At 46.2% G+C, this 57671-nt stretch carries 50 protein-coding genes and 1 tRNA gene; 19 read left to right on the top strand and 32 right to left on the bottom strand.

Annotation, left to right across the window (positions count from 1 at the left end; genetic code table 11):
* Nucleotides 1-51: 51 nt before the first annotated feature.
* The 3 genes from acs to R7O13_RS21840 form a co-directional block, all read right to left on the bottom strand.
* Nucleotides 52-2004, bottom strand: a complete 1953-nt coding sequence (gene acs / locus R7O13_RS21850) for an acetate--CoA ligase (RefSeq protein ID WP_005386359.1) — start codon at nucleotides 2002-2004, stop codon at nucleotides 52-54.
* A 237-nt stretch (nucleotides 2005-2241) separates the two neighbouring features.
* Entirely contained in the window at nucleotides 2242-2871 is a 630-nt protein-coding gene (locus tag R7O13_RS21845) for a 3'-5' exonuclease (protein ID WP_182039309.1), read from the bottom strand.
* A 33-nt stretch (nucleotides 2872-2904) separates the two neighbouring features.
* Entirely contained in the window at nucleotides 2905-4731 is a 1827-nt protein-coding gene (locus R7O13_RS21840) for a DUF294 nucleotidyltransferase-like domain-containing protein (protein ID WP_182039310.1), read from the bottom strand.
* Nucleotides 4732-4964: 233 nt separating this feature from the next.
* Between R7O13_RS21840 and R7O13_RS21835 the strand changes: the two genes are divergently transcribed.
* Both R7O13_RS21835 and R7O13_RS21830 read left to right on the top strand, forming a co-directional pair.
* On the top strand, nucleotides 4965-6152 hold the full coding sequence (locus tag R7O13_RS21835; RefSeq protein WP_005382367.1) for a 3-phenylpropionate MFS transporter: 1188 nt from the start codon (nucleotides 4965-4967) through the stop codon (nucleotides 6150-6152).
* 135 nt (nucleotides 6153-6287) lie between these two features.
* The gene (locus R7O13_RS21830) at nucleotides 6288-9719 is read left to right on the top strand and encodes a PAS-domain containing protein (protein ID WP_138940501.1); all 3432 of its coding nucleotides are present in this window, start codon (nucleotides 6288-6290) and stop codon (nucleotides 9717-9719) included.
* A 91-nt stretch (nucleotides 9720-9810) separates the two neighbouring features.
* Here the strand turns inward: R7O13_RS21830 and R7O13_RS21825 are convergent, their stop codons facing one another.
* The 5 genes from R7O13_RS21825 to R7O13_RS21805 form a co-directional block, all read right to left on the bottom strand.
* Nucleotides 9811-11196, bottom strand: a complete 1386-nt coding sequence (locus R7O13_RS21825) for a class II fumarate hydratase (protein ID WP_025768815.1) — start codon at nucleotides 11194-11196, stop codon at nucleotides 9811-9813.
* A 17-nt stretch (nucleotides 11197-11213) separates the two neighbouring features.
* Nucleotides 11214-11591 carry a hypothetical protein gene (locus tag R7O13_RS21820; protein WP_005382370.1) on the bottom strand — a complete coding sequence of 126 codons (378 nt, stop codon included), beginning with the start codon at nucleotides 11589-11591 and terminating at the stop codon, nucleotides 11214-11216.
* 199 nt (nucleotides 11592-11790) lie between these two features.
* Nucleotides 11791-12273 (bottom strand): hypothetical protein, encoded by a 483-nt coding sequence (locus tag R7O13_RS21815; protein WP_005382371.1) that lies wholly within the window; start codon nucleotides 12271-12273, stop codon nucleotides 11791-11793.
* 108 nt (nucleotides 12274-12381) lie between these two features.
* Nucleotides 12382-14109 (bottom strand): sodium:solute symporter family protein, encoded by a 1728-nt coding sequence (locus R7O13_RS21810; RefSeq protein ID WP_005382372.1) that lies wholly within the window; start codon nucleotides 14107-14109, stop codon nucleotides 12382-12384.
* Nucleotides 14110-14121: 12 nt separating this feature from the next.
* Entirely contained in the window at nucleotides 14122-14385 is a 264-nt protein-coding gene (locus tag R7O13_RS21805) for a DUF4212 domain-containing protein (protein ID WP_005382373.1), read from the bottom strand.
* A gap of 520 nt (nucleotides 14386-14905) precedes the next feature.
* Between R7O13_RS21805 and R7O13_RS21800 the strand changes: the two genes are divergently transcribed.
* The gene (locus R7O13_RS21800; protein WP_005382374.1) at nucleotides 14906-16657 is read left to right on the top strand and encodes a potassium/proton antiporter; all 1752 of its coding nucleotides are present in this window, start codon (nucleotides 14906-14908) and stop codon (nucleotides 16655-16657) included.
* Here the strand turns inward: R7O13_RS21800 and R7O13_RS21795 are convergent.
* From R7O13_RS21795 to aspA, 4 genes are all read right to left on the bottom strand, one after another.
* On the bottom strand, nucleotides 16654-17283 hold the full coding sequence (locus R7O13_RS21795) for a response regulator (protein ID WP_005382375.1): 630 nt from the start codon (nucleotides 17281-17283) through the stop codon (nucleotides 16654-16656). The two genes, R7O13_RS21800 and R7O13_RS21795, sit on opposite strands and share 4 nt — an antisense overlap.
* A gap of 194 nt (nucleotides 17284-17477) precedes the next feature.
* Complete coding sequence (locus R7O13_RS21790) at nucleotides 17478-19310, bottom strand: protein-disulfide reductase DsbD (protein WP_318304691.1); 1833 nt, start codon at nucleotides 19308-19310, stop codon at nucleotides 17478-17480.
* A 161-nt stretch (nucleotides 19311-19471) separates the two neighbouring features.
* Nucleotides 19472-20779 (bottom strand): anaerobic C4-dicarboxylate transporter, encoded by a 1308-nt coding sequence (locus R7O13_RS21785; protein WP_005382378.1) that lies wholly within the window; start codon nucleotides 20777-20779, stop codon nucleotides 19472-19474.
* A gap of 176 nt (nucleotides 20780-20955) precedes the next feature.
* Nucleotides 20956-22407, bottom strand: coding sequence for an aspartate ammonia-lyase (aspA, locus tag R7O13_RS21780; RefSeq protein WP_005382379.1), 1452 nt, complete (start codon nucleotides 22405-22407; stop codon nucleotides 20956-20958).
* A 431-nt stretch (nucleotides 22408-22838) separates the two neighbouring features.
* Between aspA and R7O13_RS21775 the strand changes: the two genes are divergently transcribed.
* On the top strand, nucleotides 22839-23357 hold the full coding sequence (locus R7O13_RS21775) for an FxsA family protein (RefSeq protein ID WP_005386383.1): 519 nt from the start codon (nucleotides 22839-22841) through the stop codon (nucleotides 23355-23357).
* Between the two features lie 70 nt (nucleotides 23358-23427).
* On the opposite strand, the gene trmL is transcribed toward R7O13_RS21775, so the two are convergent.
* The 4 genes from trmL to R7O13_RS21755 form a co-directional block, all read right to left on the bottom strand.
* Nucleotides 23428-23907: a tRNA (uridine(34)/cytosine(34)/5-carboxymethylaminomethyluridine(34)-2'-O)-methyltransferase TrmL gene (trmL, locus tag R7O13_RS21770; protein ID WP_005382381.1), complete on the bottom strand. Its 480-nt coding sequence runs from the start codon at nucleotides 23905-23907 to the stop codon at nucleotides 23428-23430.
* 136 nt (nucleotides 23908-24043) lie between these two features.
* The gene (locus R7O13_RS21765; RefSeq protein WP_005382382.1) at nucleotides 24044-24652 is read right to left on the bottom strand and encodes a superoxide dismutase; all 609 of its coding nucleotides are present in this window, start codon (nucleotides 24650-24652) and stop codon (nucleotides 24044-24046) included.
* Between the two features lie 174 nt (nucleotides 24653-24826).
* Complete coding sequence (cpxA, locus tag R7O13_RS21760; RefSeq protein ID WP_005382383.1) at nucleotides 24827-26221, bottom strand: envelope stress sensor histidine kinase CpxA; 1395 nt, start codon at nucleotides 26219-26221, stop codon at nucleotides 24827-24829.
* Nucleotides 26221-26910: a response regulator gene (locus R7O13_RS21755; RefSeq protein WP_005382384.1), complete on the bottom strand. Its 690-nt coding sequence runs from the start codon at nucleotides 26908-26910 to the stop codon at nucleotides 26221-26223. The genes cpxA and R7O13_RS21755 overlap by 1 nt, the downstream gene beginning before the upstream one ends.
* A gap of 190 nt (nucleotides 26911-27100) precedes the next feature.
* On the opposite strand from R7O13_RS21755, the gene R7O13_RS21750 reads away from it, so the two are divergent.
* The 3 genes from R7O13_RS21750 to pfkA all read left to right on the top strand — a co-directional run bounded on the left by R7O13_RS21750 (nucleotide 27101) and on the right by pfkA (nucleotide 29879).
* Nucleotides 27101-27613, top strand: coding sequence for a CpxP family protein (locus tag R7O13_RS21750; protein ID WP_005386388.1), 513 nt, complete (start codon nucleotides 27101-27103; stop codon nucleotides 27611-27613).
* 111 nt (nucleotides 27614-27724) lie between these two features.
* Nucleotides 27725-28633, top strand: coding sequence for a CDF family cation-efflux transporter FieF (gene fieF, locus R7O13_RS21745; RefSeq protein ID WP_025768809.1), 909 nt, complete (start codon nucleotides 27725-27727; stop codon nucleotides 28631-28633).
* Between the two features lie 283 nt (nucleotides 28634-28916).
* Nucleotides 28917-29879 carry a 6-phosphofructokinase gene (gene pfkA / locus R7O13_RS21740; RefSeq protein ID WP_005381521.1) on the top strand — a complete coding sequence of 321 codons (963 nt, stop codon included), beginning with the start codon at nucleotides 28917-28919 and terminating at the stop codon, nucleotides 29877-29879.
* Between the two features lie 91 nt (nucleotides 29880-29970).
* Here pfkA and R7O13_RS21735 read toward each other — a convergent pair whose 3' ends face one another.
* Nucleotides 29971-31353, bottom strand: coding sequence for an MATE family efflux transporter (locus R7O13_RS21735; protein WP_017821828.1), 1383 nt, complete (start codon nucleotides 31351-31353; stop codon nucleotides 29971-29973).
* A gap of 240 nt (nucleotides 31354-31593) precedes the next feature.
* Between R7O13_RS21735 and R7O13_RS21730 the strand changes: the two genes are divergently transcribed.
* The 3 genes from R7O13_RS21730 to R7O13_RS21720 all read left to right on the top strand — a co-directional run bounded on the left by R7O13_RS21730 (nucleotide 31594) and on the right by R7O13_RS21720 (nucleotide 34485).
* A complete protein-coding gene (locus R7O13_RS21730) occupies nucleotides 31594-31884 on the top strand; it encodes a co-chaperone GroES (RefSeq protein WP_005381516.1) in 291 nt (96 codons plus the stop codon).
* 77 nt (nucleotides 31885-31961) lie between these two features.
* A complete protein-coding gene (gene groL, locus R7O13_RS21725; RefSeq protein WP_005381509.1) occupies nucleotides 31962-33608 on the top strand; it encodes a chaperonin GroEL in 1647 nt (548 codons plus the stop codon).
* Nucleotides 33609-33921: 313 nt separating this feature from the next.
* Nucleotides 33922-34485 (top strand): VC2662 family protein, encoded by a 564-nt coding sequence (locus R7O13_RS21720; RefSeq protein ID WP_213973482.1) that lies wholly within the window; start codon nucleotides 33922-33924, stop codon nucleotides 34483-34485.
* A 100-nt stretch (nucleotides 34486-34585) separates the two neighbouring features.
* Here R7O13_RS21720 and R7O13_RS21715 read toward each other — a convergent pair whose 3' ends face one another.
* Both R7O13_RS21715 and epmB read right to left on the bottom strand, forming a co-directional pair.
* Nucleotides 34586-35083 carry an MgtC/SapB family protein gene (locus R7O13_RS21715; RefSeq protein WP_005381504.1) on the bottom strand — a complete coding sequence of 166 codons (498 nt, stop codon included), beginning with the start codon at nucleotides 35081-35083 and terminating at the stop codon, nucleotides 34586-34588.
* Between the two features lie 95 nt (nucleotides 35084-35178).
* Complete coding sequence (gene epmB, locus R7O13_RS21710) at nucleotides 35179-36201, bottom strand: EF-P beta-lysylation protein EpmB (RefSeq protein ID WP_225455802.1); 1023 nt, start codon at nucleotides 36199-36201, stop codon at nucleotides 35179-35181.
* Nucleotides 36202-36233: 32 nt separating this feature from the next.
* On the opposite strand from epmB, the gene efp reads away from it, so the two are divergent.
* Together efp and R7O13_RS21700 are read left to right on the top strand one after the other, a co-directional pair.
* Complete coding sequence (gene efp / locus R7O13_RS21705) at nucleotides 36234-36800, top strand: elongation factor P (protein WP_005381500.1); 567 nt, start codon at nucleotides 36234-36236, stop codon at nucleotides 36798-36800.
* Between the two features lie 266 nt (nucleotides 36801-37066).
* A complete protein-coding gene (locus R7O13_RS21700) occupies nucleotides 37067-38470 on the top strand; it encodes an SPFH domain-containing protein (RefSeq protein WP_042523712.1) in 1404 nt (467 codons plus the stop codon).
* 103 nt (nucleotides 38471-38573) lie between these two features.
* Here the strand turns inward: R7O13_RS21700 and frdD are convergent, their stop codons facing one another.
* Genes frdD through frdA form a run of 4 tightly spaced genes read right to left on the bottom strand, consistent with a single transcriptional unit; the run spans nucleotide 38574 to nucleotide 41906 of the window.
* Nucleotides 38574-38951: a fumarate reductase subunit FrdD gene (gene frdD / locus R7O13_RS21695; RefSeq protein ID WP_005381493.1), complete on the bottom strand. Its 378-nt coding sequence runs from the start codon at nucleotides 38949-38951 to the stop codon at nucleotides 38574-38576.
* An 11-nt stretch (nucleotides 38952-38962) separates the two neighbouring features.
* Nucleotides 38963-39346, bottom strand: a complete 384-nt coding sequence (gene frdC, locus R7O13_RS21690; protein WP_005381491.1) for a fumarate reductase subunit FrdC — start codon at nucleotides 39344-39346, stop codon at nucleotides 38963-38965.
* A gap of 2 nt (nucleotides 39347-39348) precedes the next feature.
* Nucleotides 39349-40107 carry a succinate dehydrogenase/fumarate reductase iron-sulfur subunit gene (locus R7O13_RS21685; protein WP_005381489.1) on the bottom strand — a complete coding sequence of 253 codons (759 nt, stop codon included), beginning with the start codon at nucleotides 40105-40107 and terminating at the stop codon, nucleotides 39349-39351.
* Nucleotides 40107-41906, bottom strand: a complete 1800-nt coding sequence (gene frdA, locus R7O13_RS21680) for a fumarate reductase (quinol) flavoprotein subunit (protein WP_054575300.1) — start codon at nucleotides 41904-41906, stop codon at nucleotides 40107-40109. Before frdA ends, R7O13_RS21685 begins: the two co-directional genes overlap by 1 nt.
* Nucleotides 41907-42341: 435 nt before the next feature.
* Between frdA and epmA the strand changes: the two genes are divergently transcribed.
* The 4 genes from epmA to R7O13_RS21660 all read left to right on the top strand — a co-directional run bounded on the left by epmA (nucleotide 42342) and on the right by R7O13_RS21660 (nucleotide 45455).
* Nucleotides 42342-43313 (top strand): elongation factor P--(R)-beta-lysine ligase, encoded by a 972-nt coding sequence (gene epmA / locus R7O13_RS21675; RefSeq protein ID WP_318304687.1) that lies wholly within the window; start codon nucleotides 42342-42344, stop codon nucleotides 43311-43313.
* A gap of 9 nt (nucleotides 43314-43322) precedes the next feature.
* Nucleotides 43323-43697, top strand: coding sequence for a VanZ family protein (locus R7O13_RS21670; protein ID WP_017635567.1), 375 nt, complete (start codon nucleotides 43323-43325; stop codon nucleotides 43695-43697).
* Between the two features lie 21 nt (nucleotides 43698-43718).
* Nucleotides 43719-44354, top strand: coding sequence for a TetR/AcrR family transcriptional regulator (locus tag R7O13_RS21665; protein ID WP_005381480.1), 636 nt, complete (start codon nucleotides 43719-43721; stop codon nucleotides 44352-44354).
* Between the two features lie 144 nt (nucleotides 44355-44498).
* Nucleotides 44499-45455 carry a DHH family phosphoesterase gene (locus R7O13_RS21660; RefSeq protein ID WP_213894196.1) on the top strand — a complete coding sequence of 319 codons (957 nt, stop codon included), beginning with the start codon at nucleotides 44499-44501 and terminating at the stop codon, nucleotides 45453-45455.
* 73 nt (nucleotides 45456-45528) lie between these two features.
* Here R7O13_RS21660 and R7O13_RS21655 read toward each other — a convergent pair whose 3' ends face one another.
* The 5 genes from R7O13_RS21655 to R7O13_RS21635 form a co-directional block, all read right to left on the bottom strand.
* Nucleotides 45529-46674, bottom strand: coding sequence for a murein hydrolase activator EnvC family protein (locus R7O13_RS21655; RefSeq protein WP_005381476.1), 1146 nt, complete (start codon nucleotides 46672-46674; stop codon nucleotides 45529-45531).
* 27 nt (nucleotides 46675-46701) lie between these two features.
* A complete protein-coding gene (gene cysE / locus R7O13_RS21650) occupies nucleotides 46702-47523 on the bottom strand; it encodes a serine O-acetyltransferase (protein ID WP_005381475.1) in 822 nt (273 codons plus the stop codon).
* A 78-nt stretch (nucleotides 47524-47601) separates the two neighbouring features.
* The gene (gpsA, locus tag R7O13_RS21645; RefSeq protein WP_005381474.1) at nucleotides 47602-48639 is read right to left on the bottom strand and encodes an NAD(P)H-dependent glycerol-3-phosphate dehydrogenase; all 1038 of its coding nucleotides are present in this window, start codon (nucleotides 48637-48639) and stop codon (nucleotides 47602-47604) included.
* A gap of 195 nt (nucleotides 48640-48834) precedes the next feature.
* Entirely contained in the window at nucleotides 48835-49299 is a 465-nt protein-coding gene (secB, locus tag R7O13_RS21640) for a protein-export chaperone SecB (protein ID WP_005386410.1), read from the bottom strand.
* A 225-nt stretch (nucleotides 49300-49524) separates the two neighbouring features.
* Nucleotides 49525-49959 carry a rhodanese-like domain-containing protein gene (locus R7O13_RS21635; RefSeq protein ID WP_005386415.1) on the bottom strand — a complete coding sequence of 145 codons (435 nt, stop codon included), beginning with the start codon at nucleotides 49957-49959 and terminating at the stop codon, nucleotides 49525-49527.
* A 547-nt stretch (nucleotides 49960-50506) separates the two neighbouring features.
* Between R7O13_RS21635 and gpmM the strand changes: the two genes are divergently transcribed.
* The gene (gpmM, locus tag R7O13_RS21630) at nucleotides 50507-52039 is read left to right on the top strand and encodes a 2,3-bisphosphoglycerate-independent phosphoglycerate mutase (protein ID WP_318304685.1); all 1533 of its coding nucleotides are present in this window, start codon (nucleotides 50507-50509) and stop codon (nucleotides 52037-52039) included.
* Nucleotides 52040-52125: 86 nt separating this feature from the next.
* On the opposite strand, the gene R7O13_RS21625 is transcribed toward gpmM, so the two are convergent.
* The 4 genes from R7O13_RS21625 to rsgA all read right to left on the bottom strand — a co-directional run bounded on the left by R7O13_RS21625 (nucleotide 52126) and on the right by rsgA (nucleotide 56765).
* Nucleotides 52126-53013, bottom strand: a complete 888-nt coding sequence (locus tag R7O13_RS21625; RefSeq protein WP_005386417.1) for a DMT family transporter — start codon at nucleotides 53011-53013, stop codon at nucleotides 52126-52128.
* A gap of 132 nt (nucleotides 53014-53145) precedes the next feature.
* The gene (locus R7O13_RS21620) at nucleotides 53146-54561 is read right to left on the bottom strand and encodes an SLC13 family permease (protein ID WP_213970971.1); all 1416 of its coding nucleotides are present in this window, start codon (nucleotides 54559-54561) and stop codon (nucleotides 53146-53148) included.
* A gap of 165 nt (nucleotides 54562-54726) precedes the next feature.
* Nucleotides 54727-55584: an archaetidylserine decarboxylase gene (asd, locus tag R7O13_RS21615; RefSeq protein WP_033907177.1), complete on the bottom strand. Its 858-nt coding sequence runs from the start codon at nucleotides 55582-55584 to the stop codon at nucleotides 54727-54729.
* Between the two features lie 116 nt (nucleotides 55585-55700).
* Nucleotides 55701-56765, bottom strand: coding sequence for a small ribosomal subunit biogenesis GTPase RsgA (rsgA, locus tag R7O13_RS21610; RefSeq protein WP_005386419.1), 1065 nt, complete (start codon nucleotides 56763-56765; stop codon nucleotides 55701-55703).
* A 129-nt stretch (nucleotides 56766-56894) separates the two neighbouring features.
* On the opposite strand from rsgA, the gene orn reads away from it, so the two are divergent.
* Nucleotides 56895-57440 (top strand): oligoribonuclease, encoded by a 546-nt coding sequence (gene orn / locus R7O13_RS21605; RefSeq protein WP_017635574.1) that lies wholly within the window; start codon nucleotides 56895-56897, stop codon nucleotides 57438-57440.
* Between the two features lie 156 nt (nucleotides 57441-57596).
* A tRNA-Gly gene (locus tag R7O13_RS21600) sits at nucleotides 57597-57669 on the top strand.
* Nucleotides 57670-57671: the final 2 nt, after the last annotated feature.

Genomic DNA, 57671 nt, shown 5'->3' with positions numbered 1-57671 from the left:
CGCCATGAGTGATGGCGGTTTTTAAAGTGCTTTTAAAACAGTTGGTTGAATTTATGCCAATTCTGCTTTCTCTGCGATAAGTTTATCTACAACGCTCGGATCGGCAAGCGTTGATGTGTCTCCGAGGTTGCTGGTATCACCCGTTGCAATTTTACGCAGGATTCGACGCATGATCTTACCAGAACGAGTCTTCGGTAAGGAATCCGTCCAGTGCAGTACATCTGGTGTTGCAATTGGACCAATCTCTTTACGCACCCAATCTTTCACTTCTTTGTGTAGCTCTGCTGACGGGAATTCACCATCGTTCAAGGTAATGTAAGCGTAGATAGCTTGGCCTTTGATATCATGCGGAATGCCCACAATAGCGGCCTCAGCAATTTTATGATGTGCGACAAGAGCCGATTCTATTTCAGCGGTACCCATGCGGTGACCCGACACGTTTAGTACGTCATCAACACGGCCCGTGATCCAGTAGTAACCGTCTTCGTCACGACGAGCCCCATCACTAGTAAAGTACATTCCCTTGAAGGTTGAGAAGTAGGTCTGTTCAAAGCGTTCGTGGTCGCCATAAACAGTACGCATCTGACCTGGCCATGAATCAAGGATCACCAAGTTACCTTCTGCTGCGGTTTCTTCAATGATGTTGCCCATGTTATCAACCAGTGCAGGTTGGACTCCGAAGAATGGTCGAGTTGCTGAGCCTGGTTTTAAGTCTGTTGCGCCTGGTAGTGGTGCAATTAAGATACCGCCGGTCTCTGTTTGCCACCAAGTATCAACGATAGGCGAGCTCTCGTTACCAATCGTTTTGTAGTACCACTCCCACGCTTCAGGGTTGATAGGCTCACCTACTGAACCCATCACACGTAAGCTTGAACGAGATGTCCCTGCTACCGCTTCGTTACCTTTTGCCATTAGTGCACGAATAGCGGTTGGCGCAGTGTAGAGAATGTTCACTTGGTGCTTATCAACCACTTCACTCATACGAGCCGTGCTTGGGTAGTTTGGAACACCTTCAAACAGAATGGTTTTGGCCCCGTTCGCTAGTGGACCATAAATTAGGTAAGTATGGCCTGTAATCCAGCCCACATCCGCGGTACACCAGAAGGTTTCACCTGGTTGATAATCGAAGACATATTTAAAGGTCATTGCCGCGTAGACGAGGTAACCGCCTGTAGTATGTAGTACGCCTTTAGGTTTACCTGTCGAGCCAGATGTGTAGAGGATGAACAGCGGGTCTTCGGCTTTCATCTCTTCTGGTGGGCAAACGTCAGAAACGTTGGCTGTTGCTTCGTGCCACCAAACATCACGGTGTTCATGCCATTCAACATCACCACCTGTACGTTTAAGCACGACGACTTTATTGATGGTTTTTACGTCTGGGTTGGTTAGTGCTTCATCCACGTTCTTTTTCAGTGGAACAGCGCGTCCGCCACGTACGCCTTCGTCTGCGGTGATCACGACTTTAGCGTCAGAGTCGATGATACGGCCGGATAGTGCTTCTGGTGAGAAACCGCCAAATACTACGGTGTGAACCGCACCAATACGGGTACAAGCGAGCATAGCCACAGCGGCTTCTGGCACCATTGGCATGTATAGACACACCACGTCTCCCTTGCGTACGCCTTGCTCTTTCAATGCGTTGGAGAATTTACACACTTCTTTGTGCAGTTCGTTGAAAGTGAGTGTTTTGTCGTCGGCTGGATCATCGCCTTCCCAAATGATGGCGACGTCGTCCCCGTGTTCTGCAAGATGACGGTCAATACAGTTAGCCGAGACGTTCAGTGTGCCATCTTCAAACCAGCGAATATCAACATGGCCAGTGTCGAAAGAAGTGCTTTTTACTTTGGTGAAAGGTTTGATCCAATCAACGATTTTGCCGTGTTCGTTCCAGAAGCCCTCTGGATCGGTTACCGACTGCTGATACATGGCTAAGTAAGTATCATTATCCGCGTGTGTATGAGTTTTAATATTTTCTTTTACCGGATAAACGTGGGCTTCGCTCATGGCTTCTCTCCTTGTGCCTTATTTCTCGGCCTTACACCAATCTAGATAAGATTTTGAATATATTTTTGTAGGGCTGTTTTTTGGTTCTAAATAACTTGGTCGTGGTAATGACGACGTTGTGCTTATAACTGTCAGTCACCGCGCGTATTTCCACAATTAGACTTTAGGATGAGAGTGATGGAAGCGCCGGGAAATCGCTGAAACAAAAGTATTTCTGGGAGCTAGGTCAACTGATTTTTATGTATACGGTGCGGTTAGGTTGGGTAAATCGCCTTTCGTTAAGCGGACAAAGACCAAAGCGGCAGAAATCGCGTCTTGCAAGGCGTCGTGTTTGTCTTGGATAGGAAGTTCGAGGTGTTTACAAATGGCATCCAGACTTAAGTCGAAGTAGGCATTCGGCAAATGTCGTTCCAACTTATCGTGATAAATCTGACTGACCTCGATGAGTGGGTTAGGAAGTGGGAAGCCAAGTTGCCGCAGACAAGCAAGGTCTAAGATCTTTTTATCGTAACGAATGTGATAGCCCACAAGTGGTCGGTTGCCGATAAAGTCGAGCAGCTCGAGCAGCGCCTCTTTTTCACTGATGCCATCGACTAAGTCTTGGTGGCGAATTCGATGGATCTTGACCGAGCCTGAGTCGAGCGATTGCGGCGCGCGTAAGCGGACTTCAAATGGTTGACTGGTGATGATGCGGTTGTCGATGATCTTGGTGGCTGCAATAGTCACCAGCTCGGCGCGATTTGGGTCAAGGCTGGTGGTTTCGCAGTCAAGAGAGACGTATTCTGTTTTATCTGGCATGCAAAACAGCGACTGATAAGGCGAGCCTTTCAATTTGTAGTACCAGTATTTGCGTTGTAACCAGTTCATTGCTTACGCCTCTGTGATTTATGAAAATCAGGGTTAATCACGAATTTGATAATGGAAGCCTAAAAATTGCTTAAATTTCTTCACCACATGTAAGCTGTGGCGAAGCAAATCACGCTCAGTTCTATCCAGTTGTTTAATATCAATGTTATTCAACGCTTCTTGCTTTTTGAGTTGCTGATTAAGGCGAAGTTTAAAGAACAATTTCAGTGCTTCGTTGAGATTATCTGCCGTTTCGGATTCTAAGATGCGCTTATTTCTCAGAGCTTCAATGCGCTCAAACGTGTTCTTCTCTTCAATGGCATATTCCAAAGACAAGGTGCGAATGCCGTGTACAATTGGGAAAATACCGCCGCGTTTAATGTCCAATCCGTCTTTAGCACTTTTTACGTTGCCAAACAGAGTTAGGGGCACAGAAAACTGCAAGGCAGGGCGAGTAAAGTCAGACAATATCAACATGCGATCTTTCATTGTGTCACGAAGATGCGCCGCAATTGGAGCCAGCAGCTCGCAATTCCCAGCAACAGCATGGGCGTCACTGAAAATGGCTAAGTCCATGATTTGTTGTGGTTCGGCTTTAGCTATCCAGTGGTTTAGGGTACTTATCCATTCTTGCTGTGTTTTGACCCATTTCGGGTTGTTAACCATCACTTTACCAGGGCAAAGTGGATAACCGAGCTGTTGTAGGGTGTGTGTGAAGGATTGCATCACTTGTTCGCAATGAGGCCATTCCAGACCATCTTGAATAATCAGGGCATTGTCTTGATCGGTTTTGAGAATTTGCTCTCCTCGGCCTTCAGAGCCGAGTACGATCAAGCAACAATGGTCGTGCAAGGCTGGTGGTATCACTAACTCGAACGCTTTCTCTATAATTTGTTCGTTTACGGCTGAGATAAGCTCCATGATGAAGCGAGTGCGGATGCCGTTTTTCAATAAGCTCTCGACCAATTGACGTTGGCGGTTTGAGGCCAAAGCGAGCTCTGCCACGCTGCTTGCTCGAGCAATACTGAGCGTTAACACGTGAGAGTGGGTTGAGAACGCGCTAAGAATTTGGGTCATATCCAGCATGCCAACGGCTCTGTTGCCTTCACATACCATGAGGCGTTTCATTCTGTTTCTGGTCATTGTGATCATGGCGTTGAATAGAAAGTCTCCATCATCAACGTGATAAACAGGAAAGCTCGCGATCTCACCCACTGGTGTGTCGAGCGCGCAACCATCTATCATCACAGAATGCAGCATATTAGTACGAGTCACTATTGCGTACGGGTGGGCTGATGGCCATTTTTCCAATCGTGGATCATCGCCATGGAGTTGAACCAATGCAGCGTCAATCCCATTTTCTTTTAAGGAACGTGTTACCTCGTTAATTGGTGTATTTGGTTCAAGGATCATCGGTGGGTGATAAATGCTGCGGTCAACTTTAGTGAGAATAAACTCCGCTAAGTTTTGCTGTTGATGGGCCGCTTCGATGAGCTCTTGCCGTTTCGATAAATTGTTATCGAAATAGGCTGCAAACTGGCCATTTTCGTTGTAAAGGGCAAGGAAAATTTCTTTCGGCAGTAGGTAAGAGAGCGTGTCCTCAAGCGCGATGTAGTGATGACGTACCTTGTCTTCAAGTAACGAGCGTACATCGAACATATCGTCGTTGGCATAATGTGCGAACACTTCCTGTTGATCGTTGGAGCGCTCTTCTACCGCGCCTTTGATCAGAATATGTAAGTGGGGGTTCTTCTGTCCGCAGGATAAAATAACATCTCGAGCTCGATAGTAGGCGACGTCCAGAGACGATCGCAGTCGCGTTTGTTGTGCTTCAGTTAAGCGATCGAACGGTGGAGATTGCATGTTAAATTTGTCAGGCATGAGAACACCCAATAATGATGGAAGGAACACTCTCTAAGTCTGACAAATTTCTTACCGGAAGCCAGACGACTTTGGTCTAAATTACGATGTTTTCGCTTGAAGATGCCAAATGTCGCAAAGTTAGTATTCCATCGAGGAAACGATAAGTTTCTTATTCTTCCCTTTTTATAATACGCATGGCGATCCATAATTCCCGGCTCGAACGTTGGTGTTCCCGCTTTAGGATATTAGTAATGTTGAAACCTTCTCCGTATGGCTGGATTTCCCAGTACTTTCTCGGATTCTTCTTTGCGTATGGCGTGTATCTGCCATTTTGGTCACTTTGGTTTAAGGATCAGGGCGTATCTTCGACAGATATCGGTTTGCTGGTCGGGTTAGGCCTTGCGACACGTTGTGTTGCCAATATCGTGATCACCCCACGAGTACACAAAGTCGAACATCTTATGCCTGCTTTACGTTGGTTGAGTTTCGCTGCCCTCCTTTTTGTTGGATTTCACTTTTTTACGGGTGGTAGCTTTTGGTTAATGGCACTAGCGACAGTGTTGTTCAATCTTTGTTGTGGACCGATTATTCCGTTGTCGGACGCGATGGCAAATTACTACGCTCGCCTGAAAATGCTCGATTATGGCCGCACGCGGCTATGGGGTTCGATCGCCTTTATCGCAGGCTCGACGGCAGTGGGCTACTTGGTGGCTGAATTTGGCTCCGATATGATCTTGTACACTGCGATGTTCGGCGTGTTTATCTCGTTGCTGTTTGCTATGCGACCGACTAACCCAATGCCTGTAACGCACGGTGGGCAAAGCGCAGAACGTCCAAAGCTGACCGCTCTTTTGACCGACAAGCCGATACTAAAATTCTTAGTGTTGGTGTCACTAATTCAGGGCAGTCATGCGGCTTACTACGGCTTTAGTGCGATTCACTGGAAGGCCGCTGGTCACTCGGAAGATGTCATTGGCTACTTGTGGAGCTTAGGAGTGGCCGCAGAAGTGGCAGTGTTTGCATTGAGTAAGCGCTTATTCGTAGGTTGGTCAATACGCGCGCTGTTTATTGCTGCTGCCGTTGGTGTAATGATGCGTTGGGGTATTACGGCGTCGACAACATCAATTATTGCTTTGGTGATTGTTCAACTATTGCATGGTGTGACTTTCGCTACCGCACACATTGCCGCGATCCAATATATCCAAAACTCCGAAGAAAATAAGATCGTAGCGTTGCAAGCGTTGTATAACGCGATTCCGTTGGGCGCATTTATCGCGTTAATGACCGTATTGAGTGGCTGGGGTTATGAGCACTGGGGACCGCTTGTGTTCTGGGGCATGGCCGCGATGGGGTTATTGGCTCTGTTCATCAAGCTTGATTCGCAAGACCCACATCAGGTGGTTGATGTATCAGACAAGCCACTTGAAACACAGAATTAGACTTATGTAACAAAGGTTAAAAACTAAGCTTTGTCTCCGTTATCAAAGCAGTGTTAAATGAAACCTCTCCCTCATGGAGAGGTTTTTTTATTCTCTTGCTTTAAAAGTAGCAAGAAAGGCAAGAAAGGATATCGGATGCAAGGATGGCTGGTGGTTCCCGTTTCTTTAGCGTATTTGGGAGCTTTATTTATCATCGCGTGGTACGGCGACATTCAGAAAAGGTGGCTAGCGCGCTGGCGGCCTTGGATTTATAGCCTTTCCATTGCGGTGTACTGTACATCGTGGACCTTCTACGGCACGGTCGGGCAAGCCAGCAGTAATCCTTGGTCTTTCTTGCCCATCTATATCGCCCCCATTTTAGTGTTTACCATCGGATGGCGCGTTTTAGCTCGGCTTATTTTGATTGCTAAACGGGAACACATCACGTCGATTGCTGACTTTATCGGAGCACGCTACGGTAAATCCCAAGGTTTGGCCGTGGTTGTTACGCTCATAGCGGTTGCGGGAATTTTGCCGTACATCGCTTTACAGCTGCGTGGTATCACTATGGGGCTTGAAATCATTGCACCAGAGCTGGCTACTGATTTTGGTTATCAAAACGATAGCGTGTCGTGGTTTGTTGTGGTCGCATTGGCGATTTTTACGATGCTATTCGGTACCCGCCACATTGATAACACGGAACACCATCGTGGGATGATGATGGCAATTGCCTTCGAATCCATTATCAAACTGCTGGCTTTTTTAGTGGTTGGTGTCTTCATTGTTTGGTTGGCGATGAACACCGAGAGTTTGAGCTTAATAGATGTTGCCGCACAGACGTATCAGTCACCAAATATCCCGACTATATTGATTCATACTGTACTCACGATGCTGGCGATCGTTTGCCTTCCGCGACAATTCCATACGATGGTGGTGGAAAATGAACGTGCTCAAGATTTGCACGTGGCGCGTTGGTTGTTCCCCATTTATCTGATCTTAATGGGGATTTTTGTCTTACCTATTGCATGGGTAGGGCAAGGTCTCTTGAGTGGCGCTTCGCCTGATACTTATGTCATCAGTGTGCCGATGTCGGTAGGGGCGAGTGAAATCGCCTTGCTTGCGTTTCTAGGCGGTACTTCAGCGGCAAGTGGCATGGTTATCGTATCGACGATTGCCTTAGCGATCATGGTCTCGAATGACTTGGTTATGCCATTGCTATTGCGTCGCATGCGACTGACGCAGCGTAACCATCACCATTTTTCTGAATTATTACTGCGGATCCGCCGTGGTTTGATTTTAGTTTTGTTGATTGGCGCGTGGTGTTTCTATCAAGCGTTGGACACCATTCATTCACTTTCTGCTATCGGCTTTCTATCGTTCGCGGCTATCACGCAATTCGCTCCTGCGCTGGTTGGCGGTATGTATTGGCGTCAAGGGAATAAGAAAGGTGTGTATGTTGGCCTCGCGGTGGGTTTTGCTACCTGGTTGATTACGTTAATGAGCCAAACAGACATGCTTGCCGGAGACGCCAGTAATAACTTCCTGATCTGGTTGATTACGCCACCAGAGGTATTGGCTAGCTTTGATATCGCGATTTCAGATTGGGGGATGATCCTCAGCGTGGTCGCTAATGCAGTGTGTTTTGTTGTGGTTTCTATGGCTACCCGACCAAGCCTAAGTGAGCGCTTACAATCGGCATCATTCGTTGGTACACCGTTGCCTGAAAGCGAAAATATGAGTCTGTACCAGAGCCGCGTTACGGTTGCAGAACTGGAAATGCTAGCATCCAGATTTGTAGGACGAACGCGAGTTAAAGCGGCGTTTCAAGCCTACTGGAGCCAGCAACGAGAAGAGTTGATGCCGAATCAACAAGCGCCATCTTCTCTGATTCGGCATACGGAGCGTGTGCTAGCAGGGGTATTTGGAGCATCTTCTGCTAAGTTAGTACTTACTTCCGCTCTGCAAGGAAGAAACATGCAGCTTGAAGAGGTGGCGACTATCGTCGATGAAGCCTCTGAACTGTACGATTTTAGTCGGGGTTTACTCCAAGGCGCGATTGAGCATATTGGACAAGGTATTGCGGTCGTCGATAAGCAACTACGCTTGGTAGCGTGGAACCAACGCTATTTAGAACTCTTTGAATTTCCGCCAGGCCTGATTCAAGTAGGTCGACCGATTGCGGATGTGATTCGGCACAATGCAGAGCAGGGGTTGTGTGGCCCTGGTGACCCTGATGACCACGTCCGTCGCCGTGTTTATCACCTTGAGCAAGGGACTCGGCACACCTCTTCTCGGGTTCGTCCCGATGGTCGCGTGATAGAGGTGCAAGGTAACCCAATGCCAGGTGGTGGCTTTGTGATGAGCTTTACCGACATCACCGTATTCCGTGATGCAGAGCAAGCACTGAAAGACGCCAACGAGACATTGGAAGAAAGAGTACGTCTGCGGACTCGAGAATTAGAACAACTTAACAAGCAGCTGGTGGAAGCGACGCAGCGCTCGGATTTGGAATCGAAGTCCAAATCACGGTTCTTGGCGGCAGTAAGCCATGACTTGATGCAACCGCTCAACGCGGCGCGTCTATTCGCATCTTCACTATCGGAAGTCGCCAAAGACAGCGAAGCCAAAAAGCTGTCAGCACACATTGAAAGTGCTTTAGAGGCTGCCGAAGACTTAATTGGAGATTTGCTGGATATCTCGCGTTTGGAATCGGGCAAGTTGGAAGTCAACGTGCATGGCTTTGCGTTAAATGATGTGTTATCGAATTTGAATGCTGAGTTTAGTGCGTTAGCCAAACAGCAAGGTATAGAGTTCACCATGATTCCGTCTTCACTCATGGTTAAGTCGGATCCCAAACTGCTGCGCCGTGTGGTGCAAAACTTCCTGACCAATGCGTTTCGTTATAACCCGAATGGCAAAGTCGCACTCGGTGTTCGCCGCGTGAAAGGGCGAGTGCGTATTGATGTATGGGATAATGGAGTGGGGATTGAAGAAGAGAAGCAGCAAGAGATTTTTGAAGAGTTTAATCGCGGAACTCAAGTTCGTTCCGACCAAGGCCTCGGACTTGGTTTGGCGATTTCGAAAGGAATTGCTCAGGTACTTGGGCATGAAATTTCGATGCGCTCTTGGGTTGGAAAAGGCAGTGTTTTTTCCATCACCCTAGATAAAGCTGATCATGTTCAGCCTCATCCAGTTCACGTGGCAATGAGTAAGCAATCTGAACTTGGTCATCTGAGAATCCTATGTGTCGATAATGAGCCTGACATTCTAGTCGGCATGGAAAACTTACTTTCCCGATGGGGCTGCGATACACGAGTTGCGATTGATTTAGTTGAAAGTCTACAAGCGCTTGAGGATGGTTGGATTCCGGATGTAATTTTCTCCGATTACCGACTTGATGATGGTCGTACTGGTTTAGAAGTGCTACAGCAATGCCGCCTGAGATTAGGCCACAGCTTTGAAGGCGTCATCATCAGTGCAGATCGTACCGATGATATGCTTGATGGCATCAAAGCAAATGGGTTCAGCTTTATTGCTAAGCCAGTTAAGCCGCTTAAGCTGCGTTCGGTGCTCAATCGAGTCGCTTAGGATTGGAGTGTTTGAAAAATCGCTATAAAAAGAGACCTCCGAATGGAGGTCTCGATGTTTGTAATCTTAGTTGATAGGCTGAGTTTGCCGCTTATTCTGCGACGCCGCCTTGAGTCAGTTTGGCTGGATTAAGCAATCGCTCTAGTGTGGCTCTATCCAAATCAGTTTCTTCTTCCGCGACATCAATAATCGCGCGTCCCTGTTTGTAGGCTTTTTTCGCGACTTCTGCCGCTTTTAGGTAACCAATGACCGGGTTGAGAGCCGTGACCAAAATAGGGTTTTTGGCGAGTGCTATATCCAAGTTATCTTGGCGAACTTCAAACGTCGCAATGGCTTTGTCAGCTAAAGCGGTTGCGCTGTTAGAGAGTAACTCGATGCTCTCCAATACGTTATGAGCAATAACTGGCAGCATGACGTTAAGCTGGAAGTTGCCCGCTTGGCCTGCGACGGTAATGGTGGTGTCATTACCAATGACTTGCGCTGATGCCATAGCTGCGGCTTCTGGGATCACAGGATTTACTTTGCCAGGCATGATGGAAGAACCCGGTTGCAAGCCTTGTAATTCAATTTCACCTAAACCAGCCAATGGGCCTGAATTCATCCAACGAAGATCGTTTGCGATCTTCATGATCGCAACTGCTGCTGTTTTGAGCTGTCCCGACAGAGCGACGATCGCATCTTGACTGCTTAAATTGAAAAAGAAGTTATCACTGGCCGTGAACTGAATACGAGTTGACTGGGTTAGGTTGCTAGCGAATAAGTCTGCAAAGCGTGGATCGGCATTGATCCCCGTTCCAACCGCCGTACCACCTTGGGCTAAGGCTTTTACAGCAGGAAGTGCTTGTTCAATCGCTTGTTTTGCGTGCTCGATTTGGAACTGCCAACCGCCAAGTTCTTGAGCAAAGGTAATTGGCATCGCGTCCATTAAGTGGGTGCGACCGGTTTTTACAACATCTTTCAATGCTTGCTGTTTAGACTCTAGTGTTTGGCTGAGGTGTGACAGGGCCGGGAAGAGCTGTTTTTCGATGGCTAATGCTGCGCTAACTTGAATGGCCGTTGGTACCACATCGTTGCTGCTTTGTCCCATATTGACGTGATCATTAGGGCTGACAGTGCCGCCTAGATGCTGGGAGGCCAGTGTTGCAATTACTTCATTCGCATTCATATTTGAGCTAGTACCTGATCCGGTTTGAAATACGTCAATTGGGAATTGCTCAATATGATTGCCTTCGATAATTGCTTGAGCTGCGTCAGCAATCGCGTTGGCAATATCTCCTTCAAGCAGCCCTAGCTGTGCGTTGGTGAGTGCCGCAGTCTGCTTGATGTGTGCTAACGCTTTGATAAAACCAGATGGCATTTTATGTTGACTGAATGAGAAGTTATCGACGGCGCGTTGAGTTTGGGCTTGGTAGAGAGCATCTGCAGGGACAGTTACTTCGCCCATACTGTCAGTTTCTATGCGGAATTCGGTGCTCATGGTAGGGATCCTTTTGGTTAATCAAGTGAGATTTGAATCAGGCGTAATTGTTGTTGTAGTGCGAGAAATTTCACGTCGCCTTGTTCAAACTGGTAGTAATAGCGTTTGAGGCAAAATAATGGCGTATGGATAGAATCGAGACAGACACGACGGAAGATACGACTGCGAGTTGAGTCTTGAATTGCGTCTAGTAAATGGAAATAAACCTGACGTAAAAACAGCTCACACAACAATAGATTTTCTTCATCGGCATCGTGTTCATAACAGGAAGACAACACCATTCCCCAATGAATATAGTCATGAATCACGTCTGGCTCAAAGCCATGTGGTGCGGCGAGAAGGAATCTATCTTGGGCTTTAAAAAATGCGTTAAAGATGTCCCGTTTGTTGTCCATAACCACCTCTCATTAAATGTAATGATAATTATTATCAATTAACTTGTGGATTGGCAACCCTTTTTAGAGTAAGAGGTTGTTGAAGAAAGATTTACGGAAACAAAAGCCGACGCAAAGGCGTCGGCTGAGTAGGAGTTCATTTATGCTGAGTGAAACTAAGTCACTGTCATTTGAAGACCAGTGAATTAGCTTGTCAGCGTTATTCAGTAAATAAGGTTTCGTACTTCACAAATGCGGTTTGCGTTTCACCATAATACAGTGTGCCGCCTGATTGAATGACGACTCTTAACCAGCTTTCTGCAGATGCAGGCTTTGGTAAGGTGATGTACCAGCTTTGGCCTGCTTGATCGGCGGGCTTCATATCAATCGGTTGAGCGTTTTTCTCTTTGTCACTCACAATAGAAACTTTAACCCCTTCGAGTGGGTAAGCGGCGTTGAGTGACAATTCTAAGTTATTTTTAGTGAGTTTTTCCGAGCGAAATTTCACTTTAAAATCGCCATTTTCCATATCACACAGACCGCTGGTGTAACGACAATTAGACTTACTCGCGAGTTTGTAAGTTTCCCCTTCTTGCGCCGCGTGGGGCTTCTCGCTGAGGGCCATATCGGTACCGAAGTAAGCGATCAAAGAGAGAACTGGCGCAATCAGTAGAGCGAGAATAAAGTGCTTGTTTTTGAACATCTTGGCTTCCTTGCAACGACATACTGCGAATATGGTAACTGAAAAGTGAGAATAAAAAAGCCCCGGACGGCTGGTTCCAAACGGGGCTTTTGTGGTTTTGATTAGTTTTTAGTGATCCACTGCACTACCAGCACCTACTGGTACGCGAACGTGTTCGACTAGGTCTTTTACTTCTTGTGGCGTTTCTGCTGTTACTTTGGAGACAGCGAATGCGACGATGAAGTTAAATAGTGCGCCAATAGCACCAAACGCGTTTGGCTCAATACCCAGGAACCAGTTTGTTCCCCAGCTTTCTAGATATTTCCAATCAGCAACGAAAAGGATGCCTTTGTGTTGGAATACGTAGAACAGCGTAATACTGATACCTGCAATCATACCGGCGATTGCGCCTTCTTTGTTGATGCTCTTGCTGAAGATGCCCATCATCAATGCAGGGAAGATGGATGAAGCGGCAAGACCAAAGGCGAGTGCTACCGTACCTGCGGCAAATCCAGGCGGATTTAAACCGAGATAGCCTGCGGCTGCTATCGCTACTGCCATTGATATTCGACTAGCAAGTAGCTCTTTTTTCTCGGATATGTTCGGATTGATAACCCCTTTGATTAAGTCATGGGAAATAGCTGAAGAAATGGCGAGTAGTAAACCTGCTGCGGTAGATAGTGCAGCTGCAAGACCACCTGCTGCCACAAGTGCGATCACCCAGTTTGGTAGTTTAGCGATCTCTGGGTTAGCCAATACCATGATGTCGTTATCAACGCGCAGTTCGTTGGTGGACGCATCTGAAGTGTATTGGATATTGCCATCGCCATTTTTATCGTCAAAACCGAGTAGTCCAGTTGTTTCCCAGTTTTTGAACCACGCAGGACGCTCGTCATACGCTAGGTGCTGACCCGGAGCTGGATTTACCGTATTCATTAGGTTGAGACGAGCCATCGCTGATACCGCTGGTGCTGTAGTGTAAAGGATTGCGATGAAGATCAGAGCCCAGCCTGCTGATGTACGTGCGTCGCGAACCTTCGGCACGGTAAAGAAACGGATAATTACGTGTGGTAGACCGGCAGTACCAATCATCAGTGACATGGTGTAGACAAACATATTAAGTGTGTCGCCACGTACTTGGGTCGTGTATTCACTGAATCCGAGTTCGGTCACCACTTGGTCAAGCCGATCGAGTAGATAGACATCGGTACCAGCCATGGTACTCCCCAGACCAATTTGTGGGATTGGGTTACCAGTGAGTTGCAGAGAGATAAAGATTGCAGGGATAGTGTAAGCAAGAATGAGTACGCAATATTGAGCAATCTGCGTGTAAGTGATGCCTTTCATGCCGCCAAGAACCGCGTACATGAAAACGATACACATACCAATTAATAGGCCAGTGGAGTAGTCCACTTCTAAGAAGCGACCAAACGCAACACCCACGCCTTTCATCTGACCGATAACATAAGTCACTGATGCGATGATAAGACAAACAACCGCTACGATACGTGCGGTATTGGAGTAAAAGCGTTCACCAACAAACTCTGGCACCGTAAACTTCCCAAATTTGCGTAGGTAAGGCGCTAGCAACAGCGCAAGCAGAACGTAACCACCAGTCCAACCCATTAGAAATACTGAGCCGCCATAGCCCATGAAGGCAATTAAGCCTGCCATTGAGATAAACGACGCTGCGGACATCCAATCGGCTGCGGTTGCCATACCGTTTGCAATCGGGTTTACACCGCCACCAGCAACATAAAACTCTTTGGTTGAGCCGGCGCGAGCCCAAATAGCAATCCCGATGTACAGGATGAACGTGGCGCCAACGACCAGGTAGGTAATAGTTTTCAAATCCATCTGAGTGACTCCTTATTCGTCCACGCCGAATTCACGGTCAATTTGGCGCATCTTCCATGCGTAATAGAAAATAATTCCTAGGAAGGCATAGATGGAGCCTTGTTGAGCAAACCAGAAACCGAGTTTGTAACCGCCTAGTTGAAATTGATTTAGTACGTCGACAAATAAGATGCCGCAGCCGAAAGACACGACGAACCAGATGACCATTAGGCCGATCATGAGCTTCACGTTTTTGTCCCAATAGGCTTTGGCTCTTTCTTCGCTTTCAAATGCCATTGCCGTCTCCTTACGATTGGTATTGTTGTTAATGAAATGTTTCAATATGTACATTAGCAAGGTGTTGGCAATAACTCTTTTCAACTTTAGTCGGGGTGTTAAAAATGAAGAACCTCCATGCTATGGGCTTTTGCAGCGAATAAAGGGGTAAAATGTTATGTTAATAAACTGTTAAGTTAGCCAAAGGTCTAAAGGTTGATTGGATAAACAAGCATGATTAAGACGGGCCATTAATCTTTTCTTCATTGAATTTGGAGATGCTGTGTAAATATTGGTGGTGATCTTGTGGCTCTTAAAGAGAGAAGGCGTAGATAAGAAAGATCACAAGTAATTTATTTACATAAAGTTTTCGCATCAAATCACCGTTTTAACGCACAATAAAGTAATATAACTGAGTCATTCTCGTACAACCTCGCATTTTGAGACGGTGTAAAGGGGAGGCAGATTAGGGCATTACCTCATTAACGAAGTAGCCTTGCTCATCACAATTATTATCGTTTTTCATTAAGGGAGGGTGAGAATGGACGCAGACACCATTAACAGTTTTTTTCTAATAGGTGCGTTGTTAATCGCACTTAGCGTTCTTTTAAGCCCAGTGTCTTCTAAGTTGGGAATCCCAATTCTTTTGGTATTTTTAGCCGTTGGAATGCTGGCGGGGGAAGACGGCTTAGGCGGCATTTTATTCGATAACTTTTCCATCGCTTATTTGGTTAGTAACCTCGCATTAGCCATCATTTTGCTTGATGGTGGGATGAGAACGCGGGTCGCCAGCTTTAGGGTTGCGTTATGGCCCTCGGTCTCTTTGGCGACATTTGGCGTTGCGATCACCACCATTTTGACCGGGCTGATGGCAACGTGGTTATTCGACTTAGATTTATTGCAAGGCATATTGGTTGGTGCGATTGTTGGCTCCACCGATGCTGCCGCGGTCTTCTCTCTACTCAAAGGTCGTAGCCTGAACGAACGTGTTGGTTCAACGCTGGAAATTGAATCCGGCACCAATGACCCAATGGCGGTGTTTCTGACCGTAACTCTGATTGCTATTTTAGCGAACCCTGGCGCAGATTTAAGTGCGGGCTTTTTGGCGTTCAGTTTTCTTAAGCAGTTTGGTATCGGCGCGTTACTTGGCTTCGCTGGTGGCTGGATCTTATGGAAAGTTATCAATCGCAATCAATTACCAGATGGGCTGTATTCTATTTTAACGGTCAGTGGTGGCTTGCTTATTTTCGCTTTATCTAACACTTTGGGTGGCAGTGGTATTTTGTCGATTTACCTTGTTGGTCTTTTATTAGGTAACCGTCCAACACGCAGCCGCCACTCTATTCTTCATGTTTTAGATGGTATGACGTGGCTAGCTCAAATTGGTATGTTCTTGGTGCTTGGTTTGTTGGTTACACCATCCAATTTACTCTCTATTGCGTTGCCAGGTCTTGCGCTTGCTTTCGGGATGATTTTGTTTGCCCGACCAATCTCAGTTTGGATTGGCTTACTGCCATTCAAGAGTTTCACGCCACGTGAAAAGTGGTTTGTCTCTTGGGTAGGACTGCGTGGTGCTGTACCTATCATCCTCGCGGTATTTCCGATGATGGCAGGGTTGCCAGATGCTCAACTGTACTTCAATTTGGCATTCTTTGTAGTAATGGTGTCTTTGATAGTACAAGGGGGCACGTTGACTAAGGCGATGTCTCTTGCAAAGGTCGAGCTACCTTCTAAGCCTGAGCCAATTTCGCGTACGGGTGTAGAGATTTACCCGACCAGTGAGTGGGAGCTGTTTATCTATAGACTTAAAGCAGATAAATGGTGCATTGGTGAGCCATTACGTAGTCTTTCGATGCCGGAAGGAACGCGTATCGCCGCTGTATTCCGCAGTAAAGAGCTATTGCACCCATCCGGCAGTACGCGTCTTGAGGAAGATGATACCTTGTGTGTATTAGCACAAGAAAAGGATTTAGATGCACTGAGCTTACTGTTTAGTGAAGCCCCAGAGAAAGCGTCGCTAGCGCGATTCTTCGGTGACTTCTTCCTCGATATTGAAGTGAAGCTTGCCGATATTGCCGTGATGTATGGTTTGAATCTGGGGGATGAACCGCTGGATAAAAGTTTGAGAAACCTTGTCGAAGAGCAATTAGGTAGCACGCCAGTATTGGGAGACCATTTCGAGTGGCAAGGTTTGCATTGGATCGTCGCTGATGTTGTTGATCAGCAGGTCACTAAAGTCGGTATCCGATTGCCAAACGAAAAAAGTAAGTCTGACGATAAGACGTCAATCTAGTCGCTCATTTCCGTCAGCATGATAACGGCTTGCGTGCGGTTCTTTACGCCGAGCTTACGGAAAATAGCTGTCATGTGCGCTTTTATGGTGGCTTCTGAAACATTCAATTCGTAAGCGATTTGCTTGTTCAGCAAGCCATCGGACAACATTCCCAACACTTTATATTGCTGCGGTGTTAGCGCAGCAATCTTTTCCGCTAAGTCATTACATGCCGCGTTATTGGTGATCAACCCTTCAGGGAAATATGGGTCGCCATTTAGCACTTGATTGAGTGCGTTCACTAATTCGCGCATGTCGCTAGACTTGGGAATAAAACCAAATGCACCATGGCTTTTCACCTGCGTCACGATCGCCGGCTCTTCACTCGCTGAAACGACGACGATAGGTAAATCTGGATGCTCTGCTCGCAAATGAATCAAGCCAGACATACCATTTGCTCCTGGCATTTTGAGGTCCAATAGCACTAAATCTGGCTCTTCCTCTCGCTCCAACAAAGCCAGAAGTGCGTCGAGTGAGTCCGCTTCCAGCAAATTTGCACCACTAATAGCCATGTGGATAGATTGAAACAAGGCATTCCGGAAGAGTGGGTGATCATCTGCAATAATGATGGTGTAGGTCGAATCCATGACGTTAAACACTTTTGACTATTTCGTTAAATTTATTATTATCCAGCTTTGAGAGAGTGGACAATATTTATTCGCTAAAAGTCTGAACCAAATCGACTTTTATTAGGAAAATTGCATATAAACGCAATGTTCTTATTCAAATCTGAGCAATAAAAAACGCCAGTGGACATCACTGGCGTTTGAATATCTGGTTATCAGAACTGCTTGATATGCTCTAAGAAAGGCTCGGCTTGCATAAAGCCCGTCAAACGAGCGTTTGAAACGTGTTCACCACTGGCATCCCAAAACTCAATTGTTGGTAAACCAAGCACACTCATGTGCTTCAGTAGTTCGATGTCTTGCACTTGGTTTTTGGTCACGTCCGCTTGCAGAAGAACGAAGTCTTGCAGTTTGGCTTCGACGCTTGGGTCATGGAAGGTGTACTTTTCAAACTCTTTACATGCTACACACCAATCGGCGTAGAAATCGAGCATGACGGGTTTACCTGCCGCTTTCGCAAGTGCCAGTTGTTCTTCAAGCTCCGCCACGTTAGCAATGCGAGTAAAGCTAACAGTGGCTTGCTGAGTTTGTGTTGTGCTGTTGCCAAACCAGTAATTTAAGATAGGTTGTGCTGAGGCTAGCAAACCTAAGATGGCGATTATGCCCACGGCACTTTGTTTCCAGCCACCAAACTCTAGACTGTTTTTGATGTGGTATAGCCAACCAAAAGCAGCAATACCCAGTGCTGACCACAGAATCGTTGACCACATTTCTGGCATGATACGCTCTAGTAAGAAGATAGGTGCGGCAAGCAGAATAAAGCCGAACAGCGTTTTCACGCGGTCCATCCAACCGCCGGCTTTTGGTAGCAACTTGTTGCCAAATACCGCTACAAGGATCAACGGAATACCCATGCCCATCGCTAGCGCGTAAAGGGCGACCCCACCGGTGAGTAAGTCGCCACTTTGTGCGACGTAAAGCAGCGCACCAGAGAGTGGGGCGGTAGTACACGGAGAACAAACCAAGCCAGATATTGCCCCCATTGCAAACACGCCAGCACTGCTACCACCTTGCTGCTTGTTACTTAAGTTATTCAGCCACGTTTGCACGCTGCTTGGTAGCTGTAATGAGTACAGACCAAACATAGACAAAGCGAGTGTGATGAACAGTACGCTCAAGCCAATCAGCACATAAGGGTGCTGCATTGCCGCTTGGAACTGCATACCTGCAGATGCCACCACAAGGCCGAGTAGAGTGTAAGTCAGCGCCATGCCTTGCACGTAGACGAATGACAAGCCTAGCGCACGGCGTTGGCTTAGTTTGCCACTGCCAAGCACTATGCTGGTCAGAATTGGGTACATCGGCAGCACACAAGGTGTAAACGCCAAGCCCACACCAAGCGCCAAGAACAGAAGTGGTGTCCACCAGTTATCAGCAAGGTTGGCTGCAAGGCTATCTTGCTGTGTTACTGGCGCTGATGATGTGTCACCAGACGTAGATGATTGCGCCGCTGGTGGCGTTGCTGTTGGTGTCTGTTCTGCTTTTGATGCAGTTGTCGCCGTTGTTGAATCTGAGTTCGACGAAGTAAACGCGCTGATAGGAATCACGCGAGTTTCTGGCGGGTAACAGAAGCCTGCTTTCGCACAACCTTGGTATTGCACGACTACGCGCGCACCGTCTTGCCAATCATGCATTGGTACATTAACGAAGAGAGGTTGAGTATAGATATGCACGTCACCAAAGAATTCATCTTTATGCGGTGTGCCGTCTTCCATTTGCAGTTCGCCTAGCGATACTTTCTCACCAGCTACAGACAAGCGCTCTTGATATAGGTAGTACCCGTCACGTACCTGCCAATCGAGCATCAATTTGTCATCTTGCTGGTAGAAGTTAAATGGAAACGCCTGATCAACAGGAACAAAACTGTCGCTGCTGCTACCAAAACTGTTGTTCTGGCTACTGTTAAACTGGTCTTTGCCAAATAAAGCTAAAGACGGAGTGGAAAAGGTAATGAGCCCTAAGAGTAAAACGGGAAGTAATGCGCGCATAAAAGAGTCAATTCATCTTAGATAATTGCCGTTAGTGTAACTCAATCAGACCCGGAGGCGAGTCAATAAGTTTCATGAAAATGAAGATTTATTGAGCATAAATCAAGACAACAGGCAATAAAAAAGGGAGCCGAAGCTCCCCGAGTAAGACTCTGTTTCTACTAGATCAGTAGACCACCGAATGCGAAGCCAAGTGCTACCGCAGAAGCGATGGTTACCACACCAGGTACAAAGAATGGGTGGTTGAATACGTACTTACCGATACGAGTTGAACCCGTGTCGTCCATCTCAACCGCTGCTAGAAGCGTTGGGTAAGTTGGCAGCACGAATAGCGCACTTACTGCTGCGAAAGATGCAACTGCGGTAAGTGGTGCGACACCGATTGCTAGTGCTGCTGGCATCAGCGCAACAGTGGTTGCACCTTGTGAGTAAAGCAGCATTGAAGCGAAGAATAGAACAAGTGCTAGCATCCATGGGTAGTCTGCTAGTAGCGCACCAGCCACTTCTTTGATGCCGTCAACGTGCGCGTTAACGAACGTAGAACCTAGCCATGCCACACCAAGAACACACACACACGCTGTCATACCAGAGCGGAATGTTGCTGCGGCTGGGATTTTGCCAGCATCGATTTTACAGCTCATTACGATAGCTGCCGCAGCTGCTAGCATTACCGTCATGATAGCTTCGTTACGGCCTAGAGCAGGGTTCTCGATAAGACCCACAGAGCCAGAAATTGCTGCTGCGTAACACACGACAAATGCGATTGCGCCTAGGAAGATGAAGGTTGCTTTCTTCGCTGTTGGTAGGATTTCGCGTTTTGCTTCTGTATTTAGCTTGATTAAGCCTTTTTCTAGACGCTCTTGGTATTCAGCATCGTCTTTTAGCTCACAGCCCATGAAGTTCGCCACGAACGCACCGATCATGCACGCGATGAACGTCGTTGGGATACAGATTGCTAGTAGTGTTAGGTAGTCAACGCCAAATGGGTGCAGCATTGCCGCGAACGCTACAACAGCCGCTGAGATTGGTGATGCGGTGATAGCGATTTGCGATGCCACGACCGCGATAGACAGTGGACGAGAAGGGCGCACGCCTTGGCCTTTCGCTACTTCTGCAATCACTGGCAAAGTAGAGAATGCCGTGTGGCCAGTACCCGCCATTAATGTCATTAGGTAAGTTACGATAGGCGCATAAAAGGTGATGCGCTCAGGATGCTTGCGCAAAAAGTTTTCAGCAACTTGCACCATCCAGTCTAAACCACCCGCTACTTGCATTGCTGCGATAGCGGTGATTACAGACATGATGATCAAAATTACGTCAACGGGAATGTAAGCTTGGCTTGTTGGTACGCCCAAGATCAAAGACAACGCAATGACCCCAGCACCACCGGCAAAACCAATGCCGATACCACCGATTCTTGCCCCCAAATAGATGAAGAGCAGAACCACGAAGAGTTCGACCATGACCATATTGATACCTCTTTAGTTTTTTATTTGATTCTGATTTTTTGAACACTCAGGAACAGGAGTAAATGCTCAGAGAATGAGAACCTAGTGGTTTAGCGGCAATAAAAGCATATAAAAAATGTGGTTAACCGTATGAGAGCCTAAAAAAGGGGCCTGAGTGGCCCCCTTCGGATTCGTTATTACTCGTAACGTTTTGCTTTGTAAGTAGGATGCATGAAGTTTTCTACTGACAAGATTTCATCAAGCTCCTCTGCTGTAAGCAGACCGCGCTCTAGCACGACTTCACGAACACTCTTACCAGTTTCTGCACAAATCTTACCTACGATGTCACCTTCGTGGTGGCCGATGTATGGGTTTAGGTAAGTGACGATACCGATAGAGTTGTAAACGTAGTTTTCGCAAACTTCTTTGTTCACAGTGATGCCGTCGATACATTTATCACGTAGGTTCACACACGCGTTGTGTAGTAGAGAGATAGACTCAAACACACTTTGTGCGATCACAGGTTCCATAACGTTTAGCTGTAGCTGACCGCCTTCTGCTGCGAAAGAAACCGTGTTGTCGTTACCGAGAACTTTGAAGCAAACTTGGTTTACTACTTCTGGGATAACTGGGTTTACTTTAGCTGGCATGATTGAAGAGCCTGCTTGCATTTCAGGTAGGTTCAATTCATTTAGACCCGCACGAGGACCAGAAGAAAGTAGACGAAGGTCGTTACAGATCTTCGATAGTTTCACTGCTAGGCGTTTTAGCGCGCCGTGAGTCATTACGTATGCACCACAGTCAGACGTTGCTTCGATAAGGTCTTCTGCTGCAACAACGTCAAGGCCTGTTACTTCCGCTAGGTGTTTTACTGCAAGCGCTTGGTAGCCAGTTGGTGTATTTAGACCAGTACCGATTGCGGTTGCGCCTAGGTTGATTTCTAGGAGGAGTTTAGATGTGTAATCTAGAGCACGAATCTCTTCGTTTAGTGTTACCGCCCACGCATGGAACTCTTGACCGACTGTCATTGGTACTGCGTCTTGAAGCTGAGTACGGCCCATTTTCAGTACATCTTTAAACTCAACGGCTTTAAGTTCGAATGCGCCTTTTAGGTACTCAATTGCTTCCATTAGCTTGTGTACGCTGTTGTATACCGCAATACGGAAACCTGTTGGGTACGCACAGTTGGTTGATTGGCTCTTGTTTACATGGTCATTTGGGTTAACAAATTCGTATTGGCCTTTCTCTTTACCCATCAACTCAAGCGCGACGTTTGCGATCACTTCGTTCGTGTTCATGTTAACTGAAGTGCCTGCACCGCCTTGGAATACGTCTGATGGGAACTGATCCATACACTTGCCAGTTTCTAGGATCAAATCACACGCTTCGATGATGTAGTTTGCAACGTCTTTTGGAATAGCGCCAAGTTCTTTGTTTGCTAACGCTGCTGCTTTTTTGGTCATTACCATGCCGCGTACAAATTCTGGTACGTCAGAAATGGTCATATTAGAGATGTTGAAGTTCTCGATCGCACGTAGCGTATGAATACCGTAGTACGCATCTGCAGGGACATGACGTTGACCTAATAGATCTTCTTCAATACGAGTGGCTGGGTTTGCTGTTTTTGGAGCATCAGATAGGGTAGCCATAGCAGGATCCTTAGATGATAATTCTGATAATAAAGTTATTTATTAGCCATTTCTGCAATCTAGAATCCATTCATCAGAATTTTTGGCTGGAAAATCCGTCCTGACTTATGTGGCACATGATACTGCACCTAGCGCATAAAAATAGTAACTAGATCACCTTTTTCGTTTTTCATGAGTCAATAATTTGCAAAGTATGAACGGGTTATTAATAACCCTTTATGGGTACTCGATTTTCCTCGACAAACATGAGTTTTTAGAGTTCGAAATTAGCACTTTAAAAGCACGAAAAAATCGGTATGCAATTGAATGAAACGCGCTCCCGCTACTTTGTCTAAAAAAGAAGGAGACCAGTATGAACACGCTTTTTTACAACGATTCGTTTGAGCTTAGTCTGCTTTTACCATTACACTGAATTAAACAAAGGAGGGCGTGTGTTTCCTATCTTATTATTAGCGTTTATTTTTGTTCCGATCATTGAAATCGGCTTATTTATTCAGGTGGGCGGCTTTTTAGGTTTATGGCCGACCATTGCACTAGTCTTAATCACTGCATTTGTTGGTGCGTCGTTGGTTCGTAGCCAAGGTATACAAACACTGATGTCAGTACAGGGGCGTCTTGAACAAGGTGAAATTCCAGCCCAGCAAATTTTTGAAGGCGTAATGCTAGCGGTGGCTGGCGTGCTACTGTTAACCCCGGGCTTTATGACCGATGCCCTTGGTATGTTGGTGTTGCTTCCTGCGCCACGCGCCGCGATAGCTAAATACTTGATGAGCAAAATGGTGGTGAAAACCATGCATGGTGGTGGCTTCCAAGGTGGTTTCTCTAACCAGGGGCCATTTGAGCAAGACCCGTTCCGTCGTGACCCATTTGATTCCCAGTCAGATAATGGCAAGACCTTCGAAGGGGAATACGAGCGTAAAGACGATGATGATCGCAACAAGCTCAACTGATTGAGTTAGACAGTAAAGAAAACAAAAGGGCGCACCAAGCGCCCTTTTCTGTATTTGGAATTCGTGCTGCTTACAATGCGCCTTCAAAGCCCATTTGACGCCATGCTTCAAAAGCAATGATCGCAACGGCATTCGAAAGGTTTAGGCTGCGCGCATCTGGCATCATTGGAATGCGAATACGCTGCTCCATTGGTAAGCTATCGATGATTTCAGCAGGCAAGCCACGAGTTTCTGGACCAAACATCAAAACATCACCCGCTTGGTATTGTGCATCAACGTGGTGACCTGTGGTTTTGGTGGTGCAGGCAAACAATCGATAGTTACCTTGCTTCTCTTTCTCTAAATACTCTAAGAACGCTTGATAGTTTTTATGGCGTGTTACGCGAGCTAAATCATGGTAATCCAAACCAGCACGGCGGACTTTTTTCTCTTCAAGATCGAAACCCAGAGGTTCAATTAAGTGAAGGTTTGCACCGCAGTTGGCGCATAGTCGAATGATGTTGCCGGTGTTCGGCGCGATTTCTGGTTCGTATAAAGCGATATCAAACATGGTATTGAAATAGAGTTGGTCAAAGAGAGGGGCAGTATATACCCAAGTCACCGAGATATGCGAGATTCAGCAAGATTGACCTGGGTATGAAAGCAGGCATTAGCGCGGATGTTAATACCGTAAGTAGCGATGCTCTTTATAAGAGAGCGTGAGCATAGTTTTCTTCAACTGCTCGCCAGTTGACGACGTTCCACCACGCATCAATATATTCTGGGCGACGGTTTTGGTAGCTGATGTAATACGCGTGCTCCCACACGTCTAATGCGAGGATTGGTTCACCGCGCACATCCACTACATCCATCAGAGGGTTGTCTTGATTACTGGTGGACGTAATGTGAATCTCACCATCTTTTACGATCAGCCATGCAAAACCAGACCCAAAGGTATTGATGGCTGCTTGGGCAAACGCCTCTTTAAATTGCGCAAAGCTACCAAATTTATCGTTAATTGCTTGAGCAAGCGCGCCTTGAGGCTCTCCGCCACCGTTTGGTGACATGCAATTCCAATAAATGATGTGGTTGTAATAGCCGCCCCCATTATTACGTACTGCTGGACTGAGCTTAGAGATATTGTCAAAGATCTCGTCTAATGACTGAGTTTCGAGCTCGCTCCCTTCAACGGCATTTACAAACTTATCAAAGTACGTCTTGTGGTGTTTGCTGTAATGCACTTCCATGGTTTTCGCGTCGATGTACGGCTCTAGTGAATCGTACGGGTAAGGCAGAGCGGGAAATGTATGTGACATAGTAAATCCTCCTTAATTGGAAAATTCACTTTAATGCTAACGATAATTATTATCAACTTTGATCTTTGTAAGGGTATTCTACGAAGCCTCACCAATTTCTAAAGTGAGGGTGGGGCTGTTAATCACTCACTCTAGAAATATGGTGCGAATTATTGTTAGTTCATCAAATTGAGACTAACAATTGATCGGTAAGGTGATACTCATGCGCAATCCGCCTAAAGGACTTCGGCTGGCTGCGATCGTGCCACTGTGCTGGCGAATGGCACTTTCGGTAATGGTTAGGCCGAGACCTGTGCCGCCAGAGTGGCGATCGCGTGCCGTGGAAACGCGATAGAACGGGCGAAAAATCGCGGCCAGTTCCTCTTCTGGTACACCTTCTCCATTATCGTCAACCGTGATACGAAGCGTATCGTCATCGGCTTTGATGTCGATTTGTACCTCATCTTTTCCGTAGTAAATGGCGTTACGAACGATATTTTCCACCGCACTCATCAGCAGTTTAGGGTTACCGGAAATATTGCGCTTAGGTAATTCTGAATAGTGTAGCTGTTTGCCCATTTGCTCTGCTTCAAACTGCGCATCTTTAATGATCTCTTCCCATAAACTTTCTAATGGCTGTGTTTCGCGAGTCATATGACTGTTCGCCTGCATGCGAGAAAGCTCTAATAGTTCGCTGATCATCTGTTCCAAGCGCTGCGCTTCGGTATCGATACGAGTCAATTCTGGGCTTTCTCCTTGTTTACGCGTCGCTAATGCGCTTGCCATGCGTAGACGAGTTAAAGGTGAGCGCAGCTCGTGAGAGATATCGGATAGCAAACGTTGTTGTCCTGAAATCATTTGATTAACCGCTTCGACCATCTGGTTGAAGCTGCTACCTGCTTGACGAAATTCCGCCGTACCTTTTTCTAAATTTGGGTCTGTGACAAATTCACCTTTCGCCACACGTTGAGCAGCGGCTTCAAGACGACGTGCAGGCTGACTCAAAGCCCAAGCAAGCCATAACAGCAATGGTGTACTAACCAGCATGACCGCAAGCAAGAGCTGGAATGGGTGATCAAACAGACGCAGGAGTAGAGGTGGTGGCTCATTCCATTTGAAGCCCACGTACATCAAGATATCGGAACCTGCCAAAGTGATAGGAATTGGGCCCGCAATCATGTATCGACCATACAGCTTCTGCTTTGGATTATTGTAATCTTCGATACTGGTGACAAAGTTTTGCATGGCACGCAATTGAAAATTGCTGCGTTTTTCTGTCGTAAGAACATTACCGCTGTAGTCAGAAAAAAAGACTCGTGGGCGAGGGTCGTGCTTGCCGTGGCGGTTGCCCTCGATACGAAAAAGTATGCGGCCTAAATCTGTTTGCTGGCTGTATTTTTGTTGGATTGAGTCACGCGTTTCTACCATACGTTTGTAGTGTTCTTCTGGAATATCGCGAGCTTTGCGTGGGTCCAAATGTGGCAGTGATAGCACGGCTATCAATACTAATAACATGGTGAACCAAAAAATGGCAAAGATGCGTCCATACAGGCTATTGATGTTTGGCAGTTTGATGCGTGATAGGCGCATTAATCCTCCTCAAGCAGCATGTAGCCACGACCACGCAGGGTTTTGATTCGCGGCTTGCCATTGCTTTGATCTGGTAATTTTTTACGTAAGTTCGAGACATGCATATCGATAGCGCGATCAAAAGCAGCGAGTCGTTTACCAAGCACATCTAAGCTCAGTGTCTCTTTGGTCAGCACTTGTCCTGGGTTTTGTACGAAGTGGGTGAGTAGCGCAAACTCGGTTGCTGTGAGATCGAGTAACTGTTGCTCACAATACGCTTCTTGCTTACCGGGATAGAGGCGGATTTCTTGATACTCAATGCAATCGCTGTTTTTGGTATTTTTTTGTGTGCTGCTAGTGCGGCGTAAAATCGCGCGGATTCGCGCTAACAGCTCTCGGTCACTAAAAGGTTTTGGTAAATAATCATCCGCGCCCAGTTCCAAGCCGATCACGCGATCAATTTCTTCCCCTTTAGCGGTCAGCATCAAGACGGGAGTTTCCCAATTTTCACGTAAGCGTTTCAGCGTTTCCATGCCATTGAGTTTTGGCATCATGACATCCAACAAAATCAAATCAATCTTATCATTGATCGCGGCTAAGCCGGCTTCACCGTCATTTGCTTCGCTGACGTCAAACCCTTCGAAACTGAGTACTTCTTTTAATAAGCTAGTTAGCTCGATATCGTCATCGATTAAAAGAATGTTTGCCATGGGGGCACCTATAGTAAGTTACCGATAACCTAATATTACATTGGAATGATGCGCAACGAAGAGGAGAAAAATCACTCTTTACGATTCTTTACGCTCCCTATACGTCGCTTTACCTAGCGGGTCGTATTCTATACTCAAGCGCTGTGAGAACAGCTCAGAAGAACCACTCACCTGTGTAAGGAATCGTATTATGAAGTCTGCAAAAAAACTTGTGTTAGCTGCTGTTGTTCTACCTCTTACTCTTGGCGCCGCAAGCGCATTCGCTTACGGTGGTAAAAACCATCATAAAGGCCCTCGTGACGAATGCGGCATGGGTATGGACCGAGGTGTCATGCGTCAACTAGACCTGACTGATGCACAAAAAGATCAGCTAAAAGAAATGCGTGAAGCAAACAAAGCAGAAATGAAAGCAAAATTCGCTGATGGCAAAGAAGCACGTATGGCTGAGCGTCAAGCGCATCACGCAAAAGTACAATCGCTTTTGCTGGCGGATAACTTTGATGAAGCTCAAGCTAGCGAATTAGCAAAAGAGATGGTTGAGCGCCAAACGGAACGTCGCGTGCAAATGCTAGAAAGAAAGCACCAAATGCTTAGCGTATTAACACCTGAGCAGAAAGCGAAATTTGTTGAGCTACAAAATGAACGTATGCAAGAGTGTGGCGACAGAATGCACAAGCGCATGGAAAAGTCGCGCAATAATTAAGTCATGAATTGATGTTATATAAAGAGGCAGCCATTGGTTGCCTCTTTTTGATCTGGTTATTTCATGGTCATTCAATATACTCAACGTATGGTTTTAGTTAACTCTTTGATTATGAAACAGCAATACGCACGTTTAGTTACGACCGCCGCTTGGACTGCAACCATTGTGGCGACGCTTCTTCTGATAGTAAAAGTCATCACGTGGTGGGTAACCGGCTCAGTGAGCTTATTGGCGTCATTGATTGACTCCATGCTAGATATCGCGGCTTCGGTTGTGAATCTTGTGGTGGTTCGTTACGCCTTACAACCGGCAGACCGCGAACATACGTTTGGACATGGTAAAGCTGAGTCCTTAGCGGCCCTAGCCCAAGCAATGTTTATTTCGGGCTCGGCAGTATTTTTGATTCTTAACGGGATTGACCGATTTTTCCGCCCGCATGCGTTACACGCACCGGAGTTAGGTGTGTATGTATCGCTGTTTGCGATTGTGGTCACACTTGGTTTGGTGATGTTCCAAAAACATGTGGTTCGCGTGACGGGGAGCCAAGCAATAGCGGCGGATTCTCTGCATTATCAGACTGACTTGTATATGAATGCTGCGATCATGGTGGCTCTGGGGCTCAGTTATTTTGGAGTGACTCAAGCGGATGCTGTGTTTGCGATTGGTATTGGTGTCTTCATTCTTTATAGCGCTTTCAAAATGGTCAGCGAAGCGATTCAAACCTTACTTGATAGAAAGTTGCCCGATGAAGAGCTTGAGCAAATTAACCAAGCTTGTTTGAGCGTAAAAGGGGTATTGGGTGTGCATCAGTTACGCACGCGAATGTCAGGACCGACGCGCTTTATACAGTTGCATTTAGAGCTAGACGATAACTTACGATTAATTGAGGCGCATTACATTGCTGATAAAGTGGAAGATAATTTATTGGCTCTGTTTCCTGATGCGGACGTACTGATCCATCAAGATCCATTGTCTGTCGTTTTCGGACCTGAGAAAGAGCAGAAAGCGCAAGATTGGTAGGCTTGAAAAATCCATCAGAGCCCGACGACAAACAGGTACTTATTGACTATCTTTCCATCAATACTTATTAAGATTCGTGATCCTGATATGAATCAACAAAGTTTCATAGAGAAACTGTAATACTCTTACATAAGTAGAAAAGTTACATAAAAAAGTGCGTTTTCATTGGTAATCCTGTAGAGGAAATGTAACATAACGCACAGTTCTGGATTATGCAGGTTGCTTGGTAACAAGGGGCCTAAAAGAAAATTAAATAATTGATTGCCAAAGATCGAGGGTGAGCATGATTAAGAAGATCGGTGTTTTAACAAGTGGCGGTGACGCACCTGGTATGAACGCTGCGATACGCGGCGTAGTACGTACAGCACTATCCGAAGGATTGGAAGTATTCGGTGTGTACGACGGCTACCTAGGCCTATACGAAGGCCGCATCGAGAAGCTAGATCGTTCTAGCGTTTCAGATGTGATCAACAAAGGTGGTACGTTCCTAGGTTCTGCACGTTTCCCTGAATTTAAACAAGTGGAAGTTCGTGAAAAAGCGATTGAGAACCTGAAAAAACATGGTATCGATGCACTAGTGGTAATCGGTGGTGATGGTTCGTACATGGGTGCGAAGAAACTGACTGAAATGGGTTACCCATGTATCGGTCTTCCGGGCACAATCGACAACGATATCGCAGGTACGGATTACACTGTGGGCTACCTAAGTGCACTAAACACCGTTATCGATGCAATCGACCGTCTACGTGATACTTCTTCATCTCACCAACGCATTTCAATTGTAGAAATCATGGGCCGTCACTGTGGTGATTTGACTCTGATGTCTGCAATTGCGGGCGGTTGTGAATACATCATCACTCCGGAAACTGGTCTAGACAAAGACAAGCTGATCAGCAACATCCAAGATGGTATCGCTAAAGGTAAGAAACACGCGATCATCGCGCTTACTGAGCTAATGATGGATGCTAATGAACTAGCACGTGACATCGAAGCCGCGACAGGTCGTGAAACTCGTGCAACAGTACTTGGTCACATCCAACGTGGTGGTCGTCCAACTGCATTTGACCGCGTACTAGCATCTCGTATGGGTAACTACGCTGTTCACCTATTGATCGAAGGTCATGGTGGTCGTTGTGTCGGTATCGTGAAAGAGCAACTTGTTCACCACGATATCATCGACGCAATCGAAAACATGAAGCGTCCAGTACGCAACGATCTATACAAAGTTGCTGAAGAGTTGTTCTAAGCAAGCTTGAAATAGATAAACAAAACCGCGGCTTTCCGCGGTTTTTTTTGTATTTGAGAATCAACAAAAAGAAACTAGTGATAGACGAGTGTTAAGACACGCTGCTCTGCTCTATGAGCGTTAATTTTCGCTCGCGCAGCGCAAACAAGTAGCCCAGTAGCCCACCCAACGTATTTCCAACCGCGATACCGATAAACAAGCCTTCAATGCTGTAGATTTGGCTCCCGATCCACGCCGATGGCAAGGTAAAAATGAACAGCCGCATAAAGCTCCACTGGAATGCACGCAATGGCTTGTGCATCGCATTCAAACCACTGACTAACATCATTACGATGCCTTGGAAGCCATAACTAAATGGCACCACCAGTAAATAATGCCAAAGCAGGTTTTTCACCGCATCTTCCTGAGAAAATAGCGCAGCCAGAGGAATGCTCAGCGGTACCATCATCAAGAAGATAAACCCTTGGAATACCACTGCAAAACGCATGCTAATAAATAAACCGGAAAAGGCTCGTTGCGGTTGTTTGGCTCCTAAATTTTGTGCCATAAACGGTGTGAGGGCAGAGGTCAGCGACATCAATACTAAAATCAATATGGACTCAATACGCTGCGCTGCGCCGTAAGCAGCAACCGCCGCCGTACCGTGGTTGGATAACAGCATCATCAGAATGGCACCGGACAACGGATTCATCGCGTTTGATAGCGCTGCAGGGGTACCAATTTTTAGTGTCTGTTGCCAGTCTTGTTTCAGCAAAGCCCATTGGGGTTGAGCAAGCAATTTTTCCCGTTTAATTAGCACATAGAATGAGCCACACAAAGCACCTAACCAGCTAAAGGCACTTGCTATGGCTGCGCCTTGAATGCCAAGTTCCGGAAAAGGGCCATAACCGAAAATCAACAATGGATCGAGCATGCCATTAATCAAACCAGCCAACATCATGACTTTTGCTGGTGTTTTTGTGTCGCCAGTAGCTCGGATAGCACTGTTGCCCGCCATTGGGATCACTAGCAGAGGAATTGTGAGATACCAGACCTGCATATATTGCTCAATAAGAGGGATGAGATCATCAGACGCACCAAGAAAACGAAACAATGGCGCAATGGTGGTAAAGCCAATAGAAGACGCGATAGCCACAAGTAACACGGCTAATAACAAACCGTGGGTGGTGAACCGAGCAGCTTGTGGTGCATGACCTTGCCCAAGCAAGCGACCAATATTGGTCGATAGTCCCATCCCAATCCCCATCGTAATGCAGTTAACCGCAAAGGTGACAGGGAAGGTATAGCTGATAGCCGCTAGCGCTTGAGTGCCAAGCAACGAGATAAAAAACGTGTCCACCAAGTTAAACATCAAAATTGCGATCATGCCCATGGTCATGGGTACGGTCATTTTCCGCAGCGTTTCAGGAATGGGTGCGGTCAACAAACCATGCTTATCGGTCGCTTGGGGTTCCAGCTTGTTATTTTCCTGCATGTGTGACAACTATCTGGTGAGCAAACTGCAAGGATACAAGAAAGCGAGATGCCGAGCGAGTGAGCATTTCTAACGCAAACCGTTGCCTAGTTGTTCGTTATTTTAACTAAGTCACAAAAATTTTGTGCCACCCCCTTGGGATCGCTGCCTCGACCCCTTATATAGGGATCACGTGTCTGGGGCTACAGTCCCTAAGGACAATTATCAAATAAACATGGAAATTTTCAGGAGAGACGACCGATGAACATTCGTCCATTACATGACCGAGTTATCGTTGAACGTAAAGAAGTTGAATCTAAGTCTGCTGGTGGCATCGTTCTGACTGGTTCTGCTGCAGAAAAATCGACTCGCGGTGTTGTTCTAGCTGTGGGTAAAGGCCGCATCCTAGAAAACGGCACCGTACTGCCACTAGACGTTAAAGTCGGTGATACCGTTATCTTCGCTGAAGGTTACGGTACAAAAACTGAAAAAATCGACGGTAAAGAAGTGCTTGTCATGTCTGAAAACGACATCATGGCGATCGTTGAATAATAGCAATCATTGAGTAATTTTTTGCTCAGATTCAATTACGAAATTACACACAAAGAATTTTAGAAAGGAAATCAAAGATGGCTGCTAAAGACGTTAAATTTGGTAATGACGCACGAGTTAAAATGCTGGAAGGTGTAAACGTTCTGGCTGACGCAGTAAAAGTAACACTGGGTCCTAAAGGACGCAATGTCGTTCTAGACAAATCTTTTGGTGCACCGACTATCACTAAAGATGGTGTATCAGTAGCGCGTGAAATCGAGCTGGAAGATAAATTCCAGAATATGGGCGCACAAATGGTTAAAGAAGTTGCGTCTAAAGCAAACGACGCAGCGGGTGACGGTACAACAACAGCAACGGTACTAGCACAATCTATCGTTAACGAAGGTCTAAAAGCAGTCGCAGCGGGCATGAACCCAATGGATCTGAAGCGTGGTATCGACAAAGCTGTTGCCGCGGCAGTTGAGCAACTAAAAGAGCTTTCTGTTGAATGTAACGACACAAAAGCGATCGCGCAGGTTGGTACTATCTCTGCAAACTCAGACGCAAGCGTAGGTAATATCATTGCAGAAGCAATGGAGCGTGTGGGTCGTGATGGCGTTATCACGGTTGAAGAAGGTCAGGCGCTACAAGACGAGTTAGACGTAGTAGAAGGTATGCAGTTCGACCGCGGTTACCTGTCTCCTTACTTCATCAACAACCAAGAATCAGGCAGTGTTGATCTAGAAAACCCATTCATTCTTCTTGTTGATAAGAAGATCTCAAACATTCGTGAGCTTCTTCCAACGCTAGAAGCTGTCGCGAAAGCATCTCGTCCACTGCTTATCATTGCAGAAGATGTAGAAGGCGAAGCGCTAGCAACATTGGTTGTGAACAACATGCGTGGCATCGTAAAAGTTGCAGCTGTGAAAGCACCTGGTTTCGGTGACCGCCGTAAAGCAATGCTACAAGACATCGCTATCCTAACTGGCGGTACTGTGATTTCTGAAGAGATCGGTCTAGAGCTAGAAAAAGTTGCACTAGAAGATCTAGGTCAAGCGAAGCGTGTTTCTATCACGAAAGAAAACACGACTATCATCGATGGTATCGGTGAAGAAGAGATGATCTCTGGCCGTGTTGCTCAGATTCGTCAACAAATCGAAGACGCAACTTCAGACTACGACAAAGAGAAACTACAAGAGCGCGTAGCTAAACTGGCTGGCGGTGTTGCAGTAATCAAAGTTGGTGCTGCGACTGAAGTTGAAATGAAAGAGAAGAAAGACCGTGTAGAAGATGCGCTAGCCGCAACTCGCGCAGCGGTTGAAGAAGGTGTTGTTGCTGGTGGTGGTGTTGCACTTATCCGCGCGGCATCTAAGATTGCTCACCTAACGGGTGACAACGAAGAACAAAACGTTGGTATCCGCGTTGCACTACGTGCAATGGAAGCGCCAATCCGTCAAATCACGAAGAATGCAGGTGAGGAAGACTCAGTTGTTGCGAACAACGTGAAAGCGGGTGAAGGTAGCTACGGCTACAACGCGGCAACAGGCGAATACGGCGACATGCTAGAAATGGGTATCCTAGATCCAACTAAAGTTACTCGTTCTGCACTACAATTCGCAGCATCGGTTGCAGGTCTGATGATCACAACTGAAGCGATGGTTACTGACCTACCGCAAAAAGACGCGCCAGCGATGCCTGACATGGGCGGCATGGGTGGCATGGGCGGTATGGGCGGCATGATGTAAGCCAGCTTATCTCATCGCTCTAGGGAAACCTTATAGCGGAAAGATAACCGACCAAACCCTTAAAAGTCGAGGCAGATGCCTCGACTTTTTTATGCGTGTCACCTGAGAAACATGACGTTCTGGTGTGGCTTATCATGAAACTTTTGAGCGTAAAAAGCGCCATTTCAGAAGCAAAAAATCGAAGAGAAATATTTTTTCTTTTGAGTCAGATGGTTAAATCTGACCTATTGCTAACACTTTTTGAACGGGGACAGAGCAAAATCTGAACATTACACTATGTTGTAAATTGTTGCTTCCCATCATGGAGATGAAAATGAAAAAGCTTATGACGTCATTGGCGGTTGCAGCCGCTATCGTATCACCTGTTGCTTTTGCCGACAGTACACCTGTGATGTTCTCTACTATCGATAACACAAACGCACCCTCTAATTCTTCAGTAGGTGGCGTTCGTTTAGCTGTGTTGCATGGGCAGGTAAATGAGGTTAAAGGTGTCGACTTTTCACTGCTTGGTATGTCAGAAACGGATCGTACGACAGGTGTGAACTTCGGTCTGTTTTTTGGTGCAGCAAAAGTAAATCAAGAAATGAAAGGCGCGTCTTTAGGCTTAGTTAACTGGAACCAAGGTCAGACGACGGGTGTTAACTTGGGTGCTGTTAACATTACGAACAACGTAAAAGGCTTGAACTGGAGCGCGGTGAACTATTCTGAAGGCTACACCATGGCGGATGTGGGCTTAGCGAGTATCTCTAAGAAGTCTAATTTCCAGTTTGGTTTCTTCAACATGACCGATCAAATCGATGGCGTGCAAATTGGTCTTTTGAACTGTGCGGATAACGGTTTCTTCAAGTGTTTCCCACTCATCAACTTTGCTAAGTAATCCCTGAGAAAGTCAGAATCTTTATATACAGAAAGCCCTCGATGTTCGTCGAGGGCTTTTTAATTACAGATGGGATGAAGCGAGTTTCTCGGAGCGTTAACTATTTAATTAATCGTGATGAAGTTTTGCGTTGTTGAATTCTTTGATGAACACCGCGGCGTAATGCTTTGATGTGGTTTTCTGCTTTATCCACACCTAACAACACGGTTAATGTCAGGAGAGTAATAACCACCGACTGCGTTAAATAACCCAAACCTATCATCAAACCTAAACCTGCTAGCACCCATATTACAGCCGCGGATGTTACGCCATGGATTTTTCCATCAAGTGTCATCATAACGCCAGCGCCTAAGAAGCCGACGCCAGTAATGATCTGACCAAGCACTCGTGCTTGATCAAGTGTATTTGGCGATAACGACACGGCCATCGACATAAACAGGTAGGTGCCTGAAATAATTAGTATTGCTGTGCGAATGCCAACCGGTTTACCACGAGTTTGGCGCTCTATACCGATCATGAGCCCATTAATGGCGCAGCATAGTAGGGCAGGCCAACTGAATGGGCCAAGATCGAAAATTTGTTCGAATGCAGTATGCATCTTGACCTCCAAAAGTGCGGAGTATGCATAGACTTACCGTGCAAAGCGAACAAAAATAATCAATCTAGACGACAAATTTAATTGAGCGTTGGAGCTTATTCTAAATGCAAATCCAACGGCGTTTTACTTGGCCTGCCACCAATTTCTCGTGTGAGTTTTGGCACCAGATAACCCGATACACGCGTGATGAGTCCGCGCATAATAGCTCTCGCTTCTTCGTCCGAAATAAAGTAGTGCGCTGCGCCTTGCACCTTATCAAGAACGTGGAGGTAATAAGGCAAGATACCCGCGTCAAATAAGGCCTCACTTAATGCCACTTGAGCTTCTACCGAATCATTCACGCCTTTCAGCAGAACGCCTTGGTTTAGAAGCGTAACGCCCGCTCTTTTGAGCTTGAACATCTGTTCAGCAAATTCGTCATTGATTTCGTTGGCATGGTTGATGTGAGTGACGAGGATGATTTGTAACCTTGATGCTTGCAGCAGTTGGCATAGTTCATCAGTGACTCGAGCTGGAATCACCACAGGTAAACGGCTATGAATACGCAGACGTTTGATGTGAGGAATATGAGCAATGTGCTCTAAAAGCCAATGAATCTCATCGTCTTTTGCCATTAATGGATCACCACCTGAGAAGATGACTTCGTTCAACTCTGGTTGTTGTGCCATGTACTCTAAGCACTTGGTCCAGGCTTGTTTCCCGCTTTTGTTCTCTTGATAAGGGAAGTGACGACGAAAACAGTAACGGCAATTTACCGCGCAGCCACCTTTGACAATCATCAGGGCGCGGTTGCGATACTTGTGTAGCAGGCCAGGGACTTCATTGTCTTGCTCTTCCAATGGATCATTGGAGTAACCCGGATGCACCTCAAATTCGTCGCTCAGTGGTAAAACCTGACGTAAAAGAGGGTCTTTAGGGTTGCCTTTCTCCATCCTATCGACAAAACTTTGCGGTACACGCTGTGCAAACAGCTTGCGCGCGGCAAACCCGTCTTGCCACGGTGAAGGATCAATTTCCAGTATTTCGAGCAATTTTGCAGGATCAGAGATCCCATTCGCCAACTGTTTGAGCCAGTTTTGCTCAACAGATTCGACTTTTCGGGTTATTATGTGCGGCATTGAATTTAGCTCTAAGAATGTAAGAGGAAAAAATGGCTACAGTTAGCACCAATGAATTTAAAGGCGGTCTTAAGTTAATGCTTGATAACGAGCCTTGTGTAATTCTGGAAAACGAATACGTTAAACCAGGTAAAGGCCAAGCGTTCAACCGTGTTAAAATTCGTAAACTTCTTTCTGGTAAAGTGCTAGAGAAAACATTCAAGTCTGGTGACACTTGTGAAGTGGCAGACGTAATGGATATCGACCTAGATTATCTATATTCAGACGGCGAATTCTACCACTTTATGAACAGTGAAACGTTTGAACAGATCGCAGCGGATGCAAAAGCGGTAGGTGAAAACGCTAAGTGGTTGGTAGAAAACAACACTTGTATGATCACTCTTTGGAACGGTAACCCAATTACTGTTACTCCACCAAACTTCGTTGAGCTAGAAGTTGTAGACACAGACCCAGGCCTGAAAGGTGATACTCAAGGTACTGGCGGTAAACCAGCGACGCTATCAACTGGCGCTGTTGTTCGTGTTCCTCTGTTCATCTCAATTGGTGAAGTGATTCGCGTAGATACTCGTACTGCTGAATACGTAGGTCGTGTGAAGTAAGCACTTTATATGATTGTTAGAAAGGTCGCTTCGGCGGCCTTTTTTATTGCCTGTGATTCTTCTCTTTTAATCCCTCTGCGTAAAACATCGATATCCTCCGCAAATTTTTGATGATTTTGTATTATTCGTAAAAATCTTATTTATTCCATGAATCTGTCGATTATTCCTTAATGTAACATTTTGATACATTAGTACTTGTCGCTGAGTTGCATAGCAATCTGATTTTTATCGATTTAACTCAGTAACAATCCAAAAAGGAGAACAAAATGGAAAGCAGAGGTTTAGGAAGGGGTTTAAAGGTGGAAGAAAGACGTCAGTTACTACATAAAGGATTAAAAGCAGCCGTATTTGGCGTACCGCTGTTGGCAATAGGCTTAACGATTAATAGCTCGGTGCTGATGACCGATGCGGGTTACAGCTACGTGCATCAGAATAATATTACTGGTGAGTTGGATGTGTTTACTGAACCTGGCATTCATTTTCGTATGCCATTTCTGTCCAAAATCACCAAGTATGACCAAGTGATCACCGTGTCATTCGGTAACAGCAAGGGCGAAGATTTTTATCAACGTCTTGATGCGATTCAGGTTCGATTTGCCGACACCTATATTGGTCAGATCCCCGTAACATTCCGCTTTAAGCTTAGTAATGACCCTGAAGCGGTGAAGAAGATGCATAAAGAGTTCCGCAACAACAGTAACTTGATCGATGCGCTGCTTGTAAAGAACGCACGTAACGTAACAGTGATTACCGCAACCCAATACACGGGTGAAGAGTTTTTCCAAGGTGGTTTGAACCAGTTCAAATCGAAACTTGGCGATCAGTTACGAGAGGGGATTTATCTAACAGAGCGACGTCAGGTTGAAGTGGAAGAGTTGGATCTTGCGCCTGTTGGGGTGAATCAAGCTAATCCGAACCAATTACAGCGCACCAATCAACTGGTATGGAAAACTGTGCCAGTCGTAGACAAAACCGGGCAACCAATTCGTCAAGACAATCCGTTACAACAATACGGTATTCAAGTGACGCAGGTGACCATTGGTGACCCGCAGCCAGAAAAGCAATTAGATCAGCTATTGGCAGATAAAAAGCGTTTAGTGGCGGATCGCATTCGTGCGATTCAGGAACAAGAAACGTCGAAAGCACAGGCAGAGACCGAGCAGTTACGCAAAGAGATTCAACGAACACGTGAGGTGCAAGACGCCCAGCGTGGTAAAGAACTCGCAATTATTGCTCAACAAAAAGAAGTGGAAGTGGCGCGTCAGATTGCAGAGCGTGAAATCGTTGAAGTGGAAAAAACCAAACGACTTGCTGAAGTCGAGAAGGAGAAAGAGCTAGCTATCGCAGAGGCTAACTTAGCGATTCAAAAAGCGAACGCACTTTCTGCTGAGTTTGAAGCGAAAGCGATATTAGCGAAAGGTCGCGCAGAATCTGAAGTCCTAAAAGGTAAGTATGCAGCGTTAGGAGCAAACCGTGAAGTTTACTTGGCAGAATTGAATCGAGACGTAGCGAACTCGCTGTACAACAATTTGCAAAACTTCCAAGTTCAGATGCCACAAAATTACATTGGTGGAAGTGACGAAACGGGCTTGAAAACAAACCTAGATGTGATTACTGGCTTTGGTGCTCTGGGTCTTATGGACCAGACAAAGAAGGTCGCACAGCAATAAGATCATGGGTGGTCAAAAGCTTAAAAAGCAAAAAGATCATAGGTAACCCAAAGCAATAAAAAAGCTGGCATTTAGCCAGCTTTTTCTTTTTTTGGTCAGTCTCTTAAATCATGAAGATAAAGATAACTGCTAGTGCAGTGATGAGGCCTGCAAATGCATAGCATGCAATTTTACCAATCACACCAGTGTGGAACTTAAGGTCGTGCATGCCGTGGTGTACACGGTGCATTGCATGCCACATTGGCAATGCTAGCGTGCCAATGATGAATAGCGCACCGATGATGCTGGTTGCGAATGCAGAGACACGCTCGTAGCTCATCGCTTCTGCATCAATCACGCCTAGTGGGACCAAGATGCCCAGCACCAATACCGTGATTGGCGTGATCATCGCGAACCAAGTACCACCTGCGCCAAACAGACCCCACCAGATTGGCTCATCAGAACGTTTTGGTGATGTGTTTACACTATAATTCGGTTTCATTGCTCAGCTCCTTACACCACGATGAGAACGATCAGTGAGATGAACGCAACCGCGGCCCACTGAGTCAATACGATGATCTTCTTGTCCACGGGTTTGCCTTTCAAACGAATTGGCATTACTTGTGGCATCATGCTGAAGAAAGTTTGAGCGTGGAATAGGCTACCGAGTAGTGCAACGATGTTGATTGCGACTACGATTGGGTTCGCCATGAACGCTAACCAACCTTGCCATGCTTCAGGACCTTTCACCAAGCAACCTAAACCGAAAGTTAGGAACAGAGTGAATAGGATTAACGGAAGCACCGTCGCTTCACGTAGCATGTAGAAGCGGTAGAAAGGATGGTTCTTCCACCAAGTGCGTTTTACTTCACGAACGTAAGGTTTACGATTGCTCATCCTTATGCCTCCACTTTCTTTGGTGAACCATCAGGTTTCAACATAGCAATCACGAAGTCCATAGAAGACTCCACTTTGCCTTGGTTTACTGCCGCTGCTGGGTCAACGTTCTTCGGACAAACTTCAGAACAGTAACCAACAAACGTACAACCCCAAGCACCGTTTTCACCGTTGATAAGCTTCATGCGCTCATCTTTACCGTTGTCACGGCTGTCTAGGTTGTAGCGGTGGGCTAGCGTTAGTGCAGCAGGACCGATGAACTCTGGGTTAAGACCAAACTGAGGACATGCGGCATAGCACAGACCACAGTTGATACAGCCAGCGAACTGCTTGTATTTCGCCATCTGTTCTGGCGTTTGCAAGTTCGTACCGTCTTCTGGTTTACGATCGTTACCAATGATGTATGGTTTGATTGCTTCTAGGCGCTCGATGAATGGCGTCATATCAACAATCAAGTCTTTCTCGATTGGGAAGTTCGCTAGAGGTTCGATAGTCACACCGTCTGGGTAGTCACGTAGGAAGCTCTTACAAGCAAGTTTCGGTACGTTGTTCACCATGATGCCGCAAGAACCACAGATCGCCATACGGCAAGACCAACGGTAAGACAGATCTTTGTCTAGGTGGTCTTTGATGTAACCAAGTGCGTCAAGTACAGACATGGTTTCATCGAATGGGACTTCGAATGTTTGCTTGTATGGTTCTGCATCTTTTTCTGGGTCGTAACGCAGGATGTCTACTTTTTGAATGCGATTTGCTGACATTATGCTTGCTCCTCTGCGTTCTTCTCTTCAGCCGCTGCTTTTTCTGCTGCTTCACCGTATAGACGAGCTTTTGGTTGTGACTTAGTGATGGTCACATTGCTGTAATCGATACTTGGTGCTGACTCTGGCTTGTAGAAAGCAAGTGAGTGTTTTAGGAAGTTCACGTCATCACGTTCTGTACAACCGTCGTCTAGACGCTGGTGCGCGCCGCGCGATTCTTTACGTAGAATCGCAGAGTGAACCATCGCTTCTGCGACTTCTAGGCCGTAACCCACTTCGATTGCGTATAGAAGGTCTGTGTTGAACACTTTACCTTTGTCTTTGATGCTGATGCGTTTGTAGCGTTCTTTCAACTCAGTGATTTTGTCGATAGTCGCTTGCATCAAATCTTCTTGGCGGTAGATACCACAGCCAGCTTCCATGGTGTGGCCCATTTCTGTGCGTATTTCTGCCCAGTTTTCGTCGCCTTCTTGGTTCATCAGTTTCGCGATGCGCTCTTCAACGGCTTTGACTTGCGTGTCAATTGCCGCGTCGTTCCAACCTTTGAATTCTGCAGCGCGTTTCACTGCATTTTCACCCGCTACGCGGCCAAATACCACGAACTCAGCCAGTGAGTTAGACCCTAGACGGTTTGCACCGTGAAGACCAACAGACGCACATTCACCCACCGCGAATAGGCCTTTAATGCGAGTTTCACAACCGCCGTCCGTTTCAATACCACCCATGGTGTAGTGAACGGTTGGACGAATTGGAATTGGCTCTTTTGCAGGGTCCACGTTTACATAAGCTTTTGCTAGCTCACAGATGAACGGTAGACGTTCTTGTAGGTACTCTTCACCAAGGTGGCGAAGGTCTAGGTGCACCACGTCACCCAGTGGGTGTTTGATGGTGTTGCCTTTCTGTTGTTCGTGCCAGAAAGCTTGAGAAACTTTGTCACGAGGACCCAGTTCCATGTATTTGTTCTTCGGTTGGCCAACTGGAGTTTCAGGGCCCATACCGTAATCTTGTAGGTAACGGTAGCCATTCTTGTTAACGATGATACCGCCTTCACCACGACAACCTTCCGTCATCAGGATACCTGTACCAGGAAGACCGGTTGGGTGGTATTGAACGAATTCCATATCACGTAGAGGAACGCCGTGACGGTAAGCCATTGCCATACCATCGCCCGTTACGATACCGCCGTTGGTGTTACAGTGGTAAACACGGCCCGCGCCACCTGTTGCTAGAACAACAGATTTTGCTTTGATAGTAACAAGCTCGCCTTCAGACATGTGAATAGCAATCAGACCTTGAACTTCGCCTTCATCAACAAGCAGATCCACCACAAAGTACTCATCAAAACGTTTGATGTTGCTGTACTTCATTGATGTCTGGAATAGCGTATGAAGCATGTGGAAGCCAGTTTTGTCTGCAGCGAACCAAGTACGTTCAACCTTCATACCACCAAAGCGGCGTACGTTGACTTCACCGTTCTCTTTACGACTCCATGGGCAACCCCATTGCTCCATTTGGATCATTTCGCGAGTCGCGTTCTCTACAAAGTATTCAACAACATCCTGTTCACATAGCCAGTCACCACCGCCAACAGTGTCGTTGAAGTGGTTGTCTAAGCTATCTTCATCCTTGATAACTGCTGCTGAGCCACCCTCTGCAGCGACCGTGTGGGAGCGCATTGGATAAACTTTAGAAATCAGAGCGACTTCTAAGTCTGGGTTTGCTTCAGCCGCTGCAATAGCAGTACGAAGACCAGCGCCGCCTGCGCCGATGACTGCGATATCTGTGGTGATAATTTGCACAGTTATCCTCCAGTGTGTGATTGCGGAAATCCGCTTGTTATTGTCATTACGAGGCGCTCTTTAAAAAGAACTCCCCAAAAGTAGTAGGGTTAGTGTAGATGAGCCACATGGCAGAAAAATTGATGTAATTGGGTTTTTGCTTCGGTAATGCACTTAAGGGCATAGAATTTATAGGTTATGTGACTGCTATCACGGCATCGAGGTTTTGGCCCTCAAGCATTAACATTAAGGATGTTAAACCTGTGTTGCGCGACATTAACCGCATGGATAATAGGATTTTAACTGAGTGTTTTTTGTTCTGCGGCACGAGTAATGCTTGCCTCAAATTTGCGAGCACATTAGTAAAAAGAAGAAGGGATATTCCTCTCTTCTTGAAGAGTAAAAAGCATGTAGAATGAGACTTTCCTCGCTGAATTAAAGTTTGAGAGACTTGTTATGCAAACCAACTGGCAACCTACTGCTTCCATTGACCAACTTCGTCAACGTGCGACGTTAATCGCGTCGATTCGACAATTCTTCGCTGACCGACAGGTGATGGAAGTCGATACGCCAGCCATGAGTCACGCAACCGTGACTGACATTCATTTGCATACTTTCCAAACCGAGTTTGTTGGCCCAGGCTATGCCGATGGTAGTAAGCTGTTTTTTATGACCAGCCCAGAGTTCCATATGAAGCGCCTTTTGGCTGCGGGCAGCGGTTGTATTTATCAAATCAACAAAGCATTTCGTAATGAAGAGAATGGTCGCTACCACAACCCTGAATTCACGATGTTGGAGTGGTATCGCGTTGGCTTTGACCATCATAAATTGATGGATGAAATGGATGACCTGTTGCAGCTGGTATTGAAGTGTGGCGCAGCGCAGCGCATGACGTATCAGCAAGCCTTCATTGATGTGTTGGGTATGTGTCCACTGGAAGGCTCGATGACTGAGCTGAAAGCGGCGGCAAGCAAGCTGGGTTTGAGTGACATTGCTGAGCCAGAAGAAGATCGCGATACGCTGCTGCAACTACTATTTAGCGTGGGAGTAGAAAACAAAATTGGTCAGGACGTGCCGGCTTTTGTGTTCGATTTCCCTGCATCACAGGCGGCGCTTGCGAAAATCAATCCTCAAGATCATCGCGTCGCGGATCGTTTTGAAGTGTACTTTAAGGGGATAGAGCTGGCGAACGGATTTCATGAACTGGATAACCCGAAAGAGCAATTAGCGCGCTTTGAACAAGATAACGCAAAGCGTATCGAAATGGGTTTAAAACCACAGCCGATCGATTATCATCTGATCTCTGCACTGGAAGCAGGGTTGCCAGATTGTGCAGGGGTCGCGTTGGGTATCGATCGTTTGATCATGCTGGCGCTAGGCTGTGACCACATTGATCAAGTGACGGCCTTTCCATTTCCAATTGCATAAGGACGTCCAATGAACCTGACGGCTGCACGTTTCGTTATCTTTAGCTACGCCATATTGATCGCTTTTTTATCTCTGAGTTCAGGTGAACTGCAAGACTGGGGCAATATCGCGTATCTCGACAAAATGCAGCACGCTATGGCGTACAGCGGCTTTGCGTTTTTAGGTTGTTTTTGTGTGTGGCGTTGGCGTCAACGTTGGGCGGTGGCGATTAGTATTTTGCTATTCAGCGCCGTTATTGAGTGGTTGCAAGGGTATGTAGGGCGACAAACTTCTTGGTTAGACCTTGTCGCCAACTCAACTGGCATCTTAACTGGTCTGTTATGTTACCGTATTTGGAGCCTCTATCGACCTAGGTTGGTGAAGTCGCTATACTCGATTCGTTAATGAAGAGGGAACACGATAACAATGAAAACGCGCGACAAAATCGTCTACGCGGCACTGGAGTTGTTCAACCAACATGGTGAGCGCAACATCACCACCAATCACATTGCCGATCACATCGAAATTAGCCCTGGTAATCTGTATTACCACTTCCGCAATAAGCAAGAAATCGTTCGTGAGATCTTTGCGCTTTATTCAGCAGAACTTTTAGAAAGATTTACCCCTATTCAAGGTTCGCAAGAGAGCCTGACAATGCTGAAGAGCTACCTAGACTCTATTTTTACCTTGATGTGGAAATACCGCTTTTTCTACGCAAACTTACCAGAAATCTTGTCACGAGATGAACAGCTACACGAACAGTACATCGATGTGCAAGAGAAGCTGCAAGCGAACCTCATTGCTATTATGCAAGAGTTCGTAACGATGAAGCTGTTGAATGTCGATCAACAACAGTTGAAGTCATTGGTATGTACATTGCACTTGATTGCGTGTAGTTGGTTGGCGTATCAATCCGCGATGGCTTCGAAAACCAACATTACCGAGCAAATGGTGAAGCAAGGGATGTTGCAGATGCTTAATGTCGTTAAGCCATTAGCAACTGAACAGGGCTTAGAGCAGCTACTGTTATTAGAAGATGCGGTTAGCAATCTACACAGTTAAACGTCAAACTGCTTAATATTTCGAGAGTCACTCTCATTTTCGAGTCGTGGCTCGAGTTGACTTGTCAAATATGCCACGCACAATAGTCCCATACGCTAAAAACCCTTGCAGGGATAAGATTCTCGATAAAGGAACTATCGCCCCATGAATTACGACATTTTTAATGGTGATGCTGATGGCATCATTGCTCTTCTGCAATTACGTTTGGCTGATCCTGTCGATGCCCAGTTAATAACTGGTGTAAAGCGCGACATCAAACTGGTGGAAAAAGTAGACGTACAAGCGGGTGATGAGCTGACTGTGTTAGACATTTCGATGGAAAAGAACATGGCAGGTCTAGAGCAAGCTTTGGCTCAAGGCGCGCACGTCTTTTACGCCGATCATCACAAAGCGGGCGACATTCCTCAGCATGGTAATTTGGATGCGCACATCGATCTCGATGCCAACATGTGCACGGCGTTGATTGTCGATAAGTTTCTTGATGGGCGTTTTCATGACTGGGCGATTACGGCGGCTTATGGCGATAACATGATTGCTAAAGCCGATGAGTTAGCGAATAACGCGGGCTTGTCGCAGCAACAGAAAGAGCAGCTAAAAGAGCTGGGTACTTTAATTAACTACAACGGCTACGGATCGAAAGTTGAAGATTTACACTTTCACCCTGCGGAGTTGTACCGAGCTTTGCTGAAGTACACGTCACCATTTGAAGCTATTGAAGATACGGCCTCGCCATACTACCAATTGCAATCGGCTTACCAACAAGACATGGAGGTGGCTCTCGCAGTGCCTGCCATGCATGAGAGCGGTAAGCTGAAGTTGTTTGAGTTACCAAACACGGCGGCATCACGCCGAATCAGTGGTGTTTATGGCAACTGGCTAGCAAACCAAACCCCTGACTCTGCGCATGCGGTACTTACTGAAAATTCAGATGGGACTTATACGGTTTCACTCCGTGCCCCGTTAAACAATAAACAAGGTGCCGTTGCCGTGTGTGGTCAGTTCCCGACAGGTGGGGGGCGAGAGGCGGCGGCAGGAATCAACGCGTTAAGCAAAGATGATGTGAATGCTTTTATTGATGCGGTAGAAACCTACTACGCATAGCATTTGCCAAAATATGAATACAAAAAAGGAGCCGAGTGGCTCCTTTTTTATTATAAGTCTATGAGTCAGATAATCAGCGTTTTAACCAAGATTTCGGATTCTGCGCTTCACTATTACGACGAATTTCAAAGTACAGCGATGGCCTGTCTTGACCACCTGTATCACCCGCGAGAGCAATCACTTCGCCGGCGGTGACTCGGTCGCCTTCTTTTTTAGTTAAGGCTTGGTTGTAACCATAGAGGGTCATGTCACCTTTGCCGTGGTCGAGCAGTACCACTAAACCGTATCCGCGCAGATACTCAGCAAATACGACAGTACCAGGATAAACGGCTTTCACTTGTTGACCATAGTTGGCAGACAACACCATACCCTTCCAGTTTACCTGCCCAGTTTGTCGCGTACCAAAGTTGTGTAACACACTGCCTTTGAGTGGCCAAGGCAACTTACCGCGCTGTTTGCCGAGTCCGTCCATTGGCACCGCATTACGCTTCGCTGCTTTGGCGATCTCTGCTTTTAAACGGGTTTCGTTGCGTTGCAGCTCGGCTAAGTAGCGTTTGTCATTCTTGATACTGCTCTGAATTTTATTCAGGGTTTGCTTACGCTTGGATTGTGTACTCGCTAGCGCTGTACGTTTTTCGGATTGCTGCTTGAGCAGAGTCTCGATTTGCTCTTTTTCTAGCTCGAGCTGGTTTTTGTTGTGCGCTAATTCTTGGGTTATTTTGGTGATCGCATCAATCACTTCAGCACGTGCTTTAGCTAAATGCTGGAAGTATTGGCTCATGCGGTCTTCTTCCACACCTTGATTTAACAAGTGACCATTGGCCTTCGCTCGCTCGGTTACGTAATACGTTTGCAGCAGCTGTTTGAGTTCTTCTTCTTGCTCTTGACGCTGTGCTTCTTGCAAGGCAATTTTCTCTTCCAGGTTTTCTATGTTTTTGTCTGCTTGTGCGAGGTTAGACTTGGTTTGTCGTATTTCACGCTCAAGCTTAGAAATACCAAGCTCTTGATCTTTTAGTGATTTCTGTAACTCATTGAGCTGCTTTTCTTGGGAAGAGAGCGATTTGCGCTGACGGCTTATCTCACTGGATACGCCTTTGAGCTCTTGCTGACTCACAGCAGAGGAGGTAATGGGATAAGTGGCAGATAAAGCACAAGTTAATAAAATAGCCGAGCGTAGAACAGGGTGATTTTGTTTTCGCACTTGAGAGTTACCTACCACGTTGTTGTCAAAAAGGTTTGTTGACGATTAAATACCATCTCCATGGATAAAGCTTTGCGACTTGCCGTTAAAGCCTTGATCCATATCGAGAGAGGGTTTGTCCGTTTTTGGACGTCCGACGATTTTTGCAGGCACGCCAGCCACCGTTGTGTGAGGAGGCACGGCTTGCAATACCACAGAGCAAGATCCGATTTTCGCGCCTTCACCGACTTCGATATTGCCAAGAATCTTTGCACCAGCTCCGATCATCACACCCTCGCGAATTTTCGGGTGACGATCACCGCATTCTTTACCAGTACCACCAAGGGTGACATCTTGCAGTATAGACACGTCGTTTTCGACCACGGCAGTTTCACCAATCACGATGCCTGTTGCATGGTCGAGCATGATACCACTACCAATGCGCGCTGCAGGGTGGATATCGACCTGACATGCTACCGAAATCTGATTTTGTAGGTAAGTCGCAAGAGCGTGACGACCTTGCTTCCACAGCCAGTTTGCTACTCGGTAGCCTTGCAGTGCGTGATAGCCTTTTAGGTACAGCAATGGCATTGAGTACATTGAAACAGCAGGGTCGCGATTGACCGTGGCACAAATATCACAAGCCGCGCCGTCAGTGATGGTTGGATCAGCCGCAAAGGCTTCTTCAACCACTTCACGCACAGCCATCGCTGGCATGGAAGCGGTGTTCAATTTGTTAGCCAGAATATAACTCAGAGCGGCACACAAACTTTCATGCTTGATAATGGTGGCATGATAGAAGCTCGCCAGCATAGGCTCTTGTTCTGACATTTCACGGGCTTCTGAGACAATTTTGTTCCAGACTTTTTGTTTTTCGCAGTGTTTCATTCTCAATATCCAGAGTGGTTCTTCCGTGACCCGACAACTTCAATTTTTCTCAGATGAGCTGCAAAGGGCGGTAGATTGCTACTTTCCTTCGGCTTTTTTGTCACGAGCAAGTAAATCTTGCGCTGCTAAGCGCGCATCTTTTCCTTGATACAATACTTGATAAATTTGATCAACTATCGGCATCTCAACACCCATACGTTGAGAAAGTAGCCATACTTCTTTTGTATTGCGGTAACCCTCAACCACTTGGCCAATTTCTTCTTGAGCCGTATCAACGTCTTTACCTTGGCCTAATGCCAAGCCAAAGCGTCGGTTACGTGATTGGTTATCGGTACATGTCAGGACAAGATCGCCTAAACCCGCCATGCCCATAAAGGTTTCTGGCTGTGCACCTAGCGCAGCACCAAGGCGACTCATTTCAGCCAAGCCACGAGTAATTAATGCAGTACGGGCGTTGGCGCCAAAACCGATACCATCAGACATACCCGCACCAATCGCAATAACGTTTTTCACAGCGCCGCCCAATTGCATACCAATAAAGTCACTATTGGCATATACGCGGAAGGTTTTGCTACAGTGGATTTTTTCTTGTAGATCCGCAACAAATTCAGAATCTGGAGACGCAACTGAGATTGCAGTCGGCATACCCATTGCTAGCTCTTTCGCAAACGTTGGGCCAGACAATACTGCTAGTGAGTAGTTTTCACCGATAATGTCATAAGCGACGTCTTTCAGCAGGCGTCCCGTTTCAGGTTCAAGCCCTTTGGTTGCCCAACAGATGCGAGAGTCTTCGCGCAAGAATGGTTTACAGCTGTTTAGCACGATGCCAAAGACATGGCTTGGAACCACAACCAACAAATCTCGGCTTGCTTGAACGGCTTTTTCTAAATCCGATTCAATGATCAAGCTTTCAGGGAAATCAACACCTGGTAAGAAGGCATGGTTAGCTCGGTCTGCTTCTAGGCGAGCCATGTGCTCTGGCTCGTGTCCCCAAAGGACAACGTTCGCGCCGTTACGAGCGAGTGAGATCGCCAAAGAGGTGCCGTATGAGCCTGCGCCAATCACAGTCATTGCGATGTCTTTACCGTAAGCATTGTTTGTATTTGCTTGTGTCATGCTACCGCCTAATTGTCTTGCTACTAGTAGAATCTAGTTCCTAATCGTCAAATTTTACGCCTTCTGGCGATTAGGAACTAGGAACTTTTGTCAGAAATAAAAAATGCACATTGCATCGAATGGTAGACGCTCTGTGCATTTTATTTGAGTCGGTGACGTCAGCACTGTGGCTATTCGTCACTTATAAAACGTGAATTACGCTTCAGCTTCGCCTTGTTGAGCTTGCTGTTGTAGGTAGTTCATGAATAGCGCGTCAAAGTTTACTGGCGCTAGGTTCAGTTGAGGGAACGTACCTTTAACGACTAGGCTTGAGATAGTTTCACGAGCGTATGGGAATAGGATGTTCGGGCAGAATGCGCCTAGGCAATGTGCAAGTTGACCAGCTTCCATTTGTTCAGCAGTGAAGATACCACCTTGTTGAACTTCACATAGGAACGCAGTCTCTTCTTCGTTCTTCACAGTAACGGTTAGGCGTAGAACAACTTCGTAAACGCCTTCACCAAGCTCACGGCTTTGAGTGTCTAGGTCTAGTTTAACGTCTGGGTTCCACTCTTTCTGGAAAATTACTGGAGAGTTCGGCGCTTCAAAAGAAACGTCTTTTAGGAAGATGCGTTGAATTGCGAAGTTTTGTTGTGCGTCTTGAGGTGCTGCTTCAGCCATTTTTTAATCCTTAAATCAATATTTGTTGAGCCTAGAAACGTCTAAGCTCAGAAAACTGGTATGTCCTGAGACTAACTGAGCCAATCTACCTTGACTAGATGAAGCGTGTATTACGTGCAAAGCGTCACAACTTAGTGCTCCAACTGCTTTCAATTTGCTCAGTTTTTTGTCCGCGAGGCTTGGTAAAAGCGCGTTTAAACGCGAACTTTCGTTCTTGCCACGTTCCTACTTCTTACCGCGAACTAACGGCAGGTTCGCTTCGTTCCACGCAATCAAACCATTTTTTAGTAGGCTCACGTTTTCGAAGCCAGCTTTTACTAGTAGGTTTGCGCTTTCTTGAGCGGTCTGTCCTGTCTTACATACAACAATGATTGGGTCTGATTTGTGGTTTTCAAGGCTACCCAAGTTACCCGCTTTGATGTCTGACGGTAAAATGTGAAGTGAGTCGGTGATATGACCTTTTTTGAACTCGTCTTTGGTACGGATATCCACTACAACGCCGTTTTCACGGTTCATAAGATGAGTCAGTTGGTTTACGTTGATTTCTTTGTATGCGGCTGTCGCTGATTTCACGATGTTCATGATAAAGGCGACAAGAAGACCTACCCAAACCAAAGATAGAATCATGTTCTGTTGGAAAAATTCAATGTACTCTTGCATGTCTTGAGCTCTTACGCTGTTGGCGGAAAAATAAAGCAGGAGTATAGCGAGGTTACGGCTCTTAGGCGAGAGGGTTAAAATTTTCTAACGAATAATTGAGATCTCTATAAACCCGTTATGCCCTTACTATCCGTACATTTCGCTCTGGTAGCTTGATTGCTTTGGCCTATTGGACTTATCGGTTTAAGTGACTTCTGTTTTACTGAGAAAAGAGAACAATAGGTATTAACCCATCTTGTTTGATGTTGCTTTAAATTAGCGCTGTTTCAAGTGCAAAAATAAGAATGAGAAGCGTAAGAAAACCGAACTTAGACTGGGGTGTACAAAGCGTATTAGAAATGACTATGCTTGTGGAACACGATTGTCGGCACTGACTCGTTGTTCGCTTAACTTGTAAGATAGCAACAATAAATCGCAAACATTATTTGATCTTAACCTACAGTTTTGGTTAAAAAGTGTAGTAAAATTACGCTAGTTTTGTTTCAAGGTTAGATAGGGCAGCGAGGCCCTACGCCAAAAGTTACTTAAATTTGATGAGGTCATCACTATGTCAGCTAAGAAGCCACTGGCTCTAGTTATCCTTGACGGTTACGGTTACCGTGAAGACACAGCAAGTAACGCAATTGCGAATGCGAAAACACCAGTAATGGATGCTCTGATTGCGAATAACCCACACACATTAATCTCTGCTTCAGGCATGGATGTTGGCCTTCCTGATGGTCAAATGGGTAACTCTGAAGTTGGTCACACTAACATTGGTGCAGGCCGCGTTGTATACCAAGACCTGACTCGTATCACTAAATCAATTGCGGATGGTGAGTTCGAACAAACGCCTGCGCTAGTTGAAGCTATCGACTCTGCAGTGAAAGCTGAAAAAGCAGTACACATCATGGGCCTGATGTCTCCAGGCGGTGTTCACTCTCACGAAGACCACATTTACGCTGCAGTTGAAATGGCAGCGGCGCGTGGCGCAGAGAAAATCTACCTACACTGCTTCCTAGACGGCCGTGACACACCACCACGTAGTGCTGAAAACTCACTACAACGTTTCCAAGACCTATTTGCGAAACTAGGTAAAGGCCGCGTTGCTTCTCTAGTAGGTCGTTACTACGCAATGGACCGTGACAACAACTGGGATCGCGTCCAAGTTGCTTACGATCTTCTAACTCAAGCTAAAGCTGAGTTCACAGCAGAAACGGCAGTTGCAGGTCTAGAAGCGGCTTACGCTCGTGAAGAAAACGACGAATTCGTTAAAGCAACAACTATCAAAGCGGAAGGTCAAGAAGACGCAATCATGCAAGATGGTGATGCGGTTATCTTCATGAACTACCGTGCTGACCGTGCACGTCAAATCACTCGTGCATTCGTTCCTGCGTTTGACGGCTTTGAGCGTGCAGTATTCCCAGCAATCAACTTTGTGATGCTGACTCAATACGCGGCTGATATCCCTCTAGCTATCGCATTCCCACCTGCGTCTCTAGAAAACACTTACGGTGAGTGGCTATCTAAACAAGGTCAAACTCAGCTACGTATCTCTGAAACAGAGAAATACGCACACGTGACTTTCTTCTTCAACGGTGGTGTTGAGAACGAATTCGAAGGCGAAGAGCGTCAGTTGGTTGCTTCTCCAAAAGTTGCAACGTACGACATGCAGCCTGAAATGAGCTCTCCAGAACTAACAGAGAAGATGGTTGCGGCTATCAAATCAGGTAAGTTCGATACCATCATCTGTAACTACCCGAACGCAGATATGGTTGGTCACACTGGCGTTTATGAAGCGGCTGAGAAAGCAATCGAAGCTCTAGATGAAAGCGTGGGTAAAGTGGTTGAAGCAATCAAAGAAGTTGGCGGTCAACTATTGATCACTGCGGACCACGGTAACGCAGAAATGATGATCGACCCTGAAACTGGCGGCATCCACACTGCTCACACTAACCTACCAGTGCCTCTAATCTATGTAGGTGACAAAGCGGTTGAATTCAAAGAAGGCGGTAAACTGTCTGACCTTGCACCAACCATGCTTTCTCTAGCTGGTCTAGAAATCCCAGCAGAAATGACGGGTGAAGTATTAGTTAAATAAATAATTAACTAACGGCTCCGAATGACAAAAGCCCGAGTTTAAACTCGGGCTTTTTTGTATCTGGCAATAAGGGCTGGTCTGTAAGGTTACTGAACCAAAATGCCCGCACCAATCACAGCTAGGGCTGCGCCCAACCATGCAAATCGGTTTGGTCGGCGTTTAGTGTAAATCCAGAGCAGTGGTAGCAACATAATTGGCGTGGTTGAAGATAGAAGTGCAACCATACCTACATTTCCTTCTTGCAGTGCGTATAAGATTAGCGTCATGCCGACGGCCATCGCCAAGAAACCATTAAGGGCAGTAATACCAAATATGCGCCAAGTAATGTGTTGCGTCGAGCGAGCGACTTTGACTCCTAGAATTAACAACATGCTGTGGGCGAAAAAGGCACTGATCATTCGAATAGCAGAAGCCGCAACTGGGTCAATACTGGTTTGCATTACTGGCTTGGCGATGATGCCGCCCAATGCTTGGCACATTGCTGCGGTTAAGCCAAGTCCAATACCCACCCAGATGTTACCTTTAATGTCTTCCAAGACGTTATTCACTTGACCTCTTCGGCCAAAGAATATCGCCATCACCACGCCGCTAAATACCAATGATGCGCCCAGTAGTTCTATTGTGGTCATGACTTCGCTAAATAAGAAGTAGCCCAAGATGGCAGAGAACACGGCGTGGCAAGAGAAGAGTAACCCGGCTTGTCTTGGCCCCATACGATTCAAACACGCGAATAGAGCGGTATCGCCAATAAAAATACCAATCAGTCCTGAGGCCATCATTGGCGTTACATGTTCCCAAGAAACCGTTAACCAGCCGCCAGTTATCCAGGCCATTGTTGATAAGATCACGGCTGTGCAGCCCATACGCCAGCGGCTGTAAGAAAATGCGCCTAGGTGTTGTGCAGGAATGACCGAAATTAGGCTAGAAACTGCCCACAGAAAAGCGGCGCATAAAGCAAGCCATTCGTAACCCATGATGTGTCGACGTCCTTGTAGAGTAGAGGAGTCTTAATATGCACGAAATTTATGGGATGTAAAAGCCGCTCTGTAAGGGCAGTAGCTGGAGAGCAGCTCCATGACAACACGCTTTTTCATGGAGCTCTTCGATTAAAACAGTACCAAAACTGCGCCATACACGATAAGTAGACCAATCAAACCAAGAATCAGCCCCACTTTCGCCATGTCTTTGCTCTCGATGAGGCCTGTTGAATAAGCCAAAGAGTTTGGTGGTGTGGAAACCGGTAAGATCATGCCAAGTGATGCGGAGAAGGCGACGACAACCAGTAAACCTTGTAGGCCACCAACCGCAATAAGGCTTGGCATGGATGTACCAATAGCGGCAGCAATAGGCATCAATAAGTTTGCCGTTGCGGTATTAGACATAAAGTTCGCCATTAACCAACACACTACTGATAGGGCTAAAACAACGGCAAATGGTGATAGCAGGCTGTAATCAATGGCGTGCGCTAATGCTTCGGCTAAGCCCGTTTTGTCTAAGGCAATACCAATTGCTATACCACCGGCAACCAGCCATAAAACATCCCAGTTAATCAGCTTGAGCTCTTCTTTTCCCATAATGCCCGTTAACGTGAACACTGCTAGTGGGATAATCGCGACAACATATGTATTCATGCCATGCACTTTCGTTGTCATCCAAAGCAAAATGGTTAGTGCAAAAGTGATGTAGACGACGATCGCACGCCAGCTCTTTTTGAATGTACCATCTAGCTTTAGTTTCATTTCTGGTTCGCTAGACGGAAACAGCTTTTGCAACAAGAACCAAGCTACAGTGAGTTGTACCAACACAAAGGGTAGACCCATTGTCATCCACGATAGGAAGTCTATCGCGTTTTCTCCAGTGAGATATTGAAGCGCTATCGCATTAGGTGGCGTGCCTATCGGAGTCGCAATGCCGCCTGTATTCGCTGCAATTGGAATACACAACACCAGTGCTTTAATGCCTAAATCCCCTTTAGGTGCTGAAGCGACGATGGGGCCAAGCAGGGCTAGCATCATCACGGTCGTGGCAGTATTGGACATAAACATTGAAAAAACGGCGGTAATTAACATCAAGCCCAGCATGATGAACTTAGGTTGGGTGCCGAATGGTTTTAATAGAACTCGGGCGAGGTTGTTGTCGAGCTCGTATTTGGAAGCCGCAATCGCGAGAGCAAAACCACCCATAAAAAGAATAATGATCGGTGAAGAGAAGGCCGAGAAAATATCGGTGTAAGCAATTAACTCTCCTAAATCATGCCCCGCTGGTGTATTGCGAAATAGATGCAAACCTTTATCCGATATCATGATCAGTTCAAGAGCGATAATAAGAATGGACGTAGCAAAAACGGGAACCGGCTCGAGAACCCAAAGTAGGGCAGCAAGAAGAAAAATAGCTAACAGGCGATGCTGAATTAAAGTGAGATCGTCAATAGGAATAGCATCGATCGGCATCATCAAAACACCGAGCGGAATTAAAAAGCACACCAGCAATTTCGCCAACGTGTTTACACTCATCTTTGGCATTGGCTGCCCCTCTAAATATTCATTCTAAGCGCAGGATAATTGATTGTGGAATGAGGGTCTTAGAGGCAGGTATGAGTTTGAGAAATAGAGGCTAAATTTCGAACGGAGTTTTGCTTTTTATCAATAAAAAGAGCCCTGAATAAAGGGCTCTTAACGGTGTTTTACTTAATTTTTTAAGGCGTAAGGTGTGCCCATAACGGTTGGCTTACCGTTTTCCATGCTTGCGTCAAACTCAATCGCGTCTTTGGCAAACAGGTTAATAACAGTAGAACCCAGTTTGAAGCGGCCCATCTCTTCGCCTTTTTTCAAGATCACGGCCTTGTCACCCTCTGCTGGGTAATCCCATTTGTAGACAGTGTTTCCACGAGGCGGAGTGATCGTGCCAGCCCATACTTGCTCAATGCTACCAACAATTGTCGCACCAACAAGCACCTGTGCCATTGGACCAAACTCAGTATCGAAGATACACACCACACGCTCGTTACGTGCAAATAGGTTTGGTACGTTTTCTGCTGTCAGAGGGTTTACTGAGAACAGGTCACCTGGTACGTAAATCATTTGGCGCAGAGTGCCGTCACATGGCATGTGTACACGGTGGTAATCGCGCGGAGATAGGTACAATGTCGCAAAAGAACCATCTTTAAATTCGTCAGCTAAATTCGCGTCACCGCCCAGCAATTCTTGTGCTGAGAAGTGATGACCTTTTGCTTGGATAAGTTGACCATCTTCAATAGGGCCAAACTGGCTAACACAAGCGTCGGCTGGATGAGTGATGACGTTTTCGCCTTCAGAAATTGGGCGTGCGCCTTCTTTTAGCTCACGAACGAAAAACTCGTTGAACGTTTTAAAATGCTTAGGATCTGAGTGCTTTGCCTCATCCATATTCACATTGTATTGTTTGATAAACCAACGAATAACTGCTGTTGTTAGACCGCCAGCTTTTGCTGAAGCCAGTTTACCCATTAGGCGAGTGAGGCCGTGTTGTGGGATCCAGTACTGCAGTCCAACTTTAAACTTGTCCATCTTTAATTCCGATACTTCTGTTAGATTCGCGCTTTAGGGCGCGTGATGTTACTGAAATTTAATTTGCTTGTCAGTATTAGGTGAAGACTTTTTACACAGTTACAGCCTTAACTCAATTACAGATCGGCTTTTTTATTACGTGAATACTGACGATTTGCTTTGTTTTCAACCATGCTTTCCAAAATGCGATGATAGTTTTCAAAGCGAGTTTCGTTAATTTCCCCGTTCTCGACAGCTTCGCGTAGAAGGCAGCCTGGGTCATCATTGTGTTTACAATCTCGGAACTTGCAACCGCCTAAATATGGTCGAAATTCAACGAATGCTTTTGTTACTTCTTCTGCTTCCAAATGCCAAAGACCAAATTCACGTACTCCAGGTGAGTCGATCAAATCGCCACCCGTTGGAATGTGGTATAAACGTGCAGCCGTCGTGGTGTGTTGGCCCAAGCCAGAGTTCTCAGAGACTTCGCCTTCTTCCACTTCGCTCTCTAGTTCCGGCATTAACGCGTTGACTAAGCTGGATTTCCCTACGCCTGATTGACCAACAAAGATATTAATTCGGTCACGCAGCAGGGTTTCTAGTTCAGCAATGCCTTCTCCAGACTTCTTGCTGACCAGAAGCACTTTATAGCCAATGCGTTCATATTCTTTGAGCCATTCTTCATACATTGCACGATCATCGGCTTCTAGAAGGTCGACTTTATTTAAGACCAACAATGGCGCAATATTCAGTGTTTCTGATGCAACGAGATAGCGGTCAATAATATTTAGCGATAGCTCTGGTAATACCGAAGAGACAATGACCATTTGATCAATATTGGCTGCAACGGGTTTTAGGCCATCGTAATAATCTGGACGAGTGAGCACTGAAGAGCGAGGTTCTACCGCTTCAACAACACCAGAGATGCCCGCCATAGACTCCAATCCTTCGCGCCATAAAACACGATCGCCAGATACTAGAGACTCAATACCACGGCGGAGGTTACAGCGTTGAATTTCGCCTGTTTCAAGGTCTTCAATGTCCGCGTGCTGACCAAAACGAGTGATCACGAGACCTTGCTTGCTGGCGCCTAGCATGTTTTCATCCCACTGGATGGAATCTTCTTGCTTCTTCAAACGCTTTTGTTGGTTGCTACGTACGCGTCGCACCTGACCTTTGGTTAACTTTTTCTTCTTTGCCACAATTCTGTACTTTATGTGAATTTACTCAAATGGTTGAGCCGTACTCTTGGCTCCGTGTATGAGTATCGTGTTTCTCGTATTTTGAGGTATAGTACCTCTTTTATCGATAAACAAATAGGCGGCGTAACCATGTCCTTTAGCGATCAAAACCTAATTTGGGTTGATTTAGAGATGACAGGGCTTGATCCTGAAACGCACAAAATCATCGAAATTGCTTCTATTGTCACGGATAGCGAACTAAATATTTTGGCTGAAGGTCCAGTGTTAGCGATTCATCAGCCGGAAGAAGAACTGGCGAAAATGGACGACTGGTGTACTAATACGCATACGGCAAGCGGTTTGGTGGAGCGCGTTCGAAACAGTCAAATCTCAGAACAAGACGCAGTCGCACAAACCATTGAATTTTTAGAAAAATGGGTGCCAAAAGGGGCGTCGCCAATATGTGGTAACAGCATTGGGCAGGATCGTCGCTTTTTATACAAGCATATGCCTGAGTTGGAAGAGTTCTTCCATTACCGATATGTTGACGTTAGTACTCTTAAAGAACTAGCACGTCGCTGGCAACCTGAGGTGCTAAATGGGTTCACAAAACAGGGAACACATTTGGCCTTGGACGACATTCGTGAGTCCATCGCAGAACTTAAGTACTATCGAGGTACTATTTTCAAGATTTAACTGTTAAGGTTGCGATCCAAATTGTTGTAATTTATATCGCTTTTGATTGCTTTTTCGTCGTTCAGTAAAAAAATAAAGTTTTTTTGAAGGAAGGACTTGCATCACAAAAAAATGCTCTTATAATTCGCAGCCCTAAACAGCGGAAACGTTGTTGATGCGACACTAGCTCAGTTGGTAGAGCGCAACCTTGCCAAGGTTGAGGTCACGAGTTCGAACCTCGTGTGTCGCTCC

The organism is Vibrio sp. Y176 (genome assembly GCF_033438945.1).
This window is presented reverse-complemented; position numbering and strand designations above follow the sequence as displayed.

What these genes read in the sequence shown, in the direction of transcription:
- acs (WP_005386359.1), bottom strand. Translation starts at nt 2,004, where the DNA reads ATGAGCGAAGCCCACGTTTATCCGGTAAAAGAAAATATTAAAACTCAT.
- R7O13_RS21845 (WP_182039309.1), bottom strand. Translation starts at nt 2,871, where the DNA reads ATGAACTGGTTACAACGCAAATACTGGTACTACAAATTGAAAGGCTCG.
- R7O13_RS21840 (WP_182039310.1), bottom strand. Translation starts at nt 4,731, where the DNA reads ATGCCTGACAAATTTAACATGCAATCTCCACCGTTCGATCGCTTAACT.
- R7O13_RS21835 (WP_005382367.1), top strand. Translation starts at nt 4,965, where the DNA reads ATGTTGAAACCTTCTCCGTATGGCTGGATTTCCCAGTACTTTCTCGGA.
- R7O13_RS21830 (WP_138940501.1), top strand. Translation starts at nt 6,288, where the DNA reads ATGCAAGGATGGCTGGTGGTTCCCGTTTCTTTAGCGTATTTGGGAGCT.
- R7O13_RS21825 (WP_025768815.1), bottom strand. Translation starts at nt 11,196, where the DNA reads ATGAGCACCGAATTCCGCATAGAAACTGACAGTATGGGCGAAGTAACT.
- R7O13_RS21820 (WP_005382370.1), bottom strand. Translation starts at nt 11,591, where the DNA reads ATGGACAACAAACGGGACATCTTTAACGCATTTTTTAAAGCCCAAGAT.
- R7O13_RS21815 (WP_005382371.1), bottom strand. Translation starts at nt 12,273, where the DNA reads ATGTTCAAAAACAAGCACTTTATTCTCGCTCTACTGATTGCGCCAGTT.
- R7O13_RS21810 (WP_005382372.1), bottom strand. Translation starts at nt 14,109, where the DNA reads ATGGATTTGAAAACTATTACCTACCTGGTCGTTGGCGCCACGTTCATC.
- R7O13_RS21805 (WP_005382373.1), bottom strand. Translation starts at nt 14,385, where the DNA reads ATGGCATTTGAAAGCGAAGAAAGAGCCAAAGCCTATTGGGACAAAAAC.
- R7O13_RS21800 (WP_005382374.1), top strand. Translation starts at nt 14,906, where the DNA reads ATGGACGCAGACACCATTAACAGTTTTTTTCTAATAGGTGCGTTGTTA.
- R7O13_RS21795 (WP_005382375.1), bottom strand. Translation starts at nt 17,283, where the DNA reads ATGGATTCGACCTACACCATCATTATTGCAGATGATCACCCACTCTTC.
- R7O13_RS21790 (WP_318304691.1), bottom strand. Translation starts at nt 19,310, where the DNA reads ATGCGCGCATTACTTCCCGTTTTACTCTTAGGGCTCATTACCTTTTCC.
- R7O13_RS21785 (WP_005382378.1), bottom strand. Translation starts at nt 20,779, where the DNA reads ATGGTCATGGTCGAACTCTTCGTGGTTCTGCTCTTCATCTATTTGGGG.
- aspA (WP_005382379.1), bottom strand. Translation starts at nt 22,407, where the DNA reads ATGGCTACCCTATCTGATGCTCCAAAAACAGCAAACCCAGCCACTCGT.
- trmL (WP_005382381.1), bottom strand. Translation starts at nt 23,907, where the DNA reads ATGTTTGATATCGCTTTATACGAACCAGAAATCGCGCCGAACACCGGC.
- R7O13_RS21765 (WP_005382382.1), bottom strand. Translation starts at nt 24,652, where the DNA reads ATGTCACATACATTTCCCGCTCTGCCTTACCCGTACGATTCACTAGAG.
- cpxA (WP_005382383.1), bottom strand. Translation starts at nt 26,221, where the DNA reads ATGCGCCTATCACGCATCAAACTGCCAAACATCAATAGCCTGTATGGA.
- R7O13_RS21755 (WP_005382384.1), bottom strand. Translation starts at nt 26,910, where the DNA reads ATGGCAAACATTCTTTTAATCGATGACGATATCGAGCTAACTAGCTTA.
- R7O13_RS21750 (WP_005386388.1), top strand. Translation starts at nt 27,101, where the DNA reads ATGAAGTCTGCAAAAAAACTTGTGTTAGCTGCTGTTGTTCTACCTCTT.
- fieF (WP_025768809.1), top strand. Translation starts at nt 27,725, where the DNA reads ATGAAACAGCAATACGCACGTTTAGTTACGACCGCCGCTTGGACTGCA.
- pfkA (WP_005381521.1), top strand. Translation starts at nt 28,917, where the DNA reads ATGATTAAGAAGATCGGTGTTTTAACAAGTGGCGGTGACGCACCTGGT.
- R7O13_RS21735 (WP_017821828.1), bottom strand. Translation starts at nt 31,353, where the DNA reads ATGCAGGAAAATAACAAGCTGGAACCCCAAGCGACCGATAAGCATGGT.
- R7O13_RS21730 (WP_005381516.1), top strand. Translation starts at nt 31,594, where the DNA reads ATGAACATTCGTCCATTACATGACCGAGTTATCGTTGAACGTAAAGAA.
- groL (WP_005381509.1), top strand. Translation starts at nt 31,962, where the DNA reads ATGGCTGCTAAAGACGTTAAATTTGGTAATGACGCACGAGTTAAAATG.
- R7O13_RS21720 (WP_213973482.1), top strand. Translation starts at nt 33,922, where the DNA reads ATGAAAAAGCTTATGACGTCATTGGCGGTTGCAGCCGCTATCGTATCA.
- R7O13_RS21715 (WP_005381504.1), bottom strand. Translation starts at nt 35,083, where the DNA reads ATGCATACTGCATTCGAACAAATTTTCGATCTTGGCCCATTCAGTTGG.
- epmB (WP_225455802.1), bottom strand. Translation starts at nt 36,201, where the DNA reads ATGCCGCACATAATAACCCGAAAAGTCGAATCTGTTGAGCAAAACTGG.
- efp (WP_005381500.1), top strand. Translation starts at nt 36,234, where the DNA reads ATGGCTACAGTTAGCACCAATGAATTTAAAGGCGGTCTTAAGTTAATG.
- R7O13_RS21700 (WP_042523712.1), top strand. Translation starts at nt 37,067, where the DNA reads ATGGAAAGCAGAGGTTTAGGAAGGGGTTTAAAGGTGGAAGAAAGACGT.
- frdD (WP_005381493.1), bottom strand. Translation starts at nt 38,951, where the DNA reads ATGAAACCGAATTATAGTGTAAACACATCACCAAAACGTTCTGATGAG.
- frdC (WP_005381491.1), bottom strand. Translation starts at nt 39,346, where the DNA reads ATGAGCAATCGTAAACCTTACGTTCGTGAAGTAAAACGCACTTGGTGG.
- R7O13_RS21685 (WP_005381489.1), bottom strand. Translation starts at nt 40,107, where the DNA reads ATGTCAGCAAATCGCATTCAAAAAGTAGACATCCTGCGTTACGACCCA.
- epmA (WP_318304687.1), top strand. Translation starts at nt 42,342, where the DNA reads ATGCAAACCAACTGGCAACCTACTGCTTCCATTGACCAACTTCGTCAA.
- R7O13_RS21670 (WP_017635567.1), top strand. Translation starts at nt 43,323, where the DNA reads ATGAACCTGACGGCTGCACGTTTCGTTATCTTTAGCTACGCCATATTG.
- R7O13_RS21665 (WP_005381480.1), top strand. Translation starts at nt 43,719, where the DNA reads ATGAAAACGCGCGACAAAATCGTCTACGCGGCACTGGAGTTGTTCAAC.
- R7O13_RS21660 (WP_213894196.1), top strand. Translation starts at nt 44,499, where the DNA reads ATGAATTACGACATTTTTAATGGTGATGCTGATGGCATCATTGCTCTT.
- cysE (WP_005381475.1), bottom strand. Translation starts at nt 47,523, where the DNA reads ATGAAACACTGCGAAAAACAAAAAGTCTGGAACAAAATTGTCTCAGAA.
- gpsA (WP_005381474.1), bottom strand. Translation starts at nt 48,639, where the DNA reads ATGACACAAGCAAATACAAACAATGCTTACGGTAAAGACATCGCAATG.
- secB (WP_005386410.1), bottom strand. Translation starts at nt 49,299, where the DNA reads ATGGCTGAAGCAGCACCTCAAGACGCACAACAAAACTTCGCAATTCAA.
- R7O13_RS21635 (WP_005386415.1), bottom strand. Translation starts at nt 49,959, where the DNA reads ATGCAAGAGTACATTGAATTTTTCCAACAGAACATGATTCTATCTTTG.
- gpmM (WP_318304685.1), top strand. Translation starts at nt 50,507, where the DNA reads ATGTCAGCTAAGAAGCCACTGGCTCTAGTTATCCTTGACGGTTACGGT.
- R7O13_RS21625 (WP_005386417.1), bottom strand. Translation starts at nt 53,013, where the DNA reads ATGGGTTACGAATGGCTTGCTTTATGCGCCGCTTTTCTGTGGGCAGTT.
- R7O13_RS21620 (WP_213970971.1), bottom strand. Translation starts at nt 54,561, where the DNA reads ATGCCAAAGATGAGTGTAAACACGTTGGCGAAATTGCTGGTGTGCTTT.
- asd (WP_033907177.1), bottom strand. Translation starts at nt 55,584, where the DNA reads ATGGACAAGTTTAAAGTTGGACTGCAGTACTGGATCCCACAACACGGC.
- orn (WP_017635574.1), top strand. Translation starts at nt 56,895, where the DNA reads ATGTCCTTTAGCGATCAAAACCTAATTTGGGTTGATTTAGAGATGACA.